Below are 57,671 nucleotides of genomic sequence, written 5' to 3'. Positions count from 1 at the left end.
CCTCACCCCGACCGGCGCGGCCCCTGGCGTGATCGTGCAGGTGACGGGCGGCTACCGGCTGACGGTGGACGCGGCCGACGTGGACGCGCTGCGCTTCGAGCAGCTCACCGCCGCCGGCCGGGAGAGGCTGCGGGCGGGTGACCCGGAGGCCGCGGGCACCGCGCTCGCCGAGGCCGTGGCGTTGTGGGGCGACCATCCTGGCGCCGAACCCGCGGCCATCGCCGCGGTCGCTCCCACGGTCGCGACACGGTTGGCACAGGAGTCGATCGAGGCGGTCGCCGACCTCGCCGACGCCGAGCTGTCGCTGGGGCGGGCCGAGGTGGCCGCCGCCCGGCTGACCGCGTTGCTGGCCGAGCAGACGGTCCACGAGCGGGCGGCCGCGCTGCTGATGGACGCGCTCGCCGCGCAGGGGCGTCAGGCCGAGGCGCTGGCCGTCTACGAGCGAGTCCGCGAGGCCCTGGCCGATGCCCTCGGCACCGACCCGGGCACCGCCCTGCGGGAACGCCATCTGCGCATGCTGCGCCCCGGCGAGCCCATGCCGGCATCGGACGCCCCGGCCAGGAGCCCGATGGGCGCGAACGTCGAGGGCAGCGGCGCCGAGTTCGTGACCGGGCGGCAGACGGCCACCGACCCCGACCGGCCGACCACCCTTCCCGCGCCGCTGACCAGCTTCATCGGCCGCGACGACGACCTCACCCGCATCGCCACCTGGCTCACCACCGGGCGTCTGGTCACCGTCCTCGGGCCCGGCGGCGCCGGGAAGACCCGGCTCGCGCTGGAGGCCGCCCGCCGCCACCGCCACGAATACCGCGACGGCGCCTGGCTCGTCGACCTCGCGTCCGTGACCGAACCGGCGAAGATCGCCACGGCCGTGCTCACCGGGATCGGGCTGCGAGGAGGCGCGATGCTCGACGCCCGCAGGCGGGTCGACGGTGACGAGCTGGACGTCCTCGTCGGCGAGCTGGGCGGCCGGGAAAGCCTGCTGCTGATCGACAACTGCGAGCACCTGATCGACGCCGTGGCCCACCTGGTCGCGGCGCTGCTGCCCCGGTGTCCCGGCCTGCGCGTGCTCGCCACCAGCCGCGAACCCCTCGCGGTCGACGGCGAGGCGCTCGTACCGCTGGCCCCGCTCGCGCTGCCCGGCCCGGACGACGGCGTCGAACAGGTCCGTGAGGCCGCCTCGGTGCGCCTGTTCACCGAGCGTGCCGCCGCCGTGCGACCCGGTTTCGACGTCGACGGGACCACGCTGCCCGACGTCGTGCGCGTGGTGCGGGGGCTGGACGGTCTGCCGTTGGCCCTTGAGCTCGCGGCCGCCCGGTTGCGTACGCTGTCACTGCCCGAGCTGGCCGACGGGCTCTCCGACCGGTTCCGGCTGCTCGCCACCGGCAGCCGCACCGCACCACCCCGGCACCGCACCCTGCGCGCGGTCATCGCCTGGAGCTGGGAGCTGCTCGCCGAGGACGAACGCACCGTCGCGGAACGGATCTCGATCCTGCCCGGCGGTGTCACCCCCGCCTCGGCCGTCGCCGTCTGCGCGGGCACCACCGTGCCCGCCGCCGAGGTCCCCGAACTGCTCGCCGCTCTCGTCGACCGGTCACTCCTGCAGCTCGTGCCCGGCACCGGCCGGTACCGCATGCTCGAGACCATCCGCGAGTACGGCGCCGGCCGCCTGACCGGCGCCGGCGACCTGGGCGCGACCCGCGACCTGGCCGCCGCCCATTTCACCGGGCGGATGGCCCGAGAGGACCCGCGGCTGCGTGGACCCGGCCAGTTGACGGCCATGAAGGCCATCGGCGCCGAGTACGACAACACGCTCGCCACCCTGCGCCACCTGTGCGCCACCCACGAGTCCCGCGGCGCGATCGAGCTCGCCCTGACCCTGACCTGGTACTGGCAGATGTCGGGCCGCCAGCCCGACGGCGCCTACTGGCTGGGCGAGGCCCTGGCGGTGCCCGGCGGCGGGCCGACGCCCGAACGCGACTGCGCCCGAGCCGTCTATCTGCTCAACCGGGCGGACATCCTGTCGGGGATCACCGCCGGGCAGGCCGCGGACGACCGGGCGGAGATGCGTGAGCTGGCCGGCCGGCTGCTCGCGCATCCGGAGTTGCCCGGCCACCACCGCGTGTTCGGCCCGGTCCTGCTCTTCCTGCTGGAGCCGGAGGCCGCGCTCACGAGCTTCCAGCGCCTGGCCAGCGGCGACGACGTGTGGCTGGCCGGGCTGGCCCACATGTTCCAGGCCGAGATCGCCGAGAACGCGGGCGCGCTCGACCGGATGCGTGTCCACGTGGAGGCGGCCCTGGCCCGCTTCCGCCAGGCCGGCGACCGCTGGGGCCAGGCCGCCCTCCTGCCGATGCGCGCCCAGCTGCGGCGGTACGAGGACCTCGACGGCGCGCTGGCCGACCTGGGGGAGGCCCGGACGCTGGCCGGTGAGTTCGGCCCGCTGAACCTCGGCGACCAGCTGTACAGCGACCTGCGCTGGATCGACGTGCACATGCGGCGCGGCGACACCGGCCGGGCGCTGGCCATGATCGACGCCGCCCGGGAGCGTGCGCTGCACGCGTGCTCGGCGGAGATGCTGGTCCTGATCGACACGCGGGAGGCCGGCTTCCGGGTGCGGCTCGGCGACCTGGACCGGGCGGGCGACCTGCTCGACGACGCGGAGCGGGGTCTGCTCGGCGGCACCGTGTTCCCCGCGGACCACGCCCGGACGCTGGTCGGCAGCGCACGGGCCGAGCTCTGCCTGGCGCTGGGCGACCTGCCCGGCGCCGACGAGGCGCTGCGGGGGGCGTACGCGGCCGCGCTGGCGACCGGGGAACTGCCCGTCCTGTCACCGGTGACGGTGAACGCGGCCGCGCTCGCCGCGGCGCGCGGGCGGTGGCACGAGTCGGCCATGCTGCTCGGAGCGGCCGCCCGGCTGCGCGGCGCACATGACCACACCGATCTGCGGGTCCGTCATCTCACCCGCCTGGGTCAGGCCGCGCTGGGCGGGGAGGAGTTCGCCGCGGCGTACGCGAAGGGCTGGGAGCTGGACGCGAAGGCGGCCGTGGCGGTAGCCGCCCCGGGACGTACGGCTCCGTCGGCAGGTGGCTGATCCCCCGCCTTAGCTGCCCGACCTTACCGCCCGATCTCACCGCCCGACCTTACCGCCCGATCTCACCGCCCGACCTCGCCGCCCGACCTCGCCGCCCGGCCGATCTGACGGCGCGGGTTCGATTTTCGTCATCCGCTCCTCAGGTCACGCTCAATCGTCATGCACCGGGAGTTTTCACCGGGTCGCGGGAGATTTTCGTCCCGATGTCCTCCCCCTGGCAGATCGCCCTCATGACGCCCTTCGCCGCCACGTCGAACACGTGCATGAGGAGCCCCTGCTCGTTGGCGAGCACGAAGGCGCTCTCGTCCATGACCCGCACCCCGCCCGCCAGGGCCTCTCGGTAGGTGAGGTAGGTGTACCGCTTGGCGTCCGAGTTCACGTTCGGGTCGCTGTCGTACACGCCGTCGACACCGCGCTTGGCGACCAGCAGCGCGTCCGCTTCCAGCTCCAGAGCCCGTTGGACGGCCGGATAGTCCGTCGTGACGTACGGCTGGCCGATGCCGCCGGCCAGCAGGACGATCAGCCCGCGACGGAGGTGCCGATCGGCGCGAAGCCGGATGAAGGGCTCCGCCACGCTCTGCATCGGCACGGCGGTCATCACCCGGACATCCGTCTGCGAACGCGCGGTGAGCACTCCACGCAGCATCAACGCGTTCATCACCGTGCCGAGCATGCCGATGTTGTCGGCTTCGGCCCGGCCTATCCCCCAGCCCTCGGCCATCCTGCCGCGGAAGTAGTTGCCGCCTCCGATGACCACCGCGACCTCGACACCCAGCTCGCGGACGGAGAGGATCTCGTCCGCCAGCTGGGAAAGACTCGCCGGATCGGTCCCCCAACCGGCATTCCCCGCAAGCGCCTCGCCGCTCAGTTTGACCACTACACGTGAGTAACGACCCATCCCGTTCCCTTCACGGCCGCCCCACCGGCGACCCGATCAAGGATACGAGCCGCCTCTCGGGCATCCGGCAGGATGGCGGTCGTGGCGCGGGGCGTTCAGGCGGTCTTCGTGACCCCCTCCGTACCTCTGACGGAACTTTCACGCCTCTTCCGGCAGAACCCCGGACCGCTCGTCCCGGTATAAGGGGCATGGACTACGTTCAGCGCTACGGCAGGGCCGCACGCTGGTTCCATGCCTTCGTCTACCTGGTCATGCTGGTGCTGCTGTCGACCGGCTGGTGGTTCGTCCTCGACGATTACCAGGGTCAGCTGCTGGGCCTGCCCGACGGCGACATCCACGAATGGACCGGCCTGCTGTTCGTGCTCGCGACGCTCGGCTACGCCGTAGGGCGCGTTCGCGCCGCCCGCGACTTCGTCCGGGAGTCACTGGAACGCGAGCCTGGCGACGGCCGCTGGCTGGCCGCCTGGCCCAGGGCCGCGCTCACCGGCCGCTTCCGCCCTCACGAGGGCCACTACGATCCCGGCCAGCGCCTGGCCAACCTGGTCATGCTGACCACCTTCGCCGTCATGGCCCTGACCGGGCTGGGCATGCTGTACCTGCCCTCTCTCCTGCTGCTGGCCGACCTGCACCGCTGGGCCACCTTCCTGCTCACCCCGGTCCTCGCCGGCCACGTCGTGGTGGCCAGCGGGCTGCTGCCCGGTTACCGGGGGGTCTGGCGGTCCATGCACCTGGGCGGACGGCTACCGCGCCCGGTCGCCGCCCGGATCTGGCCGGGCTGGCTCGCGCGGGAGGACGGCGGCAGACCTGCCGAACCTGACGGACCCGCTGGATAACGGTCTTGCGGAAGACGCCTCCGGCGAAGGCTCTCCGGCTCCGGGGTGATCCTCTCCGGCTACGGGGTGATCACAAAAGCAGTCCTCCGCCCGCCGCGGCGCAGCGAGGCGCACCCCGCAGCGGGACGAAGGTGGTCCGCGGCCGGTTTCTCAGCAGCAGCCGGTGCGCGCCGTGGCGCCGACGGCCTGCTCATCGGTCCTCTCCGCGCTCGGGCCGCAGACACACGCGGCCGCCGGGGCCTGCGAGGAGGTGGCGGACATGCCCAGGACGTCGGAGGTGCCCAGGACGTCGGCGTCGGCCTTGACCACGTACACCTCCCACGGTTCGGCGCCGGGTCCGGTGACCCACACCTTGTCCTGCAGGGCGTAGCAGCAGGAGGTGTCGTTCTCCTCGAAGGTGGCCAGGCCGGCGTCCTTGAGCCGCTGGGTGGCGGCGGTGACGTCGGCGGTGTCGGCCACTTCGACGCCGAGGTGGTCCAGGCGGGTGTCGTGGCCGGCCTCGCCCTCCAGCAGGACCAGCTTGAGCGGGGGCTCGGCGATGGCGAAGTTGGCGTACCCGGGGCGGCGCTTGGCCGGCTCGGCGCCGAACAGCTTGGAGTAGAAGGCGATCGAACCTTCCAGGTCGGCGACGCGAAGCGCGAGCTGGACGCGGGACATGGCGATCCTCCATGGGTCGAGGCCGGGTGGTGGCGGTCACCACTCGGGCGCCGCTGTTTAGATGGACATCTATTCAGCCGGTGTCGTCAGCTTGCGATACTGCTTCGAGATCTGTCAACTTAGAGGTATGTCGAAACAACTGCTGCCGGTCATCGAGCTCCCCCGAACCGGGACCGGAGCCGGAGCCGGAGCCGGGATCAGGACCGGAGCCGGGACCGGAGCTGGGACCGGAGCCGGAACTGGGATCAGGACCGGAGCTGGGATCGGAGCTGGGACTGGAGCCGGAACTGGGACTGGGACCGGGACCGGCGAGCAGGTGTGCTGTGCGCCGCTGGCGTGCGAGCCGCTGAACGCCGCCGAGGCCGAAGAACTGGCGCCGTTGTTCAAGGCGATCGCCGACCCGGTGCGGCTGCGGTTGCTCTCGCTGATCGCCTGCCACGAGGGCGGTGAGGCATGCGTGTGCGACCTGACCGGCGCCTTCGAGCTGACCGGCCCGACGATCAGCCACCACCTGAAGGTGCTGCGCACCGCCGGGCTGATCGACTGCGAACGCCGCGGCACCTGGGTCTACTACTGGGTGAACCCCGGCGTCCTGGAACGCCTGTCGGCGATCCTTGGACCACCCCTGCCGGCGCTGGCGTGAGCGGAACCGCGCGGGGCCCGTCCGCACCAGCGACGGCCGGAGAGACACCGGCGAATCCCTCGCCTTGCCACCACCTCACCCCCCATTCCGCCACCGACCGACCACACCCCGCCGTCCACCCCTCCTTGACCTCACGCCACCGCCTCGCCCCCCGTTCCGCCGCCGACCGGCCGCGAGCCGCCGTCCCCGTTCAAGGAGTCATCGTGTCCGAGGTCCCTGAGGTGCTGTTCGTCTGCGTCCACAACGCGGGGCGCTCCCAGATGGCCGCCGCCCTGCTCGACCACCACGCCGCCGGGCGACTCACCGTCCGCTCGGCCGGATCCGCGCCCGCCGAGACGATCAACCCGGCCGTCGTCACCGTGATGGACGAACTCGGCCTGGACCTCACCAAGGAGTTCCCCAAGCCGCTCACCACCGAAGCCGTCCACACCGCCGATGTGGTCATCACCATGGGCTGCGGCGACGTCTGCCCGATCTTCCCCGGCAAACGCTACGAGGACTGGCACCTGGCCGACCCGGCCGGCCAGGGCACCGACCAGGTGCGCAGCATCCGGGACGAGATCGACGCCCGCGTCCAGGCGCTGCTCGCCGAGCTCCTGCCCACACCGGCGGACCGCAGGTGAACACGACCCCCGGCGCCACAGCGGGGCCGCACGTCACGGCCATGACGGTCCGGCACGCGGCCCAGGTGCTGGCCATCTACCAGCTCGGCATCGACGAAGGCCAAGCCACCTTCGAGACCACCGCACCGCACTGGGAGCACTTCGACACGCACAAACTGCCCGGCCACCGGTATGTCGCCCTCGACGACGCCGGCCGCGTCCTCGGCTGGGTCGCCGCGGTCGCGGTCTCCGACCGGTGCGCCTACGCCGGGGTGGTGGAGCACTCGGTGTACGTCCACCCCGCCGCCCGCCGCCGCGGCGCCGGAGCGGCCCTGCTCACCGCGCTGATCGCCTCCACCGAGGCCGCCGGGATCTGGACGATCCAGTCCGGCGTCTTCCCCGAGAACACCGCCAGCCTCACCCTGCACGAGCGCGCCGGATTCCGCGTCATCGGCACCCGGGAGCGGATCGGCCGCCACCACGACGTCTGGCGCGACGTGGTCCTGATCGAACGCCGCAGTCCGGTCGTCACCTGACACGGCGGACACTCACAGCAGCAGGGCAAGAACGGCGAAGGCGACGGCGCTGAGCAGGGCCGCGGCCTGGCAGATGACCACACCTTTGACGTAACCGCGCAGGTGGTGGCCCATGTCGTCGTAGGCGTCCATGCCCTCGGTACCGGGCAGGACGACGAAAGCGGGCCGCCAGCGCACCACGATCAGCCAGTCCAGCACGACCAGGTCGAACAGGTTGAAGCTCTGCCAGATGATCGTCGCGTAGACCAGGGCGGTGCCGAACCCCGCGCCAGGGGCGATGGTGGGCAGGCCGGCCATCGCGGCGGTGAGCAGGGCCAGGACCCCGGCCGCCAGCAAGACGCCGGCGACGCGGGTGACGCTGCGCCCGCGCGGGCTTTTGGGGCCGTACCGCTCGGCGATGGCCGGCGGGTAGTCGCCCACCATGAAGTCGGGTGCGACCAGTGTGCCGATGATCAGGACGGCCGCCAGCAGCAGACCCAGGCCCGACCCGTACGCCAGGCCGTGACCGGCAAGCGAACCCCATGGCATGAGAACCTCCGGCTCAGGTGAGTGAAAGACCGGCGGCGGCGCCCGCCGCCACCGTGCTCCGAGGGCCGGTACCGGCCCGGATGCCGCGCATCTCGGCCTGGTGGACGCCCCCCACGGGGGTGGGCATCGGGAGGCCGATCACTGAGTGGGTCGGTGAGCGCAGCAGTCGTCGGAGCATCCGCCCTGGTCGGTGGCGGCCTCGGATGGGATCGGGGGCGGGATGACCGGTGCGGCGCAGCAGGTGTCCCCGTGCCAGGCCCTGCGGCCTTCGATGACCGCCAGGACGGCGATGACCAGGGCGGCGGCCGGGTCGGCCCACCACCATCCGAACGCGCTGTTGAGCGCCAGCCCGCCCAGCAGCACGGCCGACAGGTACGCGCACAGCATGGTCTGCTTGGAGTCGGCCACCGCCGAGGCCGAGCCCAGCTCGCGGCCGGCGCGCCGCTGGGCCGCCGACAGGGACGGCATGACCACCAGGGAGACCGCCGCCAGGACCAGGCCGGGCGTGGAGTGGCCGACCTCGTTCGCGCCCGCCAGGGAGCGTACGGCGTCGAGGGTGACGTAGGCGGCCAGCGCGAAGAACGACAGCGCGATGACACGCAGCGCGGCCTTCTCGCGGCGTCGGTGGTCGACGGCGGAGAACTGCCAGGCCACCGCGGCGGCGGAGGCGACCTCGACCACCGAGTCCAGACCGAACCCGACCAGCGCGGCGGAGGAGGCCGCGGTACCGGCGGTGACGGCCACCACCGCCTCGGCCACGTTGTAGGTGATGGTGGCGGCCACCAACACCCGAACCCGCCGCCGCAGCACCGCATACCGGTCCGGGGCGAGGCCGGTGAGGGGCGGGTTTTGTACGGGACCGGCGGCGGGTGGGGTGTGCGTTCTCACGCGAACCGGCCTCCTTCGGCGAGCCGCAGAGGGTCGCGGCCGGGACCCTCGGGGACTTCGAGGACCTCCGAGACCTCCGAGACCTCGGGAACCTCGGGAGCCTCGGGGTCGGGCTGGGCGCACAGGACGACGGTGTGGCCGGTGGCGGACAGCAGTTGCTCGGCGGAGCGCAGCAGGTCCATCAGCTCGGGACGGGTCAGCGCGTAGAACGACTGGCGGCCCTCGGCCCGGTAGTCGACGAGGCCGCAGCCGCGCAGGCAGGCCAGGTGCTTGGACACCGTGGACTGGGCCAGCCCCAGCTCACCGGTCAGATCCACCACCCGCGCCTCGCCGCGCGCCAGCCGGGCCACGATGCGCAACCGGGTCTCGTCGGCCAGGGAATGGAACAACGCCGCCGCCGGCGGGATCCCCGCCGCGATACCGGCGCTCACACACCGACCCCCACCATCAATCGCCATATGACGATGATAGTCAGATATTGGGATGTGTTGGCAAGAAGCCCACGCCCTCAGGCAGCCTTGGTCGGGTGGCGACGACCGTCCGCACCGGTCCGAGAGGCGGCCATCCAGTGGCAGAGAGCGGTCTGACTTTTCAGTGCTGGCGCGACGAGGGTCCCGTCCGTCCAGATTCCGTACGACTCGCGCGAGGCCGCCAGCGCCCTCCTGCTCTATGCCGGCAAACTGGCGACATTCCAGGACGCCGGAGTCCTCAGCACGGAGGTCGTCACTCGCGGCCTCGTCATCGGATCAGCCGTCATGGCCGGGTCATTCCTCGCACGGCGAATCCTGCGCGACGTCACAACGCAGCGCTATGAAGTGCTCATCGACCTCGTACTCGTCACGGCCGCGCTGGGCATGACCATCAGCGCCTTGCGATGAGACCACAAGCGGCAGGTACCGACGATCGGTCCATACCGAGTTCGGTGGCGGCGCTGATCGTCTCCCCGCTGCTGCTGGAGGTCCGCAGTGGAAGCCGGGTCACCGGCCTCTTCGAGCTCCTGGCGCGATGCCGGGCCTTGGTGTGGTGTCGGCAGTTCGTGGAGCAGTAGCCGGTTTGTAGGAATTCTCGTTCTGCGGGGATGCCGAGGTTCAGTTCGAGGTCGACGAAGCTGGGGAGGGCGTCGAGGTTCGCGTTCGGGACGATGAATTCTCTGCCCGTGTACTTCTGCAGTACCGACTGTTTGAAGGCGGGCTTGCAGACGAAGGGGTTCGCGTAGGTGTTGTAGCCGAGCCCGACGCCGGTGTTGAGGAAGCCCACGTCCTGGCACTGGAACAGCACGGCGCGCATCGCGGCGGCGTCGCTGTGGCCCGTGTATCGGGCGGCGAAGTTCCTGAAGCACGACTTCGACTCACCGGTGGAATAGGGAGAGGGCCCGGCGGCCGCCAGCGCTTTGAGGAAGGAGACGTTGCAGCCGATGGCCGCCGACGGTTCTTTTCCTTTGAGCAGCGCGGTCCGGCTGCAGCCGGTCACGGTCTGGAATGCTCCGACGACATCCTCGTGCGGGCGGAGCCGGGAGTAGGCGACGACCAGGTCGGTCTGGGCCGAGAGCGGGTACGTCCCAGGCATGCCGAACTCCTCGTCCAGCAGGCGGAACCACGTCTCGAAACTCGGTACCCGGGCTTGGACGCCGGTCGGGAGGGTGTAGACGGCGAGGTTCGTCGGGTCGGAAAAGTCGTTGAGGCCGGGAAACCCGGCGTACGACAGGATTCCGATACCGGCTTTCGGCGGGCTGTCGCCGTAGATCCTGCGCAGTGCCAGGTAGCGCTCCAGGTTGGTGCTGGAGCCCGCCCACGCGTACCAGAAGCCGCTGGGATACAGCGAAGTAGTGCCGCGGGTGTGCGTGGTCCCGAACAGATTGGGCGAGACGCAGCGCACCTCCCGCTGTTCCCACGCGGTTCTGTACTCGATCGGTGTGGAAATGCAATCGGCCGCTATCTGCGCCGCCGCCCGGGAGCCTGGCAGCGCCGTGCCGGAAACGGCGAGCACGAGGGCGCCGGCCAGGAAGAGGGTGCACAACCTCCGGCCGGTTCCCGAATGTCTGGGGCCCATACATGCTCCTTGCGGCTCGCGGCGGTCAAGACGGAGCGAGCCGGTCGGCTCGCCGGGATCAATCTCCCGGACGGCGGCGAGAACCAACCGTGACGTGGCCGCTGATTGCCCCACCCGGACGGAGCGGAGATCAAGACCATGCGTATCCATGAAGATCTCGCCGAGCCTCGGCGTCCCCGCTTCCTGGTGTCAGGCGAAGCCGGCCAGTTTGTAGAGCACGAGGGAGCCGGCGACCGCCACGTTGAGGCTGGCCCCCGTGCCGATCATCGGGATCTCCACCACCTGGTCGAGGAGGTCGAGCGCCTCGGGCGGGATGCCGTCGCTCTCATGGCCGAGGACCGCGATGGTCGGCTGACGGGTCATCGGAAGGTCCGCCAGCCGTATCGCGTCTTCGGCCAGCTCGACGCCCAGAACCCGGATCCCGGCCGACCGCTGCTCGGTGAGCCACTTCAGCGGGTCGCCCGCCCAGTGCACGCACGCCGCCTGGCGCAACGTGTTCCCCCGGCGGATCGCCTCCGGCACCCACGGCAGGCGCGGTACGGCCAGGCAGGCCCCCACGGCGTCACACGTGCGGAGCAGAGTGCCGAGATTGGCCCCGTGCAGCGGCCACAGCGGCGCGGCACGGTCACGCCACGAGGCGTCTCTAGGAGCGAGAGCGGGAGCGAGAGCGGGAGCGGGAGCGGGAGCGGATGCTCCGGCTCGCCAGGACGACCAGGGCCATCTGGACGACGAGTACCAGCAGTGCGACCAGTGCCGACGCGGCGAGCGTCTCTTCCTCGGAAAGCCCGCCGGCGCATTCCGTTATGTTGCCTCCCTCGTACACCGATCCACAGTCGCGTCCCATGATCGAGACGGCGACGAACCAGTTGACGAACAAGAGGGGAAGCACACTCAGAAGTATGGCAGGCCTGATGTATTTCGTCCTGTCGTCAGAAACCATGGGTACGCGACCTCGTGACCCTGGCCGACAGGACGGTCACCGACATGGGGCCCGAGCCACTCGCCGCTATGCCGCGGGTTTCCACTCCTTCTGGAGTATCGCGTAGACGAATTCGTCGCTCCACTCGCCCTTGAACATCTCGTTCTCCACGAAATGGGCTTCGCGGCGCATGCCGAGCCGCTCCATCAGCCTGGCCGAGGGGGTGTTCCGGGCGTCGCAGCGGCCGTAGACACGGTGCAGGCCGAGAACGTCGAAGCCGAGGCGCAGGATCTCGCGGGATGCCTCGGTGGCGAGGCCACGCCCCTGGTAGGCAGGGTGGAAGACGAAGCCGATCTCACCCTGGCCGTGCTCGGCGTCCCGCCAGAACAGGGACAGGTCGCCGATCAGCGCACCGGTCTCGCGTAGTTCGACGGCGACGCTGAGGACGTCACCGTCCTCGAGCAACTCCGCCCGGCCGATCTTCGTCCCCAGGGCCTCCTCGGTCTCGTCCCGCGTGCGCGCGTCCCAGTAGAGGTATCGGGCGACGTCGGGGCGCGAGTGGAAAGCGTGCAGCTCGTCGAGGTCGTCCATGGTGAAGGGGCGGAGCAGTAGCCGGGGAGTCTCAAGAGGATAGGGAGGCTTCAGCACTCGATCACCATATTGACGGTCCGGCCTGTGCGCCTCTCAATATCCCGGCCTGTGCGCCTCTCGATATCGAGGGCCTGCCATCGGGCTCGGCGAAGTCGTGCGCGAGGTGGCCCACTTTCCGGCCACGAGTTGTACGGTGCGATGGAGGAGGGCGGACGCTTATGGCAGACGAGCAGATCACGACAATCGGCAGATGTTATCTGTGCAAGCGAACCTTCGGCTTCATCCCCGCGAGCGTCATGACGGTCATGATGGACCCCGAGTCGAATCTTCCGCTGGGCATGACGGTGTCGGGTGCTTTCCGTGAACCGACACCGGAAGCCACCGCCCGATCGGTAGAGGAACCCATCTGCTCCGACTGCGTGGACCGGACGAGGCGGCTCGGAGAGTCCCTGGAGCCCGCCCCTCGATTCGACACCTGGCAGCGACCCGGTCCTTGATCAGTGGTCCTTGTGCGCGACGCGCGTGCACGGCTATTCGAGGCCCGGGTGCGGAACCGCGTAACCCGGGACCGACGGCCAGCGGACGGTGAGCACCACCGACTCCTCCTCGGCGTACCAGGAGTGATCGACGCCCTGGCCCCATACGACGTAGTCGCCCTGCTTGGCCAGCAGCACGCTGCGGCCGGGCAGCTCCACCCGGAATCGCCCGCTGATCAGCATGAGCAGCGCCGTACGCTTCTCCCCGACGACCCATTGCGCCCGCTCGTCGCCACGGGGGTGCACGCCCCACTTGACCTCGACACGGTCGCTGTGGCGGACGTCGTCATCCGGCTTGAAGTGGCCGAGCAGCCAGCCGCGGTCACCGGCGGCGTCGATGTCGGCGCTGCCCACGTACACGTTCTCCAGCACGAGCCGCGACGTTAGCATGGCCCTCTTCCACGCCCAGGACGAAGGCCGGCGTCGCCCGATCCCCGCTGACAGCGCCTCCGACGGCCCGTGCCGGGCGTCGAATCCCCACCCGGTCCTGATCATTTCGAATGAGCTTGCCGATCCTCCGTTGCGAGCGTTCTCACAGGCGGCGCATACTGGAGGTAATGAAGCCAGCCAGCGGCGACCCTCGTCGTCACCTGTCCACCAGTCCCTTCAAGCCCCCGCCCCCCGCGCGGCCCGCGGAGCGGTTCAGCGTCAACGACCAGGTGACCCACGACCGGCATGGTCTTGGTCTCGTCATCAGCGTCGAGGACGAGATCGCCGTGATCGTCGATTTCGGCTCACGGCAGGAACGAATCACTACGCCGTTCAACAAGCTGTACAAACTCTGACACCGCCGCACCGCGAGAGAGCACACAGCGCCAGGGAACCCACCCCGGCGGTCAGTTCGGTCTGACCGGCGTGGACCCCGTGGGGACCTCTGTTCGGCGTTGTGTCGACCTCGTCGCGGCCGCCCCAAGCTGACAGCACCACATCGGTCCCCCGTCGCCCGCTCCCACCCGAAGCCCAGGTCAGGAAGTACTTTCCGACCCGGGCTTTGATTGTCCTGACGCACGTTCGATCTTCCAGGCTTCGCCATGCGCGCAGGGCCTGCCGTTCCAGCCGCCGGTGACCACACCCCGCCGCTGGTCCCGCGCATGCCGTAGAACCGAGCCTCGTCATGGCGTTCTCGATCACCTCCGCCGCGCCCGTCCGGTCGGCCCAGGCGTCCGGGTGCCCGGAGCCGCCCCCGGGTGAAACGTTCATCATCGGCCGGCCCCGCGTGACGCGACCTGTCCAGGAAAAGGGCGGTGCCGGGGGTGGCGGGCCGGGGGCGAGGGTTGACGGGAAGGCGTCCGTCGTATTTGCTCCGCCGCACCACCGCAAAAACGTCCAGCGACGAAGGTCGGAGCTCAAGTAGAGATGTTAGCGCTAACAAAACCCCCTGTCCGCTTCCGACGCACCGCCGCCAACGGCCGGTCAGCTGACAGCGGCTGTGTGTTAGCGCTCACAGCCTCATTCGCCGCCGGAGCGGTCCAATCGTAGAAAGGCACAGGATTCGATGTTCTCCCGGTCGATACTCAGGAACCTCAAAAGGGCATCATTATCCGCGGGCGCGACGCTCGCCCTCGTCGCCGGCCTCGTCACCGGCACGGCGGGCACGTCGCAGGCCGCGGGGACGCTCCCTTGTGACATCTACGCCTCGGGCGGCACACCCTGTGTGGCGGCGCACAGCACCACCCGTGCCCTCTACGGCTCCTACAGCGGGTCGCTGTACCAGGTGCGCCGCTCCTCGGACAACACCACCCGGGACATCGGCGTCCTGAGCGCGGGCGGGGTCGCCAACGCCGCGACGCAGGACGCGTTCTGTGCCGGCACGACCTGCCTGATCACCGTCATCTACGACCAGTCCGGCCGGAACAACCGCCTCACCCAGGCGCCTCCCGGCGGGTTCTCCGGCCCGGCCGCGGGCGGATACGACAACCTCGCGGTCGCGACCGCGGCGCCGATCATGGTCGGCGGTCAGAAGGCGTACGGCGTCTTCGTGGCTCCCGGCACCGGTTACCGCAACAACGCGACCTCGGGCGTCGCGCGGGGGGACCAGCCGGAGGGGATGTACGCGATCTTCGACGGCACCCACTACAACGGCGGCTGCTGTTTCGACTACGGCAACGCCGAGACCAACAGCCGTGACAACGGCAACGGCACCATGGAGGCCATCTACTTCGGGAACATCAAGGTCTGGGGCTACGGCTCGGGGAACGGCCCCTGGATCATGGCCGACCTGGAGAACGGCCTGTTCTCCGGGGTGAACCAGCGCTACAACGCGAACGACCCGACCGTGACCCACCGGTTCCTGACCGCCGTCGTCAAGGGTGAGCCGAACCACTGGGCCATCCGGGGCGGCAACGCGCAGTCGGGCGGCCTGTCGACCTTCTACAACGGGGTGCGACCCAATGTCGCGGGCTACAACCCGATGAAGAAGGAAGGCGCCATCATCCTCGGCATCGGCGGCGACAACAGCATCGGCGCCGCCGGCACCTTCTACGAGGGCGTGATGACGTCCGGCTACCCCTCGGACGCCACCGAGAACGCGGTGCAGGCCAACATCAACGCCGCCGGCTACGCCACCACGTCGGGCGGCGGCTCGGGCACCCTGACCCCCGGCTCGACGATCTCACTGCGGGCGACGACGGCCTGCTGCACGGACCGCTACATCCGCCACCAGAACGACAACGCGATCACCTCGGTGATCACCTCGTCGAGCTCCTCGACGGACAAGGGCGACGCCTCGTGGACCGTGCGCCAGGGTCTGGCCAGCAGTTCCTGCGTGTCGTTCGAGTCGAGGAACTACCCGGGGGACTACCTGCGGCACTCCAACTACCAGTTGCACAGGCAGGCCAACGACGGAAGCACGCTGTTCGCCGCCGACGCCACCTTCTGCCCCCAGGGCGGCATGAACGGCCAGGGCACCTCGTTCGCCTCCTACAACTTCCCGACGAGGTTCCTGCGCCACTACGCCAACACCGTCTACATCGCGAGCAACGGCGGCTCGAACACCTTCGACGCCACGGGCTCGTGGGCCGACGACGTGAGCTGGGTCGTCGGTCCGGCCTGGTCCTGACCTTCTGACACACCCGAACGGAGCCGTCCCCGGTCGCCGGGGACGGCTCCCTTTTCCTGTTGCGCGCTCGCGGGCGTCGTGGGAACGTTGATCGCGCTTCAGCACGCGTACACACACGGCAAGGGAATGAAGTCCATGGTCTCGGCGTCCCTCAGCGGCCGCCGTCGGCACTGACCGGTCTGCCCACCCGGCAGCATCGGCACCATCAGTGCCACGTCCGTCCCTCACGGCGGCCCAACGCGCCCGGCCCCGCGCCGGGTCTGACGAGCATGCGCGGCTCACCCGATCCACCTCGTGCGTCGGGACCGCGCGCCACCATGTCATCAACGTGAGGTCACCATCACCGTGGACACCAACGTCCAGAGCTTCGCCGTAGCCAACCTCCGCCGCCGCCCCGTGGTCGTCCAGACCGGTGGCTTCGTCGCGGGGTTCGACCCCGGCACCACCAGCCCGCACATCAACTACGCGACCCCCGAACCCGGCGCCCGGCCGACCGGCCAGGACGTCGCCGCGCTGATCGAGGCGTTCCGCGAGCGCGGCCTCAAGCCCCGGCTGGAGTTCGCGCCGGACGCCGCGCCCGCCGTCGAGCCCGCGTTGCGCGAGGCGGGATTCACCACGGAGGAGGTACACGAGTACCTGGTCTGCACTCCTGCCACGCTGACGATGCCACCGGTCCTCGAACCGGCCGTGCTCCTTGTGGAGACCCCGTCGACGGACGAGGACTACGCGTCGATCGACGCCGCCTTGGCCGAGGCGTTCAACGGGGAGTTCGCCTCCTCGCCGGAGGGCGTGGCCCGGTTGCGCCGCATCCAGGAGAGCGGCGGGGCCGTGCGGTTCGTCCGGGCGCCCGACGGCCGCTGCGCCGGCGGGGCCTCCTGCTCCGCACCGGCCGTGGGCACCTCGGAGCTGGCGGGCGTGGGCACGCGCCCCGCCTTCCGCGGACGTGGCATCGCCGCCTCCGTCACCGCCGCGCTGACCGAGGTCATGTTCGCCCAGGGGGCGCGGTCGGTGTGGCTGGAGTACGGGGGTGAGGGATCACGCCGCGTCTACGAACGCGTCGGCTACCGCCCCCAGGGCACCCGCCTGTACATGGCGCTCGGAGGCTGACCTGGGCGGGGACGGCCCAGCGCCGTCCCCGCCCCCGGCCCGCCACACGGTCTTGGCTTAGGAAATGTCGTGGCGAGCCGCTAGCTTCGTTCGTGCCGGGCCGAGCAGGACGGCCCCGGACCCGCCGAACGGAGCTAGCACAATGGGCAAGATCATCTCGAACTTCTTCATCTCCCTTGACGGTGTGGTCGAGGCGCCGGACCAGTGGCACTTCCCGTACTTCAACGACGAGATGGGCGCCGCGGTCGAGGCGGGCATGCAGACCGCGGCGGCGTTCCTCATGGGCCGCACGCTGTACGAGGAGTGGTCGGCCTACTGGACGACGACGGACACCGACCAGGACTTCGCCAAGTTCATCAACAACGCCCGCAAGTACGTCGTGTCGGACACCCTGGAGAAGGCGGACTGGAACAACACCACCGTCATCTCCGGTGACGTCGCGGCCCAGGTGCGCGAGATCAAGGAGCGGACCGACGGCGACATCCAGATGTCCGGCTCCGCGACGACCGTACGGTGGCTGCTCGCCAACGGCCTCCTCGACGAGCTGCGCCTCCTCCTCCACCCGATCGCCCTCGGCCAGGGCCGGCGCCTGTTCGACGGCACCCCGGCCCACCCGCTGAAGCTGGTCGAATCGGAGACCTTCCGAACCGGCGTCCTCAACCTGACCTACGTCCCGGCCGCCGGCTAGCCGATCGGTTCGCCTAGGCCTTGGAGACGGCGAGCTGGAACTCGTGGACCCAGTTGGCGGGGTTCTCGTTCATTTGCAGGCATACCTCTCGGGCGTAGCCCAGGGGTTTGTAGCCGTTGTCGTCGATCCAGCGGGCCAGGATCTGCATGCTCCGGTCCGCTTCGTCCATGGGGCCACGGTGCACGATCGTCGCGGCGGACTCGATGCCCGGGAGGTCCAGGACGTCGAACTCCCGGCCGGGGCCGGTGTCGCGGGCCACTTCCACGGCCGCGTGGACCAGCACCGCCTGCCCGTCCCCCGTCTCCCCGGGGGCGGCCGTGTAGTACGCGATCGACGGCCCGGACGGACACACGCCGGCGACATCCATGCGCCGGCAGATCTCCTGGTACAGCGGCCCGATCACCGGGCCGATGTCCTCGCCCTCGTAACTGGCGGCCCGCGCCGACAGTTCGGCGACGCGAGCGGGCGCGACCCCCTTCAGCACGACGTCCTCGGTGTCCATGTGACCCTCCTCTTCGATCATGCGCAGCCGTGCCTCGACCCGGGTCAGCCGGGCGGCGTCCGAGGACAGCTGCGCCTCCAGTTGTGCTCTGCGCAGCCGGAGCATGCCGTGCAGTTCGGCGATGCCGACCTTGTCGTCGAGGATGTCGGCGACCTTCTCGAGGGTCAGGCCGAGGTCCTTCAGGGCGATGACCCGGTTGAGCCGGCGCAGCTGGTCGGCCTGGTAGTAGCGGTAGCCGCTGACCGGGTGGATCTCCGCCGGCCTGAGCAGCCCGATCGCGTCGTAGTGACGCAGCATGCGCACGGACACACGACCGAGCGCGGCGAACTCTCCGATGCTGAACACGGCTCCATGCTGGCCCCTGACACGGTGTCAGAGTCAACAGGCCGCCCTGTGACCTTCTCCAGGTCGCCCGCGGCGCCGTGCAGGAGAAGACGGCTTTTCCGCTGGGCGGGTTGCGACCGACGGGGGGATTTCGCTTTCGAAGGCGGCGGCCGGGCGTGGACTTCATGGGTGGGAGTTCTCGAACCGGAATGGTTTATTCAGGCCTCTGACCAGGGCTCATGCCGTGGACGAAACCGGAGTCCTCCAGTGACCTGCGGATATCGAAGAAATGTTTCGAATAACCCGGCCAGGGTGAACGTTTCAAGGAAGCCATTCCGCCGAGAGTTATATTGCGTTTCGTCTGCTGCAATCGATTAGGGAGGCGATGTGGCATCAATTATTAGGAGAGCGGTGACCGTGTCCGCGGTCGCCATGGCGTGCGCGGCGGCTGCTTTCATGGTGGCCACCACCGCGCCCGCGGGTGCCGCGGACGATCCGCAATGGTCCATGGGCGGGCAGAACATCGGCAACAGCCGGTCCAACCCGACCGAGAACCTGCTCAGCACGACGACGGTGGGCGGGCTGGCGCTCAACTGGACCTACACCACGCGGGGCGACGTCTCGGCGACGCCCGCCGTGGTGAACGGCGCGGTCTACTTCCCGGACTGGGGCGGATACTTCCACAAGGTGGACGCGAACACCGGCCAGGTGATCTGGTCCCGTTCGGTCGCCTCCTACGTGGGCGCGAGCGGCACCGTGGTGTCCCGCACCAGCCCGGTCGTGGCCGGCGACACCGTCTATATCGGCACCCAGTCCGGCGCCCGGCTGCTGGCGATCGACGTCGCCAACGGCGACCTCCGGTGGAACGTGGCGACCGACACGCACCCTCGGGCCGTGCTGACCGGCGGGGCGGTGTACCACGAGGGCGTCCTGTACCAGGGCGTCTCCTCCGACGAGTTCTCCCTGGCCACCGACACCTCGTACGACTGCTGCACGTTCCGCGGCAGCCTGGTGGCGATCGACGCGGCCACCGGGGCGCGGCGGTGGAAGTCGTACACCCTGCCGGACCAGGGGCCGGGCGGCGACATCTTCAGCGGCGGGTCGGTGTGGGGCACCACGCCGAGCATCGACCCCGCCAGCAACACGATCTTCATCGGCACCGGGCAGAACTACTCGATCCCGCAGAGCGCGACCACGTGCCAGAGCAACGGCGGCACGCCGCAACAGTGCCTGCCGACCTGGAACGCCAAGGACTCCATCATCGCGATGGACCTCACCACGGGCGCGATCAAGTGGAACACCGGGCCGCCCCGCTTCGACGAGTGGAACTTCGCCTGCCTGCCGGGGTCCCCGCCGAACAACTGCCCGAACCCGGGCCCGGACCACGACACCGGCGACGGCACCCACCTGTACACGATCCCCGGCCCGAACGGGACGACCCGCCGCGCCGTGGGCGCGGGCCAGAAGAGCGGCGAGTTCTGGATGCTCGACGCGGCCACCGGCGCGATCATCTGGAGCGCCTCGGTCGGCCCCGGCTCGACGCAGGGCGGCATCCAGTGGGGCACCGCCACCGACGGGCAGCGCGTGTTCTTCACGTCGAGCAACGCCGGCAACCTCTCGCACCAGCTCCCCAACGGGCAGACGATCACCTACAGCTCGTTCGGGGCGCTGGACGCGGCGACCGGGCGGCTCCTCTGGCAGGTGCCCGAGCCGCACGGCGGACGGTCGATCGGCCCGGTCACGTACGCCAACGGGGTGATGTTCGCGGGTTCGATGAACAACTACATGTACGCGCTGGACGCCGCCACCGGCCGCGTGCTGTGGGAGTACCAGGGCGCGGGCTCGTCCAACGCCGGCCCGGCGATCGTCGGAGGGCGGCTCTACTGGGGCAACGGCTACTCGCGCGGGGGTACGGCGAGCACGAGGTTCTACTCGTTCAGGCTCCCCGGTCCTACACCGACACCGACCCCCACGCCGACACCGACACCGACGGTCGGGGCATGCGCCGCCACCTACCGCGTCATCTCCCAGTGGCAGGGCGGCTTCCAGGCCGAGGTGACGGTCCGCGCCGGCACCGCGCCGATCAGCGGATGGACCGTGCGGTGGGCCTTCGCCAATGGTCAGACGATCACGCAGATCTGGAGCGGCACCGCGACCGCGAGCGGCGCCAACATCACGGTCAGGAACGTCTCCTACAACGGGTCCGTGCCCGCGAACGGCACCACGGTGTTCGGCTTCCTCGGTAGCTGGAACGGCAGCACGAACGCCGTGCCGGCCTCGGTCACCTGCACCGGTCCCTAGAACGGGCGGCCGGGAGGTCCCCCTCCCGGCTCCCCGCGACCTCCCGGCGGCGGCCGACCGCGTCAAAGGCCACGTCAAAGAGGCCGCGTCACACGACGCAGCGTCACACGACGCAGCGTCACACGACGCAGCGTCACACGACGCAGCGTCACACGACGCAGCGTCACACGAGGCCGTGTCACACGAGGCCGTGTCACACGAGGCCGTGTCACACGAGGCCGCGGCGGCTGGCCTGGGCGCCCGCCTGGAAGCGGGTCTCGGCGTTCAGCTCGTCCAGCAGGTGGCGCAGCCGGCGGCGGAGGCTGCGCGGGCTGGTGCCGAGCTGCCGGGCGATGGCGTCGTCCTTGAGCCCGGCCGAGAGCAGCGTCAGCAGCCGCTGGTCCTCCGGGTCGAGCTCGGCCCACTCCTGTTCCCCGCCCCCGGCCGGCTCCGGCACGCCGCCGCGCGGCGCGGGCTGCGGGCTCATCGGAAGCGCCTCCTGCCACAGGCGCTCGAACAGCTCGACCAGGGCCACCACCATGGTGGACCCCTTGATCAGCACGCCGCGCGTCAGCGGCGTGTCCATGTGCAGTGGCATGACCGCGCGCCACCGGTCGACGATCGCCATCTTGAACGGCAGCTCGGGCAGGACCCGCGCCTCCTCGCCCGCCTTGACCAGACTGCCCAGCTCGTCGAGCGCCCCCGAGTGGTCGAACGCCTCCGGCACGTAGATGGTCCGGTAGCGGACGCCCTTGCGGAGCAGGCCGGTCTGCAGCGGGTTGTGGTAGTCCAGCACGTACGGGGGCCGGTCGAAGGTCAGTACCTCCTCCTTGGCCTCCTGCTGCAGCCGGACGTACCACCGGGCCTGCTCCTCGGGCGCCGCCAGCACCTCGAACTGGCCGCCCTCCTCCGGGTCCTGGCCGACGGTGCGGAAGGCCGCCTCAAGCTGGTCGGCGGTGTCGGTGAGCCGGTCGAGGTCGCTCTGCAGGCCGCGCACCAGCGAGCGGATGGCGGTCCCCGGGTTGGTCGCCGTCCAGCGGGGCGACCGGCCCCACAGGCGGCTGACCAGGCCTTTGGCGCGGATCCTGCTCAGGGAGGTCTGGATGCGCCCCGAGCTCTCGCCGCTCCGCATGACGAGCTCCTGCACCGTGATGCCGGGGCAGGCGAGCACCTCTCGGTAGATGCGCTCGTCGAATTCGCTGATCCCCACCACTTCCAGCGCCGGGCCGTCATCAAGCACGCCTAAGATCTTGGCCACTTCCGGCGACTGCCGCAATAGGCCACACGAACCACCTTGTCACCAAAATTCGCATACCGTTAGAAATCGGATTGTGCTTCAGAGAACCGCCCTTATCGGCGCTGTGATAGTGGCCCTGGTAGCGGCCGCTCCGCCAGCCCAGGCGACCCCCACCCCCACCCCGACGGCCCCGGCCCCCACGCCCACCGGCACGGCCGGGCCCGCCAAGACGATCACCCTCATCACCGGGGACAAGGTCACCCTCCGCCCGCTGCCCGGCGAGCAGACCCAGCTCGACGTCAAGGCCGGCCCCGGCAGGGAGAAGGTCACCTTCGTCCACCGCCGGGCCAAGGACGGGCTCAGCATCGTCCCGGTGGACGCGATGCCCCTCCTGGCCTCGGGCAGGCTCGACCCCCGGCTGTTCAACGTCACCCAGCTCGCCGCGTTCGGCTACGACGACGCCGCCAGCCAGGCGCTCCCCCTGATCGTGACCTACTCCGGCCAGGCCGGCGCGGCCACGCTGCGCACCGCCGGCGGGCGCCCGCTGCCCGCGATCAACGGCGTCGCCCGGAGCGAGCCCCACGCCGCCGCCGGCACGCTGTGGAAGTCGCTGTCCGGGCAGGCCAGAACGGCGGCCGCGCCCGAGAAGATCTGGCTGGACGGCAAGGCCAAGCTGTCCCTGGACGTCAGCGTCCCGCACATCGGCGCGCCCCTGGCCTGGCAGGCCGGCTACACCGGCCAGGACGTCCCCGTCGCCGTGCTCGACAGCGGCTACGACCCCGGTCACCCCGACCTGCAAGGCCTGGTCGTGAAGTCCGAGAACTTCACCTCCGAGCCGGACGTCCGCGACCTCAACGGCCACGGCACGCACGTCGCCGCCACGATCGCCGGATCCGGCGCCGCGTCGGGCGGCCGGTACAAGGGCGTCGCCCCCGGCGCGAAGCTCCTGATCGGCAAGATCTGCGAGCAGAGCGGCAACTGCCCGGACTCGGGCATCATCGAGGCCATGACCTGGGCGGCGGAGAACGGTGCCCGCGTCGCCAACCTCAGCCTCGGCAGCCCCGACGTGCCCGGCCTCGACCCGGTGGAGCAGGCCCTCAACACCCTGTCGGAGCAGTACGGCACGCTGTTCGTCGTCGCGTCCGGCAACGACGGCCCGCAGACGCTCGGCTCGCCGAGCAGTGCCGACAGCGCACTGTCGGTCGGCGCCTCCTTCCGCGACGACGACACGGTCGCCGAGTTCAGCAGCACCGGCCCGCGCGCCGGCGACGGCGCGGTCAAGCCCGACCTGATCGCCCCGGGCGTGGGCATCGTCGCCGCCAGGGCCGCGGACACCGCCGCGGGCTCCCCGGTGGACGACTCCTACACCGAGATGAGCGGGACCTCCATGGCCACCCCGCACGTGACGGGGTCGGCGGCGATCGTCGCCGGCCGGCACCCCGACTGGAAGGCCGCCCAGATCAAGGCGGCGCTGATGGCCTCCACCGCGCCCGGCGACGAGCTGGGCGCCTACGTCCAGGGCTCGGGCCGCGTGGACGTCGCCCGCGCCGTCGCCCAGCAGGTCACGACCGAACCGGCCTCGCTGAGCATGGGAGAGTTCGAGCTGCCCGCCCCCGCACCGGTCGAGCACACGCTCACCTACCGCAACGACGGCGACACCGCCGTCAAGCTGGACCTGAGCGTGATCGCCAAGGACGGCCACGGTGAGACGGTGATGCCGTTCAAGCTCAGCGCCACCACGGTGGAGGTGCCCGCCCACGGCACCGCCCGGGTCGGGGTGACCGCGGAGCCGACCGCGATCGGCATGTACAGCGGCACGGTCATCGCCGCCGGCGCCGGGGTCTCCGTGCGCACCGGCATCGGCGTCCGGGTCGAACCTGAGAAGCGCGCGCTCAAGCTGGCCTTCACCGGCACCGACGGACAACCCCCCGCGGCCGCCTTCGCCGGGGTGATCGACCTCGACCTCAAGGAGCAGACCAACTACGACGTCTCCGGTGGCGCGCTGGACCTGCGGCTGGAGAAGGGACACCGCTACACGGTCGTCACCCTCATGGCCGACCAGGACGGCACCCTGGTGATGGCCGCCGACCCGGAGTTCACGCTCAAGGCCGACCGCACCGTCGCCGCCGACGCCCGCCAGGCCAAGCCGGTGGACGTGCGCACCGAGGAGCCGACCGCGCGGCTGGCCATCGGCCTGCTCGGCATGCTCCAGCTCGCCGACGGCGTCCAGCCCATGGGCGTGGACGTCGACCTGGGCGGCATGTGGGGGACCGACCGCATTCAGGGCATCAAGGCCATCCCCACGGCCCGCGCGGCGAGCAAGAACTTCGCGTACTACCGCTGGACCCAGTGGGCCAAGCCGAAGGGCGACGGCACCTACGACGACAGCCCGTACTTCTACCACCTGATGAAGGCCGAGCCGCGCATCCCCGCCGACCCCGGCTACCGCCCGCGCCGCCGCGACCTCGCCGAGGTCACCTCCACGTACGCCACCCAGCAGGACGCCAAGCTCGGCGAGCACTTCGCCCTGCCCGTGCTGTACGGGAAGGAGATGGCCTGGATGCCGTACGGCGAGGTGTCCAGGTTCCCGCTCCCCTTCCACCGGACCGAGTACTACACGCCCGGCGACACCGGCTGGTACCCGTCCTTCATCCAGTACAAGGCGTCGGAGGGCTGGGACAACGTCGACCAGTTCTTCTTCGGCAGGACCACCCTCTACCGCGCCGGCCAGAAGACCTCCGACCGCTGGAACAACGGCGTCTTCGCGGCCGGCCTCACCCCCGGCGGCGACCTGTCCTGGCGTGAGGAGAACCTGCTGCAGTTCGCCACCGGGCTGTTCGAGGACGGGGTGCCCGAGCGCCTCTCCTACGGCGAGTACCTCGCCCCTCGGGCCAGGCTCTACCGCGACGGCAAGGAGGTGTTCACCTCCGACTACCTGGTCGGCAACGTCGAGGTGCCGGCCGACAGGAAGGAGGGCGACTACCGGCTCACCATGACCGCCGACCGCGACCCGGCCATGACCAAGGTGTCCACGCGGGTCGCCGCGGAGTGGCGGTTCAGGTCGAAGACCCCCGCACCGGGCAAGCGGCAGGTGCTGCCCCTGCTGGCCGTCAGGATCACCCCGGAGCTGGACGACCGCAACCGCGCCGGCACCGGCCACATGCGCATCCCGCTGCGGGTCCAGCGCCAGGACGGCTCGCCCGACCTGAGGGTGAGCGCGGTCACCGTGGACATCTCCTACGACGACGGACGCACCTGGCTGCCCACGCTGGTGCTCCCGTCGGGCAAGGGCACCTGGTCCGCCGAGACCTGGCACCCGGTCCTCACCCGCGGCAGGTTCGCCTCGCTGCGCGTCAAGGTCGCCGACACCGGCGGTAACACCTTCGCCGAGACCGTCACCAGGGCCTACGAGATCAAGTGATTCCCCGGGACCCCGCCGCGCCTCCTGGTCGCGGCGGGGTCCCACCGGGGGCCTGGGCGGGCGTTCACATGGTGATGACGAGTCTTCCCTGGACGGTGCCCTCGGTCAGGTCGCGGATGGCGTCGGGGACCTCGCTCAGCGAGTACGTCCTGCCGATGACCGGCGTGAGCCTCCCCGTTTCCAGGAACTCCGCGAGCACGGCCATCAGGTCCTTGTTGCTCGGCGGCGACAGGTTCAGCTTCGGCAACTGGCTCCGGAACGGGGACATCGCCATCAGCTTGAAGAAATGCGGCAGGCTGCCCAGCAGGCGGCCGCCCGCGGCGCCGAAGCGGTCGTGCCCGATGAGCACGTAGGTCCCCCCGGGCAGCAGGGCGCGCCGGCATTCCGGGAAGGAGTGGTTCCCGGGAACGTCGAAGATCAGGTCGTGGCGCTCGCCGTTCCGGGTGAAGTCCTCCTGGGTGTGGTCGATGACGCGGTCGGCGCCGAGCGCGCGCACCATGTCCAGTTTCCGGTGGTGGTCGACGCCGGTCACCGTCGCCCCGTACGCCTTGGCGAGCTGCACGGCCATGGACCCCACGCCGCCGCCGGCCCCGTTGACCAGCACGCTTTGTCCTGGTCGCAGGCCCGCCGGGAGGTTGCGCAGGGCGATGAGCCCGGCGGTGGGCACGGCCGCGGCCTGTTCGAAGGTGACGTTGCCGGGCTTGGGCGCCAGGGCGTCCTCGGGGACGGACACGTACTCGGCGAAGGCGCCGCCGTTCCTCCACTGGTTGCCGCGTACGGTCTCGCCGAACACCTCGTCCCCCGGCCGGAACCGCGTCACGTTCCGGCCCGCCGATTCCACGCGACCCGCCATGTCCGTTCCCGGGACAGGGTTCTTCGGCCCGCGCAGACCGGCCCCCATGAGGCGCAGGACGTACGGCCGGCCGCTCACGACGTGCCAGACATCGGGGTGGACGGAGGCCGCGTGCACGCGTACCAGCACCTCGTCGTCCTTGACGGCCGGCCTGCCGATCTCCCGGACCGCGAGGACGTCGGGTGAGCCGTAGGAGCTCTGGACGACCGCCTTCATGACGTTCTCCCGCACCGCCGGGGGCTTCGGGCAAGTGACGCCATCCTATGGCGGCCGTCCCGAATGTGGCGGCCCGCAAGTGAGCACGCCAGCGGGTGTTCCGTCGGGACCGGCGTCGTACCGTTGTTCGATCTCTCTAATAGAGCCCCCGTGATCCGCGGCGGCATTCGATCGCGGTCGGCGCCGGATCCGGTATGGCATCGCAAGACGGCCAGTACAGAGGAGCCTGGATGTTACCCCTGATCGGCAGCGACATCGCGACCAAGATTGACGACCTCATCGGCAACACCCCATTGCTCCGCCTTGTCCTTGACGGTCTGCCGCCGACCACGAATTTGCTCGCCAAGCTGGAGGCGGCGAATCCGTTGTCGAGCATCAAGGACCGGGTGGCGCTGCGGATGATCGAGGAGGCCGAGGCGTCCGGCGCGCTGACCCCCGGCGCGACCGTGATCGAGTCGACCTCGGGCAACACCGGCATCGCCCTGGCCGCGCTGGCGGTCAGCCGGGGTTACCCGTGTGTCGTCGTCATGCCGGACAACGCGTCGCGGGAACGCCTGCTGACCCTGCGCATGCTGGGGGCGCAGGTGGAGTTCACCGAGAGCGTCCTCGGGTTCCAGGGGTGCGTCGACCGGGCCCTGGAGCTGCACGCCGCCGCCCCCGGATCCTGGTACGCCTGCCAGCACGAGAACACCGCCAACATCATGGCTCACTACTCGACCACCGGGCCGGAGATCTGGGAGGCCACCGGCGGCGCCGTCGACGTGCTGGTGTGCGGGGTCGGGACCGGCGGCACCCTGACCGGGACGGGCCGCTACCTGCGCGAACGCAACCCGGGGCTGCGCATCGTCGCGGTGGAGCCCGAGGGGTCCCCCCTGCTGTCCGGCGGGCCTCCCGGACCGCACCGGATCCCCGGCCTCAACGGCGGCTTCATCAGCCCGGTCACCGACGTCACCATCATCGACGACGTCGTCACCGTCTCCGACGCCGACGCGGCCGACATGACCCGGACGATCGCGGCCACCACCGGGCTGCTGGTCGGGGTCTCCTCGGGAGCGGCCGCGTACGGCTGCGTCGAGCTCGGCCGCCGCCACGACCTGTCGGGGCTGACGGTCGCGACGATCTTCCCCGACACCGGCGAGCGCTACCTGAGCTGGTGGCCGGCCACCTGACCCGGGCGCGGGAACCACGTGGCCCCCACGACCGGTCAGGTCGCGGGGGCCACGCGGCGCCGTGCGCGCGTCCGGGTTCAGCCCTCCCGGCTTCGTGAGGCGACGGTCTCCAGGGCCGCCTCCTCGCGGACCTGCTCTTCCCTGGCCACCTCTTCGCGGGCCCGCTCGTCACGGGCCCGCTCGTCGCGGACCTGCTCGTCGCGGACCTGCTCGTCGCGGACCTGCTCGTCGCGGACCTGCTCGTCGCGGACCGGCGGCGTGACCGGGACGTGCGGGTGGACGGCCTGGACGGGCAGGTGGGGCTCCAGGCGGAGCAGGGTGAAGGCCGAGACGACGACACCCGCCGCGAGCAGGAGCCACATCGAGGTCACCGACCAGCTCAGCAGCGCGGTCAGCACCGCCGGGGCCAGCGCGGTCGGAATGGCCCAGGAGAACTGGTACACCGACATGTACCTGCCGCGCGTCTCCTCGGGGGCCGCGCTCGACACCAGGGCGGACAGCGGCGCGCCGTGCAGCATCTCCCCCAGCGTGAACAGCCCCGTCGCGGCGAAGACCCCGACGAGCTGCACCGACTCGACCGGCACCCCGGCCAGCACGGCGAACGCCACGAACGACAGCGAGAACATGGAGGCGCCGAACGCGGCGGTGCGGGTGCGCCGGTACCGGATCAGCCGCCGCGTCACCGGGATCTGCAACAGCGCGATGCCCACGGTGTTGACCGCGTACAGCACGCCGACCAGCGACGCGGAGGCGCCCAGCTCCTGGGTGACGTAGATGGGCAGCGCCACCGACAGCACCATGTAGCCGAAGGCGCTCGGCACGTTCTGCAGGGTCAGCACGAGGAACGTGCGGTCGCGCAGGACGAGCCGGTACCCCCCCTTCTTCGGGGCGGCCGAGGCCGTCCGGGGGGCGGCCGTCGCGGCCCGCGCGCCCACGCGGGGAACCGGGATCTTGCGCAGGATCAGCGCGGCGCCGACGAACGCCGCCGCGCTGACCAGGACGATCCCCGTGTAGGCGGCGTCGCTGCCCAGGCCGAGCGCGGCGCCCGCGAGCAGGCCGCCCACGCCGAGGCCGGCGTTGCGCAGGCTGCGTTGCGCGGCCAGGAGCTTGTCCCGGTCGGCGCCCTGGGCGATGGCGGCCACGAACGACTGGATCGACGGCGGGTAGGACCCGTCGCCGAGCGCCACCAGCGCGACCGCAAGGAACATCGTGACCGGCGAGTCCACCAGCGGGTACGTCGCGAAGCCCACGGCGCGCACCAGGTAGCCGCCCACGACGACGGCCCGCGCGCCGAAGCGGTCGACGAGCACGCCCGCGATCGGGTTGCCGACCAGGCTGAGCAGCGCCGCCGCGCTCATGATGACGCCGACCCGGTCCAGCGGCAGCCCGGTGGCGTGGTGGAAGAAGAGCAGGGACAACGGCAGGTACATGCCGCTGCCGGTGGCGTCCACCACCATGCCGGCCATGTAGCGCGTCTGTGTCGACAGGCGTCTCACGACGGGACCGCCACGACCTGGACCTGCTCCTCCAGCCGCGCGCCGAGGGAACGAAGCCGGCGCTCGCACTCCACGCGCGTGGGCGCGGAGGCGACGACGACGGTCAGGAAGTCGGCGGACCCCGAGGCGGGCGGGACCACCTGGCCCGTGTGGGCGAAGAGCCAGAAGTGCTCCACCCAGGGCTCCTGCGGGGCCTCGGGCAGCGAGTGGATCAGCCCAGGCCGCTTCATCATCAGCACCTGACCGGCCATCCGCGCCGGCTTCGGCCGCCCACCGGACCGCGCGACCCGCTCCACGTCGGGCAACGGCAGGCCGAGCTGGGCCCGGATGGAGGACTCGGCGAGGTTGACGCCGAACAGGGTGTGGAACACCTCGCGGATCTTCCCGCCGCCGGACCGGCAGGCGATCTCGCACAGCACCAGCCGGTCGTCGGGGGTGTGGAAGATCTCCGCGTGGAAGGCGTGGTCGCGCAGGTGCCCGCCGGGCAGCCGCAGCCCCGCGAGCGTCTTCTCGGTCAGCTCCAGCAGGCGGTCGGTGAGCGGGTCGTCGGAGTCGAGCGCCAGGTCGACCCGGGAACCGGGGTCGCTGCCGAACGACGCGAGCTCGTACTGGTACTGGGAGGGCCAGGCCAGCGCGATCTCCCCGTTCACCATCAGTCCGTCGACGTGGCACATGCGGCCGGGGATGTACGCCTCCAGCAGCAGGTCGTCCCTGACCGCGCCGAACTCCTCGGCGAGGAACTCCGTCAGCGCGTCCTGGTCGCGCAGGATGCGCAGGCCGATGGAGTTGAAGCTGGTCCTGTTCTTGAAGACCAGCGGGAATCCGTGGGTCCCGGCGAAGGCCAGCACGTCCGCCTCGGTCTGCGGCACGGTGTGCGGCGCGACCTCCACGCCGACCCGCTCGGCGTGCTCCTTCATCAGGGCCTTGTCCCTGAACGGCAGCACGTCGTCGGCCCGGGGGCCGGGCAGCCCGAGCCGCTCGCGCAGGGTGGCCACGCGCAGCACGTCGGCCTCGTGCTCCCCGATCAGGTGCGTGGTGCCGTACTCGGCGGCGAGCTGGACGACCCGCTCGTCGATCCGGTCGTCGTCGTCGAAGGTCTCCAGGTGGGTGTAACCCATGTTGCCGACCGGGATCCGCTCGCCGAACGGCTCGAACCTGTCGCGGGCGGCGAGGATCACCACCGGGCCCTCGTAGTCGCGCAGCCAGCGGTGGTAGGGGAACGGCTCCAGCGGGCTCCGGTGCACGATCAGGACGCTCATGCCCGCACCCCCGCCGGCGTTCCGGTCTCGGCGACGCGGGCGAGCCAGGTGCGCCCGTCGGCGCCCGTCACCCGGATCCGGATGTTGTCCTCGATGACCTCCGCGCCGCGGCGGATCGCCGCGGTCGTGTCCGCGCCGGTCACCGCCACCAGGCCGAGGCGGTCCCAGTTGTCGCGTAACGAGTGCACGCGATCCCCTGGTTTGGCGGTGATGCGCACGTCCAGCACGCCGTCCTGCGCCGCGGCGTCGGGTCCGCCCTCGACCGACTCGACCCGGCCGGCCTCGCTGACCAGGAACCGCACGCTGGCCCCTGCGTGCGCCTTGGGCCGGTCGGGCAGCTCGGGGACCAGCCCGAACGGCCAGCCCAGCGCGTACTCGGTCATGTCGATGCCGTACGCGCCCCGCACCAGCTCCGGGATCGCGTCGCCGGCGATGCGGTTGTGGCTCTCGATGATCATCGGGCCGCGCGGGCCGATGCGCAGCTCGGTGTGGGTGACGCCGTCCCTGAGCCCGATCAGGTCCAGGAAACTGGCCACGCGCGCGCGGATCTGGTCCCGCACCCCTTCCTCCAGGCGGGCGGGCAGGGCGTGACCCAGCTCGGCGAAGCGGTCGGCGTGCACGAACTTCTCGGTGACCGCCACGACGACGTGGCGGCCGGCGAAGCTGAACGCCTCGACGCTGTACTCCGGCCCCTCGACGTACTCCTCGATGAGGAAGTCCTGCAGGAGGTACATCGTGGAGATCCGGTCGGTCCTTGTGCCGCGCAGGCCCTCGACCGTGGCCCAGACCTCGGCGGCGTCCTCGGGCCCGTCGACACGGAAGACGCCGATGCTGGCGGTCGCGTCGGTGGGCTTGACGATGAACGGGTAGCCGTGGAGGGCTCCGAAGGAGTCCAGGTCCTCGCGCAGCAGCAGCGGCGCGGCGGCCACCGCCGACGGGTCGCGCTCGGCCAGGTACCGGCGCATGGCCAGCTTGTCGCGGAGCAGCCGGGTGACCTGGTAGCCGGTGCCCTCCAGCCCGAACAGGTCGTTGATCCGCCCCGCGTTCTCCAGGCCGGGCTCGGTGATGGAGACCGCGACACGGAACCCCGGCTCCACCCGCAGTTGCCTGGCGATGGGCTCGACGGCCGCCCAGTCGGTGTAGTCCACGACGTGGAGGATGTCGGCGAGCTCCTCCTGCTCGGCGTTGACCTTGGAGGGGTGCTGGAGGAGAAGGATGGTCAGGCCGAGTTCCTTGGCCTTGCGTACGGTCTCATCGGTGGCACCGACTATCAGGACCGTGCTGTCCGGATTCATCGATCCATTCCTTTCGTCGGTTGGTCGGGACTGGGAGGATCGGGCGGGCGGCCGATCACCGCCGCTCTCCGGCCCCTGCGGCCGGGACCGCGTCAGACCGGCCAGGGGCGCCTCCCACGGAGCGGGGATGGCGAGGGGGGCCAGCGGGCCCAGGGGTATCCGTGGCCCGGCGGTGCCACCACGACCTGCCGGCTCCGGCACGACGGCCGGCGGCTCGGCGCCCGGGACCTGGTCGGCGCCGCGGACCGGGTCGGCGATGGGAAGCGGCTCGGCGCTCGAAACAAGATCGGCGCCGCGGACCGGGTCGGCGCCGGAGGGCGACTCCGCGCCGGGCACCGGGTCGGTGTCGGACAGGGTGGTCTTGCGTGGTGACACGGCGCCCAGCGGCGCGAGGGCGCGCGCCCCGGCGGGCACGTCCCCGAGAATGAGCGTCCCGGCCCCGACGATGGCGTCGTCCCCCACGTGCACCGGCCCGAGGACGGACGCGCCGACGCCCAGCACCACGCGGGCGCCGATCACCGGGTGCCGCCGTTCCCCGTCGGCGCGCCGGTTGTCGCGCCACCAGCCGACCGCGCCGAGGGTCACCTGGTGGTAGATGGTCACGTCGTCGCCGACGACGGCGGTCTCCCCGACCACCACGGCCGCGCCGTGGTCGACGAACACCCTGCGCCCGAGCACCGCGCCTGGGTGGATCTCCACCCCGGTGACCCCGCGCGCGAGGAGCATCAGCGCCTTGGCCAGGAGCCGGCGGCCGCGCCGGTACAGCGGGTGGGCGACGCGGTGCATCCACACCGCGGGGAGCGCCGGGTGCAGCAACGCCTCCGACCGGGTGCGCACGGACGGATCCCGCTCGACGATCGTCCGCAGGTCCTCGGCCAGGATGGGCAGCAGCCCCGGCTGCCGTTCTCCGCCCGGCATCAGCGCTTCGCCGTCACGACGGGCTCCGCGAGCCGGCGGCCGGTCGGGCGCACGTCGCCGTGCGCGCCGGGCGCCGCGAACAAGCGCTTTGTTTTCACCTGATGTGTATGGTCAAGGCTCATATGGCCCCCTCGTTCGGACGGCACGGGGCGGGTCCCGCCGCTCATGGAGCGCGGGCGGTGGTCCCCACCGCGGTTCACCGGGACGCCGGAACACGGTCGGCCCCTCGGCGGAGTGATCGGCGGCTCGTCCGGAGAACCGCCGGCGAACCCATGGCATCCGGCGTCCCCAGGCCGGGCTGTTCACGAAGGACCGCACGACACCGGCCCGGCGTGGCCTACGCGTGCCGGATCGAACAGGCGCATCGCCTCATTCTCGGCGGGGTCCGGTTCGCCGGGCACCTTTCTGAGTGCGGACATGCCGCTCATCGTGGTCCTCCCCGCACAGGCGCGCATCTCCGTGCGTGCGGACCTGCGGGCGCCGCGTGGGGATCGACCAGGAACGCCCCGGTGTCGGCTCGGGGGCGTCAGTACATGGACATCCCGCCGTTGACCGCGGCCGTGGTGCCGGTCATGAAGGCGTTCTCCTCGCCTGCGTAGAAGGCGACCACCTGTGCGACATCGGCCGGGCGGGCGAGGCGGCCCAGGGGGGTGGCGGCCACCTGCCGCAGTTTGTACTCCTCGCCGATCACGTCCGCCATGCGGGTGTCCTCCACCGGGCCGGGCTCGACGACGTTGACCGTGATGCCCCGGGGGCCCAGCTCCTGGGCGAGGTAGCGGGCGAACTGCGCCAGCGCGGCCTTGGCCGTGCCGAGCGCGATCATGCCTTCCCGGGGCCGGCGGCTGAGGCCGGTGCCGAGGTAGATGACGCGTCCCCAGCCCTGTTCGGTCATGGCGGGCAGGACGGCTCTGGTGACCACGAACGCCGCGCGCATCTCGTCGTCGAGCTTGCCGCCCAGTTCGTCCCACGTCATGTCCTGGAACGGCTTGATCACATACGGGGTGAGCGCGTTGTGCACGAGCACGTCGACGCCGCCCCACGCCTCCTGGACCCGCGCGATCATGCTCTCGACCGCCGCAGCCTCGCGCACGTCGGCCCGCACGGTCATGGCCTGACCGCCCGCCGCCTCGATGCCGGCCATGACCTCGCCTGCCGTCGCGTCGTTGCGGAGGTAGTTGACCACGACCCGCATCCCTCGCGCGGCCAGCAGGCGCGCGGTGGCCGCTCCGATCCCGCTGCCGGCCCCTGTCACCAGTGCCACCCTGCCGGTCGCCTTGGTCACGGGCCCACCTCCTGCTCGTCATCACGGGCGTCGTCGCCGAGCACGGCGATGTGCGGCCGTGGTCCGTCCACCTGCCCGATCCTCGTACATCCGCCGCGCCCGCACACCGCGCATCGCCGTACGAGTCCTCGGTGATCCCTTGTGAATCCCCAGGTGAGCGCCGTGCGCGCTCCGTGGGTGAACCACCCCTGCAGGGGAGCGGCGCTCGGCGCGTGGTCCGGGCTTGATCTCCTAGAGGGGATCTTCGTCCTGGCCGGGTCGGTCGGCGTCCGCGTTGGCGTTGGCGTTGGCGATTAGTTTGACCGCTTCGACGATGTTCTGGCGGAGTGTCTCCGGACTGGCGACGGCGTCGGGGTCGAGGGCGGGACCGAAGGGGTTGCCCGCCGTCCACGTCGTGGCGAGCGTCATGACGATGGTCAGGAGGAAGCTCGGAGAGAAGGCCGTGCCCACCTGGCCGGCGTTCTGCGCCCGCATCAGCTGCGTGACCTTCGCGTCATGGATGGTGTCGCGCGCGGCGGGGACCTCGGTCCGCTGTTCCAGGGTGAACCACGCCATCAGCCGCATCAGGTCGGGCTGCGCCATCGTGAAGTCGAACACCCGGGCCGCGTAACCGGGGAGATCGTCGGGCGTGAAGACCAGTTCCTCGTAGACGCGCAGGAGGTGCTTCTCCAGGACGGTCGTGAAGAGCCTCTCCTTGTTCTCGAAGTAGATGTAGATCAGGTTCTTGTTGCAGCCCGCCGATTTGGCGATGCGGTCGACCCGCGCGCCCGCGACCCCGTAGGCGGAGAACTCCGCCATGGCCGCCACCAGGATCCGCTCCCGCGTCGCTTCGGCGTTCCGCATCGCACCGTCCTTCCTGTCCGGGCCCACCTTACCCGTTGACTAACCGGTTAGACAGCAATAACCAGCGCTCATGCCGACGGCCGGCCGCCCGGGAACTCCCGGACGGCCGGCCGATGTGATCAGTGACGCTCAGGACGCGCCCTGCGGGGTGTCACCACGGGGACGGCGCCGGGGGCGCGACGACCGGCGGGCGGTCGTCGCAGGTGATGGTGTTCGGCAGCTCCCACGGGGCGAGCCAGGGCCCGGTGGTGCCGCCCCCGTCGTTGCCGCCGAGGTCGGTCAGCGAGAACTCCGAGCCTGCGGGCGTGAAGTGGAACGACCCGCAGTTGTTGACGCCGACCGCGCCGACGTTGCGCGCGTCCACGTTCTGGAAGGACGCCGATCCCGCGACGCGGGCGCTGACCACCGAGGTGCCGGTGCCGTCGACCTTGATGTCCTTGAAGTGGACGTTCGTGATCGAGTACAGGTCCTTCACCGGGAAGTCGCTGACCAGCATGATCGCGTTGTAGGTGTTGTCGAGGAAGGTGTCCCCGACCACCTGGACGTCGGCGTCGATGTTCTTCTCCAGCGCGTAGAACCAGATGGCCCCGAGGCCGATGTTCCAGTTCAGCTCGTACGTGCCGGCCCGGACGGTGGTGTTGTTCGTGATCCACAGGTGCCCGGTGAACGCCTCGGCGCCGAAGCGGGACCCGACCTGGATGGCGCTGCCCTCGCGGATCGGGTCGGCGATCAGGTTGTTCGAGACGGTGTTGTCGGTGCCGCCGTAGATGGCGATGCCGTTCGCGAGGACCGGCGTCTGCACGGTGTTGTGGTCGAAGGTGTTGCGGCCGTCGGCGGTCTTCTCCGACCACATGGCGAGGGCGTCGTCGCCGGAGTTGCGGACGAAGTTGCCGGACACGACCGAGTCGGTGACGCCGGTGTGGAAGTTCAGGCCGTCGGCGATCTGGTCGACGATGACGTTGCCGGTGACCTTCACGTTCCTCATCGGCCCGTCGAACCACAGGCCCACCTTGGTGTGGCGGATGTAGAGGCCGTCGATGGTCGAGTCGCTCATCGCGCCGCCGACGCCGTTCACCTGGTCGGTGTCGATGCGCTCGCGGACGTCGCCCTCGATCGCGAAGCCGGACAGGTGCACGTTGGTGCTGCCGCCCGCCGAGGCGTCCTTGCCGTAGAACCCGACGCCGGTGTGCACCGAGCCGTCAGGGGCCGGGGTGCCGAGGGCGACCTCGTGGCCCTTGATGATCGTGTACCAGTCGCCGGCGCCCTCGATCGTCACGTCGTCGACGATGATGTGCCGGTTCACCTGGTAGACGCCCGGCGGGACGTACACCTTGAGGTGGCCGCGCTTGGCGAAGGCGATCGCCTTGTCGAACGCGCCGGCGGAGTCACGCCGGCCCAGCGGGTCGGCGCCGAACGCCAGCACGTTCGCCGCGACGAGCCGGACGTGCGGCGCGCCGACGAGCTGCGAGTCGAGCAGGTCGATGGCCGTCCAGGCGGCGTTGCTGCCGGCCGGGACCGTGAGCCGCACCTTGTCACCGGCGCGGTAGGTCCTGCCGAGCAGGAGGCGCTGCTCGTCGTAGAAGTGGTTCGGGCGGAACGGCTTGGTGATCGCCGGGGCGGGCGTCGTGGCGGCGGGCACGCACGCGCACTCCGTGATCCACCAGTCGGGGTGCAGCAGGCCGGCGTTCGGGTCGTTGGAGAACGGATACTGGTTGTACAGCCACGAGTACTGCGACGTGAGGGTCATGGTGGACCGGTTCGCGCCGTTCACCGTCACGTTCAGCGGCGCGGTGATGCCGCCGCCGTTCGGCGCGTCCGGGATGCTGTAGCGCACGTTGATCGCGTTGGCCGCGGCCGGCAGCGTGAACTCGACGTACTGCCCCGGCGCCAGCTTGACCGCCTTGCGGCCGGACGCCTCGGCGGGCAGCGTGTACGCGGTGCGGTCCGGGCCGATGGTCGTGCCGTTGGTGGCCGCGTTCTCCGCCTCCTGCTCGGCGAAGCCGACGGCGGCGCCCCGTCCCGCGACGAGCGATGGCGTCAGAGCGGCGCGCGTCACGACGGGGGTCGAGGCGGCGGTCGCGGCCGCGTCGGCGACGACCGGGCCGCCGAGCACGACGCCGAGGCCGACGGTGGCCGCGGTCATCGCCGCGACCGCCACCGCGGCCGGGCGCGGGCGACCGCCGGCCCACCTCGCTACGGCTCCTGTGATGCTGCGTGACATCGAATGCTCGTTTCTCTCGGGGGGTGAACACCTGAAGACGCTGGAGGGGGCCGGACACCATGAAGGGTGAGGTGACATTAGGTCGCCCGAACCCCGTTCCACAAGGCTCCTGCGAAATAGTTTCGTAATCTTGTTCTCTAGCTGCGAGCGTCGCTTAAATTCTTGCGCCAACTGTCATGAATCATTGCGGACTTACGCAAAATTTGACCTACCTGTGTGGCGCACAGTACTGTGTGGCACATGGCTGATGGCGACGCTTTCGCGAAGCTCGAACTGGAGCTGCGCCGGGGGACCGTCGTGCTCGCCGCGCTCTCCCAGTTGCACTCGCTTCGCTACGGCTACGAGCTGCGCCAGTCGCTGGCGGAAAAGGGCATGCCCATCGAGGAGGGGACGCTCTACCCCCTGCTGCGGCGCCTCGAATCGCAGGGCGTCCTGACCAGCGAATGGCGGACCGACGGCGGTCCGCCCCGGCGCTACTACGTGCTCAGCGCCGACGGCCGCCTGCTGTACGAGAGGCTGACGGAGAGCTGGCGCGGCCTGAACGACACCATGGATCGTCTCCTGGAAGGCGGAGGGCGTCATGAACGCTGACGATCTCGTCGAGAGTTACGTGTCCGACGTGGCCCGGCTGCTGCCGCGAAAGCAGCGCGACGACGTGGCGCTGGAGCTGCGCACCCTGTTGCGGGACGAGCTGGAGGCCAAGGCCGCCACGGCGGGCCGCCCCGCCGACGAGGAGATGGCGCGCGAGCTGCTCACCGGCTTCGGCCCGCCGCGCGAGGCCGCCGCGCGCTACCGGCCGCACCTGACCATCATCGACCCGGCGGACTCGCGTGGGTTCCTGCGGGTCGCCGGGGGCGGGATCGCGGTCATCTGGCTGCTCGGCCTGCTGGCCGCCTTCCAGCGGCGGCCCGTGGGTTCGGCCGGGGACGTCCTCGCCGTCCTGCGGGACTGGTGGCTCAGCGTCGGGCCGCAGGTCCTGTGGTGGCCGGGCCTTCTCGTCGTGTGCTACGCCACGGCCGCCTTCGTCCGTCGCCGCCGCCCGGAGAGCGGCGCCTGGAAACCCCGCCGGGGCGACCGCGACCGGATCAACCGCGTCGGCTACCTCGCCGCCGGTGCCTTCTTCGTCAGCGGGACCCTCGTGCTGATCGACCCGGGACGGATGCTCGAATACGTGACCGGCGGCCGCGCGGCACCCGCGGCGTACCAGGCGTTCGTCTACGACGACGACTTCTTCCGCCACCGGGCACCCTGGCTGCTGGCCTTCATGGTCCTGCACCTGGCGTTCTACGGGGTCATGATCGTGCGGGGCCGGTGGAACCCGCTGACGCGGCAGATCGACATCGCTCTCGGCCTCACGGTCTGCGCGATCCTCACATGGGTCCTGCTGGCCGGCGACATCTTCGAGGCGCGCCCGACCGACCAGCTCACGAAGACCGCGATCACGCTGATCGTCATCACCTCGCTCGTCGACCTGAGCCTCAAGCTCAGGCGCCAGTGGCGCCGGATCACCCACCGCCCGTACGCCTGAAACCACCTCGCGGCAAGATCTGCCCCGGAGGTACTGTGAGGGCAGGGCCACGTCGGGGGATCTCCTGGGCCTCGCGCTGGAGTGACATCCACGGCAGCGTCCATCGGTGAGAGAACCGGGCAGTGACAGGTGATCAGGAAGGCCTCGCGCCACCAGGATTCGTAGCGGCCGGTCAGCCCATCGAGATCGCCTGCGACGAGTCCGGTTCCGAGGGGGAGAATCTCGTCGGCGGGAACACCGACGTGTTCGCGCACGCCAGCGTGCACCTGGACACCGCGTGGGCGGCGGACAGCGTCCAGGAGATCCGGAACAGGATCCGTTCTCCGGCGACGGAGTACAAGGCGAACCACCTGCTCCGCGAGAAGCACCGGCCGGTACTGGAATGGCTGCTCGGGCCGTCGGGACCGATCTACGGGCACGCCCGCGTGCAACTGATCGACAAGACGTTCTTCGCGGTCGGCCGGGTCGCCGACCTGCTCGTGGGCGAGACCGCCCCCGCCGTCGGCGCCGGACCTGGCCAGGACCCCCGGGCCGGGGCCATGGCCCTGACCCTGTACCGCGAGGGGCCGGAGACGTTCGGGCGTGAGCGGTGGCAGGCCTTCCTGGAGGCGGCCAACAACCTGATGCGCACCAGGAACCGCTGGGGGCTGCGGGCGCCGGTGGACGCGTTCTTCCACATGGTCGGCGTCCTGCGCCTCGACGGCCCGGGGAACCCGGTCGACGAGGTCCTTGAGCTGTTCCAGCGGACCCGGCCGCGCGCGGACTCCTTCCGGGTGCGGCTGCTGGCCGACCCGGCGATGATCCCGGCCCTGGACCCGCTGATCCCGGCCATCGTGCAGACCGTCCTGCACTGGAGCGCGGACGAGAGGCCGGTGTCGATCGTCCATGACGAGCAGAACTCGCTGACCGGCGAGCGCGTCGCCCAGCTCAGGGAGATACTCGGCGGCCCGCCCGCCGCCGCGCTCCACCGCGCGCCCCCGGGCAGGCTGGCCGGCCTCCGGCTCGTCGACTCACGCTACGACCCGCGCGTCCAGCTTGCCGACTTCCTCGCCGGGGTGGCCAGGAAGATCGCGTCGGAGGAGCTCAACGCCCGGGGCGACCCGGACCTCACCGCCCTGCTGCGTCCCTATGTGAACCCCTCCTCGATCTGGGGCGACGACCGGAGCTGGTCCCTGCTGGAACCGACGACGACCGCCCCGTCATGACGCGGGGCCGGTCGATCGTGAGGCGCGGGCCGGTCGGTCGTACGGCGGGGCCGGTCGGTCGTGAGGCGCGGGCCGGTCGGTTGTACGGCGGGGCCGGTCGGTCGTGGGGCGGGGCCGGTCAGGTCAGGAGGCGCCGGGTGCTCCGGTGGTTCCCGGCAAGGGAGAGGGTCGCGCCGCAGGCGGCGGTGAGGATGGCCGCGCGCTCGGCGGGGTTGTGCCGGACGGCGCGCGTGGTCGCCCCGGCCAGGGCGGTCAGGGCCAGGGTCTCGCGCGGGTCGCGGACGCGGGAGTAGACCTGGAGAAGATCGCGCACGCCGTGCGGTCCCTTGGTGAGCGTCCGCAGCAGCTCGAACTGGACGTGCGCCAGGCCGTCGCCCCGCCCGAGCAGGTTCGTCCAGTGGTAGGTGTGCACGCACTGCTCGTCGCGGTCGCGTTCCCACGCCCGGGTCGCCCGGTCCAGGGCGGCCGGGTCGTCCAGGACGGCGGCGGTCTCGCCGAGCAGCCGCGCGAACCGCACGGCGTCGCGGATGCCCTGCGCGGTGACCGGGTCCTTGAAGTGGCCCGCGTCGCCGGCCAGGACCCAGCCGGGGCCGGACGAGCGGCGGAAGTAGGAGGGGTGCGTCACGGAACTGAAGATCTTGGTGACCCGGGTGCAGCCCGCGAGGCGCGCGGCCAGGCCCGGCACCAGCGCGACGGTCCGGTCGAACTCGGCCGCGAGGTCGCCGCGGAAGTCCGCCGCCCGCTCCACCGGCGGCATCAGCAGCACCATCGCCAGCCCGCCGTCGCACGGGAACGCGTTGCCCAGCTCGCGCCCGCTCAGCCACATCGCGGCGGTAGCGCGCCACTCCTCGCGGGGGTCCTCGTAGTAGGCGTAGTAGCAGGCCCGGCCGTTGGCGTGCGCGAGACGCGGGCGCTCGGAGCCCGTCAGGCGCGCGACGGTCGACCGGCGGCCGTCCGCGCCGACGACCAGGTGGGCGCGGATCTCGTACTCCCGGCCGCCGTGGTCGCGCACCCGCGCGCCGGCGGCCCGGCCGTCCTCCCAGAGCAGGCCGACCACGCGGTGCCCCTCGCGGACCTCGGCCCCGCTCTCGCGCGCGGTCTCCACCAGCGCCGTGTCGAGGGCGTCGCGCCGTACGCACAGGCCGTAGTCGATCCCGTCGACGGGGGCGTACCCGCCGCCGGCCGCGAGCTCAGGGCCGCCGGCGGGCGACCGGCCGCCGACGTGGGCGAGGGAGAGGCGGGGCGCGCCGATCTTCTCGACGCGCTCCAGGGCACCGGCGCGGGCCAGCTCGGCGACGCCGCCGGCGAACAGCAGGTGGGTGGACACGGTGGTGGACGGGAAGCGCGCGGGATCCACGGCGATCACGCGGCGCCCCTGCCGGGCCATCGCGGCCGCCGCGACCGATCCCGCGCACCGCGCGCCCGCGACGACGACGTCGGCGTGCTCGACCATCGGACCTCCCGCGTGCCGTCCGCTAACCGACTTGTCTGTCGGTTGTTCGGACGGTAAGCCCGCGCGGCCCGGCGCGTCAACGCCCCCCGGCGGTAGTGTGCGGAACGTGGAGACCAAGGAGCCGAGAAGGCGCATGCGTGGGTCGGCTCGGCGCGCCCGCATCACCGAGGGCGCCCTGACCGTCTTCGCCGCCCGGGGGTACCACGCCACCGCCATGGAGGAGATCGCGACGGCGGCGGGGGTGACCCGTTCGGTGCTGTACGACCACTTCCCGTCCAAGCGGGTGCTGCTGATCACGGTCCTGCAGGAACAGAACGCGCTGCTGGTGGAGCACGTCGGCGCCCGCATCTCCGGCTCGGGCTCCCCCGGCCACCGCCTGCGCGCCACCCTGGACGCGTACTTCAGCTTCGCCGAGGACCGGCCCGCCGCCCGCCGCCTGCTGTTCGACCACACCGACGAGGATGACCCCGAGATCAAGGCGGTCCGCTGGGGCATCCGTGAGGCCCGTACGCGCGCGGTCGCCGCGATGCTCGCGCGGGATCTCGGCCGGCTCGGGCTGGACCCGGAGACCGAGATCGCCCAGGCCGTGGTGGAACTGCTGATCTCCGGCACCGACGGCCTGGCCCAGTGGTGGGCGCGGCATCCCGCGGTGTCGCGCGACGACCTGGTCACCGCGGCGATGCGCGTCCTCTGGAGCGGGCTGTCGCAGCTTCCGGACGCCGGCCCCCGCTAGAACTTCCTTCCATTTCCGCACAGCGCGCTATTGACAGACGTGATGCGCGCGTTCATCGTTCCGCCTAGCTGAACCAACAGTGGTGTCGGTTAGCTGGGAGGATCGATGGAAGAGCGAGAGATCCGTAACGACGCTCGTGGCACGATCGGCCGGCGCCGGTTCGTCACGGGTGCCATGGCCGCCGCGGCCGGGGCGGCGATCGGGCCGCTGGCCGGCGCGCCGGGAGCACGGGCGGCGGCCCCCTCCCTGCTGACCGCCTCGGCCGCCGGCAGGCGCGTCGCGATCATGGGCGGCGGGATGGGCGGGCTCAGCGCCGCGCAAGAACTGGCCGAGCGCGGTTTCCAGGTCACCGTCTACGAGCGCAAGGCCCTCGGCGGGAAAGCCAGGAGCATCCCGGTGCCGGGCACCGGGACCGGCGGGCGCCGCGACCTGCCCGGCGAGCACGGCTTCCGCTTCTTCCCCGGCTTCTACCAGAACCTCCCCGACACGATGAGCCGCATCCCCCGCGCCGGCGGCGGCAGCGTGAAGGACAACCTCGTCGCCGCGAACCTGGAGATGATCGCCTACAAGGGCGCCCAGATCCTGCTCCCGGTGCCCGGCGACATCGCCGGCGCCCTCACCCCCGACGCGATCAAGGACTACCTGCGGGCCTTCATAACGCTCACCACCACGGTCCCGCCGCTGGAGATCGAGTTCTTCCTCTCCAAGCTCGTCGCCTTCGTCACCAGCGGGCCGCGCCGCCGCCTCGGCCAGTGGGAGAACATGGGGTTCGCCGACTTCATCAAGGCGGGCTCGATGTCGCAGGTCTACCGCGAGCTGCTGGTGAAGATGTTCACCGCCTCCCTGGTCGCCGCCCAGCCAGAGAAGGCCAACACCCGCACCATGGGCCTGATGTTCGAGGCGCTCGTCTACAGCGGGCTCGGCCTCGGCCCGTACGGGCCGCCCGACCAGGTGCTGAACGGCCCGACGAACGAGGCGTTCGTCGACCCGTGGATCGCCTACCTGACCGGGCTCGGCGTCGAGTTCAAGGTCGGCTGGACCGCCACCGCGCTCACCTACGCCGGGGGCAGGCTGACCGGCGCGCAGGTCAGCGACCCCACCGGCGCCACCGGGGCCGTCACCGCCGACCACTACGTGCTGGCCATGCCCCTTGAGCGGGTCCAGCCCCTGCTGACGTCCGCGCTGAAGGCCGCCGACCCCGCGCTCGCCCGGCTCTCCAACCTCACCACCGACTGGATGAACGGCGTAATGATCTATCTGAGGGAGCCCCGCCCGATCGCGGCCGGGCACCTCATCTACGCGGGCACGCCGTGGGCGCTCACCTCGATCAGCCAGGCGCAGTTCTGGCGGAACGGCTTCGCCGCGACCTACGGGGACGGCACGGTCACCGACTGCCTGTCCCTGGACCTGTCGGACTGGAATTCCCCCGGCATCCTGTTCGGGAAGACCGCCAAGCAGTGCACCCGGCCGCAGATCGTGCAGGAGGTCCTCGCGCAGGTGCGCGCCGCCCTGCCCAACGGTGCGGCGGTGCTGCCCGACTCGATCGTGCGCTCCTGGTTCGTCGACCCGGCGATCACCGGCGAGGGGACGCCGGCGGTGGCCACCGACGAGCCGCTGTTCATCAACACCACCGGCTCGTGGGCCGACCGGCCCACCGCCACGACCCGGATCCCGAACCTGTACCTGGCCGCCGACTACGTGCGCAACAGCATCAACCTCGCCACGATGGAGGGCGCCTGCGAGGGCGGGCGGATGGCCGCGAACGCGATCATGGACGCGGCCGGCTCGCCGGCCACCCGGGCGAGGCTGTTCACCCTCTACCTGCCCGCCGAGTTCAACGGCCTCTACGCCACCGACGACGCCCGGTACCTGCTGGGCCTGCCCAACCAGTTCGACCTGCTCAGCCCGTACTGGCCGGGCCACTAGCGCCTACGGCGGGCCGAGCAGGTAGCGCTGCAGGGTGGGCCCGAGCCACTCGGCGATCTCCGCGCGGGTCATCGCGACGACGGGCGGCAGGCGCAGGACGTAGCGGCACAGGGCCATGCCGAGCGCCTGGGTGGCCACCAGCCCGGCCCGCCGGGCGGCGCTCGCCGGGTCGCCCGACAGCTCGGCCGCCATGGGGGCGAGCTGCCCGGAGAAGATCTCCCGCATCCGCCCGGCGACGTCCTCGTTGGTGACGGCGGTGCGCAGCAGCACCATCAGCGCCTCGTCGGCCTCCCAGCGCTCCGCGAAGTGGGCGGCCAGCGTCGTCCCGACCTGGTCGCGGGGAACGCCGGCCAGGTCGGGGAGCCGCAGGTCGAAGTCGGCCGCCGCGGCGAACAGCTTCTCCTTGTTGCCGAAGTAGCGCATCACCATGGCGGGGTCGATCGCGGCGTCGGTGGCGATGGCCCGGATGGTCGCGCGGTCGTAGCCCTCGGCGGCGAAGCGTTCGCGGGCGGCGGCCAGGATCGTCGCCTTGGTGTCCTCAGCGGATCTTCTCACGTCAACGAGTGTAGGCCAACAGGTGTTGACATGACCAGGAGAGCGGCGCATAGTTGTGCCAACAGACGTTGACCAACAAGCGTTGACTTTCGGAGGTCACCATGCTCCCCACCACCACCGACGTCCTGGTCGTCGGCGCGGGCCCCGCCGGTCTCACCGTCGCGGTCGGCCTGGCCCGGCGGGGCCGCCGCGTCACCGTGGTCGACGGCCGGGCCGAGGGCGACACCACCACCCGCGCCGCCGTCGTGCACGCCCGCACCCTTGAGGTGCTGGAGCCGTACGGCGTGGCCGGGCCGCTCGTCGCGCGGGGCGTCCGCGTGCCCCGGTTCACGATCCGCGACCGCGACCGGGTGCTCGTGCCCGTCCCCTTCGGCGGCCTGCCGACCGCCTACCCGTACACGCTGATGGTCTCCCAGGAGGTCACCGAGCGCGTGCTGCTGGACCGGCTCACCGAGCTGGGCGGCGAGGTGCTCCGCCCGCACACCGTGACCGCGCTCAAGCAGGACGACGCGGGCGTGACCGTGACGTTCGCGAGCGGCGACACCCTGGTCGCGGGCTACGTGGTCGGCGCCGACGGCATGCACAGCACGGTGCGCGACCAGGCCGGCATCGGCTTCAGCGGCGGCGCGTACGATGAGTCGTTCAGCCTCGCCGACGTGCGGCTCTCCGGCGGCGTGCCGGAGAACGAGGTGATCCTGTACTTCTCGCCCGACGGGGTGCTCGTCGTCGCGCCGCTGCCCGGTGGCGTCCACCGGATCGTCGCGACGGTGGCGGAGGCGCCCAAGGACCCCGGCCCCGACTTCGTCCAGCGGCTGCTCGACACGCGGGGGCCGCTGGCGCGGCGGGCGGTGGTGGACGAGGTGCTGTGGGGGTCGCGGTTCCGCGTCCAGCACAGGGTGGCCGACACCTACCGGGCCGGCCGGATCCTGCTCGCCGGAGACGCCGCGCACGTGCACAGCCCGGCGGGCGGGCAGGGGATGAACGCCGGAATCGTCGACGGGGCCGCGCTGGCCGAGGTCCTGGACGCCGTGCTCGGCGGCGGCGCCCCCGCCCTGCTCGACGCCTACGAGGCGACCCGCAGGCCCGCGGCCCGGCAGGTCGTGGCCCTGGCCGACCGGCTCACCCGCCTCGCCACCACCCGCCGCGCCCTGCGCCCGATCCGCGACCTCGTCCTCCGCGCGCTCGCCGCCCTCCCGCCCTTCCGCCGCGCCCTCGCCTGGCGCCTCTCCGGCCTGGTCTACCGCTGAACCAGGCGAAGGCCGGGGGCGGCACGCCCGCCGCAGGGCCGGTCCGTCCGGCACTTGACAGCTAATATGCCTGTCTGGATATATTTCTGATGCGGCATTTACCCGGGATCAGCGGCGGCGGCTCCGGCCCGGCCGCCGGGTCCTCCCCCGACGAAAGGATCTCCACGTGCTCGCGACGATGACGGTGACCGAGGACGGCCGTTACTCCCTGAGGTTCGAGCGCCGGTTCCGGCACCCGCAGGCGAAGGTCTGGCGCGCGATCACCGAGACCGAGCGGCTACGCGAGTGGTTCGTCCAGATCCTCGACTACGACAGGCTCGAGTTCGACCTCGCGCCAGGGGCCGAGCTCACCTTCGTCCCCAAGGCGGAGCACGCGGCGATGGGCACCGGCCACGGCACCGTCACCCGGTTCGACCCGCCGGACCTCCTGGAGTACACCTGGGACTCCGAAACGCTCCGATGGGAGCTCACGCCCGAGGGCGACAGCTGCCGCATGGTGTTCACGACCATCTTCGGCGAGCGCGAGTCCGGGCCGGCGCTGGGCTCCGGCTGGCACATCGGGCTGGACCTCCTCGCGGCGTCACTGGACGGCCGCGACGCGGACCGGCACGCCTGGGAGTCGCTGCCGGCGGACTACGAGCGCGTGCTCGGCTGACCGCCGGTCCACCGTCTCATCAGCACGTCTCCGTCTCCTTCGGACCGCTCGCCGGTGGATCGATGTCACGCGGCGGAACGGGATGGCACGCCTTGGGAATGAGGTCGCCCTCGGGCGGTCGTGTCATTCGCCGGTGCCGGGGGGGTCTCGGCGCGCGTGACATCTGAGGAGAACGGTGACGGAGCACAACGTTGTCCAGAGGCGGCTTCCGGCCTCGGCCGAGAAGCGACGGATCATCGAACGGGTCCACCTGCACGCCGTGACCACGCCATCGCGGATCGCCATCGAACAGGGGACGCGGTCGATCGACTACGCGGCCCTCGGCCGGATGCTGGACGAGCGGTCGGAGGCGCTGTCCTCCTCGGTGGCGCCCGGCGCGCTCGTGCCCGTGGAGCACCGCAGGTCGGTGGAGTTCGTCGTGGACTTCCTGGCGCTGCTGGCGCTCGGCGGCACGCCCGTCCCCGTCGACCCCGGCCTGCCCGCCCGGCGCAGGGAGACCCTGCTCGGCCTGATCGGGGAGGGAGCACCGGGACGGGGACCCGGCGCGCCCGCCGCCCCGGGCGCCGAGGAGGCCGGGGCCACGGCCGGTTCCGGCGACGGGGATGACGGCGGGGACGGGGCGTATGTGTTCTTCACGTCCGGGTCCACCGGGATGCCGAAGCCGGTGCTCGGCTCCGCCGCCGCGCTGCGGTCCTTCCTCGAATGGCAGTGCGCCGAGTTCGGCGTCGACGCCGGCGACCGGGTCGCTTTCCTGACCGCGCTGAGCTTCGACGTGGTGGTCCGTGACGTGTTCCTGCCGTTGTGGGCGGGGGCCACCCTGGTGATCCCGGACGAGCACGAGGCCGACTCGCCCGAGGCCACCGTGGCCTGGCTCGACCGTGCCCGCGTCAGCGTCGTCAACGTGGTGCCGTCGGTGGCGCGGAGCTGGTCGCGGCACGGGCTGAACCGGTGCGAGTCGATGCGCAAGGTGTTCTTCGCCGGTGAGCCGCTGACCGCCGGCCTGCTGGACGAGTGGCACGCCACGTTCCCGGGGACGCGGGTGCGGGCCAACTTCTACGGGACGACCGAGACCGCGCTGCCCAAGATCTACAAGCGGCTGGAGCGCGTGGAGAGCCACGCCGGGATCCTCCCGGCGGGCCGCCCGCTGCCCGACACCCGGTACTGCCTGGTCGAGCCGGGCGAGCCGTTCGACGCCGACCTCGTCAGGGCGGCGTTGTGCCTGCCGCCGGTCGAGGGCGAGGTGGTCCTGGTGAGCCGGTACTCCGGGCACGGCTACGTGGGCATGCCCGAGGAGACGGCGGCGCGGTTCGCCGACCTCGGCGACGGCGTGACCGCCTACCGCACCGGCGACCTCGGACGGGTGGACCGGGGCGGGGAGCTCGTCGTCTCCGGCCGGGCCGACGACGAGCTGAAGGTCAACGGCGTGCGGATCCACCCGGCGGAGGTCGCCGCCGCGATCCGCGCCGTGGGCTTCGTCGCGGACGTCTTCGTGACCGCCGAGCAGGTGAACGGCCCCCGGCTGACGGCGTACGTGGTGCCGGCCGAGGGGTCCGCGCTCGATCTCGTCGACCTGCGGGGCCGGCTGACGGCGACGATGCCGCCCGCCATGATCCCCACGGCGTTCGTCGAGCTGGAGGCCCTTCCATCGCTGCCCAACGGGAAGGTCGACCGGGTCGCGCTGAGCGTCATCGGCCGGGAAAGGGTCCTCGGGAGGCCGTTCTCCGCCCCGGCCGGCGAGATCGAGTGCTGGCTGGCCGACAGGTACACCGAGCTGTTCGGGATCCGGACGGTCTCGGCGAACGACGACTTCTTCGCGCTCGGCGGCGACTCGATCTCGGCGATGCGGCTCGCCTCCCGGATCCGCCGCGACCTCGGTGTCGCGCTGTCGGTGCGTGACATCTTCGCGGGGGCGAGCGTCGCCGCCATCGCGCGGGAGATCGCCGACCAGCGGTTCCTGGCCATGGACGCCGAGGAGCTGCTGGCCATGCTGGACCGCGTGGAGGCGGGCTTCGGCGCCGCCTCTGACGGCTACGGCGAAGGGCCCGCGTGATGGACTCCATGCTGGCCGACCGGCTGTCGCGCCTGTCCCCCGAACAGCGGGCCCGGCTCACCCGGCTCACGACGCCCCGGCCGGTCGCCGCGGCGCCCATCCCGCTGCTCGACCGGTCCACCGGCCGGCTGCCGATGTCGTTCGCGCAGCGCCGGCTCTACTTCCTGCAGAACCTCGAACCGGACGGCTCCGCCTACAACGTGGTGGAGGCCCTGCGGGTGCGGGGGCCGCTGGACCTCGCGGCCATGCGCGGGGCGCTTTCGGCCGTGGTGGACCGCCACGAGGTGCTGCGCACCAAATGCGCCGCCGGCGATCCCGACCCCGAACTCGTCATCGCCACCCGATCGGAGGTCGACGCCGAGCTGACCCTCCGGTACGCGGACCTCGGCGGCGGGCCGGACGCGGCCGTGAGCGAGCTCTTCGCCCGTCTCGCGGAGACCCCGTTCCGGCTGGACGAGGAGTTCCCGCTGCGGGTGACGCTGGCCCGGCTGGGCGACGACGACCACGCGCTGCTGTTCGTCGCGCACCACATCGCGACCGACGCGTGGTCGTCACGGCGGCTCGTCCGGGAGTTCTTCCACGCGTACACCGCGCTGGCCGCCGGCGGCGCCCCGGCGTTCGAGCCGCTGCCCGTCCAGTACGGCGACTACGCCGCCTGGCAGCGGGAGCGCCTGGACGAGGACCACCTGCGCGGGCACCTCGGCTACTGGCGCGAGCAGCTCGCCGACCTGCCCCCAATCCTGGAGCTCCCGCTGGACCGGCCGCGTCCGGCGACCCGCTCCGACGCCGGGGCCGAGGTCCGCTTCACGCTGGACGGCGCCCTGGTCCGGCGGCTGCGCACCGTGGCGCGGGAGGCCTCGGTGACGCCGTTCGTACTGCTGCTCACCGCCTTCGGCCACGTGCTGCACCGGCACTGCGCCACCGAGGACGTCGTGGTGGGCACCCCGGTCGCGGGGCGGGACCGTCCCGAGGTGGAGGAGCTGCTCGGGTGCTTCGTCAACACCCTGGTGCTCCGGCTGGACCTCAGCCCGGTGCCCACCTGCCGCGACCTGGTCCAGCGCGTCCGCGAGTGCACTCTGGACGCCTACGAGCATCAGGACCTGCAGTTCGAACGGCTGGTCGCCGAGCTGGCGCCCGAGCGGGACCTCGGCGCGAACCGGCTCGTCCAGGTGATGTTCAACTACCACGCGGCGACCGAACTGGCCGAGAGCGTGCCCGGCCTGTCGGTCACCCCCGTGGAGGTGGGCGGCGCACGGGCGAGGTTCGACCTCTCCTGCGCCCTGGTGGAGACCGGGGACGAGCTGCGCGGCACGCTGACGTACGCGGCCGAGCTGCTGTCCAGGGGGATGGTGGAACGGCTCGGCGCGCATCTCACCGAGGCGCTCGAAGCCCTGCTCGCCGACCTCGACGCCCCCCTGACCTCGCTGCCCCCGGTGCCGTCGGCGGACACCGAAGCGGTGCGGCCGGGACCGGCGCACGTCCCGGAGTACGACGCCTCCGCGTCCCTGCTCGCCCGCTTCGAGACGCACGCGGCGCGGAACCCGGCGCGGCCCGCCGTGCGGTGCCGGGACGACGTGGCCGGGTACGGCGAGCTGAACGAGCGGGCGAACCGGCTGGCCGGGCACCTGGTCGCCGGCGGGACCGTGCCCGGCGACCTGGTCGCGCTGCTGTTCGAGCGCTCGGTGGACCACGTCGTCGCGATGCTGGCCGCGCAGAAGGCGGGCGCGGCCTACGTCCCGCTCGACCCGGCGGCACCTGCGGGCCACATCGCGGCGGTCCTCGCGGAGTCGGGCGCGACGGTGCTGCTGACCCACACCGAGGTCGACCGCGCCGGCCTGCCCGCGCCGGACGGGGTCGTCGTCGTGGACGTGGACGAGATCGGCGCCGAGCTCGCGGGCCGGTCCCCGGCGGACCTCGGCCGCCTGCCCGCCGGGGACGAGGCCATGTACGTGGTGTTCACGTCGGGCTCGACGGGACGCCCGAAGGGGGTGGTGGTCGAGCACGGCAACTTCACCAACTACATCACCGGGATCCTGGACCGGCTGGAGGTGCCGGACGGGCTTTCGTTCGCGCTGGTCTCCACACTCGCCGCCGACCTCGGGCTGACCAACCTCTACGGGGCGCTGGCCACCGGCGGCACCGTCCACGTGCTGCCCTACGAGTGGGCGGTCGACCCCGACCAGCTCGCCGGCTACTTCACCCGGCACCCGATCGACTTCCTGAAGCTCGTACCCAGCCACCTGCAGGCCGTCCGGGACGCGGGCCTGCTCTCCGCGGTCGTCCCCGCGCGTCACCTGATCCTCGCGGGGGAGGCCTGCCCGTGGGACCTGGTGGACGCCGTCCACCAGGTCCGCCCGGAATGTGCCGTCTGGAATAACTACGGGCCGACGGAGACGACCGTCGCGGTGCTCGCCCACCCGGTACCCGCCGAGCGCGGGCACCGCGGCGGCGCGGCCGTGCCGCTCGGCTCGGCCATCGCCAACGTCCAGGTGCGCGTGGTGGACCGGTACCTGCGGCCGGTGCCCGTGGGGGCGGCCGGGGAACTGCTGATCACCGGGGCGAGCGTGGCGCGCGGCTACCTGTCGGCCGGGGAGCCGCGCGGCACGGGGTTCGTCCGCGATCCGTTCTCCGACGACCCCGCCGCCCGCGCGTACCGTTCGGGCGACCGGGGCCGGCTGCTGCCCAGCGGGGTCTTCGAGTTCCTGGGGCGGCTGGACCGCCAGGCGAAGATCCGGGGGTACCGGGTCGAACCCGGTTACATCGAGGCGGTGCTGCGCGGCCACCCGGCCATCGCCGACGTCGCCGTCGCGGTCCGCCACGACGGCGACGGCCGGGCCCGCCTGGTGGCGTACTGCGTTCCCGGCCCGAACGCGGTCAGGCCGAACGAGGCCGGCCCGAACGAGGCTGGTTCGAATGGGACCGGGCCGGACGGGACCGGGCCGAACGAGGCCGGACTGGCTGATGTGCCGACGGACGTACCAGCGGAGGTGCGGACGCCGCATGACTACGCCCGGGAGAAGCTGCCGCCGTACATGGTGCCCGCCGCGTTCGTCGAGCTGGACCGGCTCCCGATCACCCCGAACGGCAAGCTCGACTGGCGGGCGCTGCCGGAACCCGGCCCGCGCCCCGCGGGCGACCGGCCGGTCACGCCGCCGCGCGACGCCGCTGACGAGCGCCTCGCCGCGATCTGGCGGGAGGTGCTCGGGCTGCCCGAGGTCGGCATCGACGACGACTTCTTCGCCCTCGGCGGCGACTCGTTCACCGCCATGCGGCTGGCCCGGCGGATCGGCGACGGCCTGCGGGTCGCCGCGGTGTTCCAGCACCCGACGATCCGCGAGCTCGCCGACCTGCTCGGCGCGGACGGCGCGGACGGCGCGGCGGGGGCGGGCGGGCTGCTGTGCCGGCTGCCCGGCCGGGCACCGGGCGCGACGGTCACGGCGACGGTGGTCGCGGTGCCCTTCGGCGGTGGGAGCGCCGCGGCGTACGGGACGCTCGCCAAGGCGCTGCCCGCCGACTTCCCGCTGTTCGCCGTCGAGCTGCCCGGGCACGACTTCGGCAACGCCGACGTGCCGCTGGAGCCGTCCGGCGTGCTGGCGGAGCGCTGCGTGGCCGAGATCCGCGCGTCCGTCGAGGGCCCCGTGATCGTGTACGGGCACTGCCTCGGCGCGGCGATGGCCTTCGACATCGCCCGGCGGCTCTCGGCCGAGGGCGGCGACGTCGTCGGGGTGGTGTTCGGCGGCGCGTTCCCGGCCCCCCGGCTGCCGGGACGGATCTTCGAGCTGTGGGCGCGGTTCCTGCCGAGCGACCGCTGGCGGTCCGACCGTCTCTACCGGGACACCCTCCGGGGGATCGGCGGCCTCACCGAGGAGCTGGATCCGGCGGAGCAGGCGTTCGTCCTGCGCGCGCTGCGGCACGACTCCCGGCAGGCCGAGCAGTTCTACTCCGACCACTGCCACGCGCCCGGCCGCGAGCGCACGCTGCACGCGCTGAGCGTGGTGGGCGAGCGCGACCGGCTCACCGAGTTCCACGAGGAGCGGTACCGCGAGTGGGACATGCTGTGCGCGGAGACCGAGATCGAGGTGATCCCGGACGCGGGCCACTTCTTCCTCAAGCACCAGGCCGGCGAGCTGGCGACCATCCTGACCCGCTGGTACGACCGCCGCCGACCGTCCACCGACACCGGCGACCCGCCCGCCAGGACCGGCGGCACGCTGGCCGAGACCGGCGACCCGCCCGCCGAGAGCCAAGGCACCTCCGCCGAGGCAGATGCCACCTCCGGCGAGGCGGGTGTCACGTCCACCGAGGCCGGTGGCGCGTCCACCGAGACAGGCGCGTACGGCGGTTCCGGGGGCGTGTACGGACGTCCGGCGAGGAGCCGGGTCACGCCGGCGCCGGCGCCCGCCACCGGGCTGTGGGGGTTCCTGCTCGTCACCCTGGGACAGCTGGTGTCCATGCTGGGCACCCGGGCGCTGGCGTTCGGCCTCGGCGTCTGGGTCTACCTCAAGACCGGCAGCGCCACGCAGTTCTCGGTCATCCTGGTCTGCGGCCTGCTGCCCGCCCTGCTGGTGCTCCCGTTCGCGGGGGCGGCGGCGGACCGCTGGAACCGGCGGCTGGTCATGATCGTCGGGGACCTGGTGGCCGTGCTGGGCTCGGGCCTGTGCCTGGTGCTGTACGCCGCCGGATCGCTGGAGGTATGGCACCTGTACATCGCCACGGGCCTCACCTCGATCGCCGCCGCCTTCCAGCAACCCGCCTACCTCGCCGCCACCGCGCAACTGGTGCCCAAGCGGTACCTCGGCAGGACCAACGGCATCACCCAGGCGCTGGTCGCGCTCAGCCAGGCCGGCGGCCCGCTGCTCGGCGGCGCGCTGATCCTGCTGATCGACCTCAGCGGCCTGCTGGTCGTCGACCTGGTGACGGTCGTCGTCTCGCTGCTCACCCTGCTCGCGGTGCGGTTCCCGAACACGCTGTTCCGCAGGCGCGAGGAGTCGATCTGGAAGGAGATCAGCAACGGCGTGCGGTACATCGCGCGGCGGCCAAGCTTCGTCGCGATGATCGTGTACTTCCTCGCGTTCAACCTCATCCTGGGCTTCGCCATCGCGCTCACCCCGCCGATGGTGCTGGCCTTCGCATCACCCGCCGCCCTGAGCGTGGCGTCGACCATCGGCGCCGTCGGCGGGATCATCGGCGGCGTGGCCATGGCGCTCTGGGGCGGGTTCGCGCGGCGCGCCACCGGCATGGTGGGGTTCACGCTGCTCACCGGCGCCGGGATGGTCGTGGTGGGCCTGATCCCCTCGGCGCTGTTCCTGGCCGTCGGGCTGGCCGCCATCGCGGCCTCGCTCGCGCTGCTCAACGGCCACTGGCAGACCATGATCCAGACGAAGGTCGGGATGGAGCTGCAGGGACGGATCCTCGCGAGCAACCGGATGATCGCCAATCTGACCGAACCGCTGGGCTACCTGCTCGCCGGGCAGCTCGCCGACGCGGTCTTCGAGCCGGCGATGCGGGACGGCGGGTGGCTGAGCGGGTCCGCCGGCGGCGTGCTGGGCACCGGGCCGGGGCGCGGCATGGCACTCATGATCGTGATCCTGGGCGTGGCGCAGATCCTGCTGGCCACGTACGGCCTGCGGTGGCGGACGCTGCGGTACATGGAGGACGTGCTGCCGGACGCGATCCCCGGCGCCGTCGTCACCTGGGACCGCGACGCCCTGCAACAGGAAGCCGATCGCCTGCTCGACGCCAAACCCCTCACCCCCGCCCGGCATCCTCCCGAGACCGACCGGCTGCTCGACGCCTAGGCCTCCCGCCCTGCCCGGCTCCTGAGCCCACGCCCCCAACGCGTGCCGCCCTCCCGGCACCCAGAACCCCTGCACGACGCCTGGCCCCCGCCGGACGTGCAGGAACCCTCGCCGGCCGGTCGACCGGCCGGCGAGGGCCTTTCCCCGTACCGCCGAGCACGCGGCGCATGTCCGCTCAGTATCCAGGGCCCTTCCCCGTGCCGCCGAACGCGCGCGGCGCATGCGCGCTCAGTATCGTGGGGCAGGTGACCAGCGACGAGACACGTGACGGAGTGCCGCTGACGAATCTCGGCCAGCCGCTGTTCGACGGGTCCAACGCGACCAAGCGGGACCTGGTCGACTACCTGGACGCGGTCCGCGACCGCATCATCCCCGTGCTGCGCGACCGTGCGCTGTCGGTGATCCGCGTACGACCCGGCCAGGCGCCGTTCGTGCAGAAGAACGTCCCCAAGTACACCCCTTCGTGGGTGCGGACGGTCTCGGTCTGGGCGGAGGCCTCCCACCGGCAGATCTCTTACGCGCTGTGCGACGACCGCAGGACCTTGCTGTGGTTCGCCAACCAGCGCGCGGTGGAGTACCACCCGGCGCTGGTCCAGGGCGACCGGTTCACCCATCTCGTGCTCGACCTCGACCCGCCGGAGGAGAACGCCTTCCCGCTGGCCGTCCAGGCCGCCCACCTGGTCCGCCGGGCGCTGGACGACGCCGGGCTCGCGGGGGCGGTGAAGACCAGCGGGGCCAAGGGCCTGCACGTCTTCGTGCCCGTGGAGGCGGGGAGCACGCCGGAGGACCTGGCCGCGGCGACCCGCGCGCTGGCCGCACGCGCCGAGCGCGTCGACCCGGCGCTCGCCACGACGGCGTTCATCCGCGACGACCGCGAGGGCAAGGTGTTCCTCGACTCCACCCGGGCCGGCGGGGCGACGGTGGTGGCCGCCTACAGCCCGCGCATCCGGGAAGACGCGCCTGTCTCCTTCCCGGTGACCTGGGAGGAGCTCGACCGGGTCACACCGGGCGACTTCACCATCCATACGGCGGCGGCCCTTCTCGGCGACCGCGACCCCTGGGCGGAGCTGATGCCCGAGCCGCAGCGGCTGCCCGCCGACCTCGTGGAGGAGGGGCACACGATCCCGATCGCCCGGGTCCAGGCCATGCACGAGGGCAAACGCCGCGCCCGCGCCCGCCGCGCCGAATGACCCACCCGGCCGCCGCCCCGAATGACGCACTCAGGGGCCGTCGCGACCCCGCAGAGTGGCGCCGGCCCGTCCGAGTGGACGAATCCGACTAGATCCCCTTCAATTGGCCGCTCATTCCGCTATCCCCGGGAAGGCCAATCATGGAGATCGGCACGCTGACCGTGCCCGGCGCCCGCATCCACTACGAGGTGCGTGGTGCGGGACCCGTCCTGCTGCTCGTCAACGGCGGCGAAGGCGACGCCGCGATGTACGGACAGCTGGCCGCGCTGCTGGCCGACCGCTACACGGTCGTCACCTACGACCTTCGCGGCAACTCCCGCAGCCGCCTCACCGTCCCACCGTACGAACAGCACATCGCCGAGCACGCCGACGACGCCCACCGGCTGCTCGGCTCGATCGGCGACGAGCCCGCGTACGTCTTCGGCAGCAGTTACGGCGGCATGATCGGAATGGACCTCCTCGCCCGCCACCCGGAGCGGGTGCGCGCCCTGGTGGCGCACGAGCCGTTCGTCATCGAGATGCTGCCCGACGCCGCCCGGTGGCACGCCGTGTTCCAGGAGGTGTACGAGATCCACCGGCGCGACGGGGCGGGCGCGGCCACGCGCAGATTCGTCACGGAGATCGGCGTGGCCGCGCCACCGGAGCCGTCCCCCGGGTTGCCCGCGCCGGTGCTGGAGTTGCTGGCCCGCGTCGCCGCCAATCTGGAAACGTGTTACGAGTACGAGCTGCGGTCCTTCACCCGTTTCGTCCCGGACCTGCCCGCCCTGCGCGGCGGCCGGGTCGTCGTGGCGGGCGGTGCCGACTCCCGCGAGGCGCTCCCCCACCGCGCCGCCACCGCGCTGGCCGAGCGTCTCGGCACCCCGGTCGTGGAGTTCCCCGGCGACCACGCCGGCTTCGTGATGCGTCCGGCGGAGTTCGCCGAGGCGCTTCACGGAGTACTCGACGACGGATCCCGACCGCTGGACGGCCCTACTTCACGGCACTGAGCTGCGACAACGCAAGGTCCACAAGAAATCAGAAAAAGATGGGGGCCTTGTGTCGAATCGGGGTGGTCCCGTTCGAAGCGTAGTCAGAGGGCCGGGAAGCACCCGAGAGCCGGCCCGGGACTCGTGAGGAGAAGGGCCATGACCCAGCAGACGACGAGGAACACCACCCCGGCGGTGTGCGACAGGCAGGCGAACGTCACCAGGTCGCTGCTGGGCTACGGCGTCATCGCCGGGCCGGTGTACGTGACGGTGGCGCTCAACCAGGCGCTGACCCGGGAGGGGTTCGACCTCGCACGGCACCCGTGGAGCATGCTCGCCAACGGTGACCTCGGCTGGATCCAGATCACCAACTTCGTGGTCACGGCGCTGATGACCCTGGCGTGCGCCGTCGGCCTGCGCCGGGCGCTCCGCCCGGGGATCGGGGCGGTCTGGGCCCCCCGGCTCGTAGCGGCGTTCGGCGTGAGCATGATCGGCGCGGGGATCTTCCGAGCGGACCCGGCGATGGGCTTCCCCGCCGGGACCCCAGAAGGGCCTGGAGTAGTGAGCTGGCACGGGACACTGCACTTCGTCAGCGGCGCGATCGGCTTCCTCTGTGTCATCGTGGCCTGCTTCGTCGTCGGCCGCCGGCTCGCCGCCGAAGGCCGTCGCGGGTGGGCCGTCTACTCCCGGATCACCGGCGCGCTGTTCCTCGTCTCGTTCGCCGCCGTCGCGTCCGGCGGGGGCGCCGCGTGGGCCAACCTGGCCTTCGTCGCGGGGATCGTGATCATCTGGGCCTGGCTCTCGGCCCTGTCCGTCCACCTCTACCGGCGCGTAACGTCCCGTCCGACCACCTGACCGACCATCTGAGCGTCCCTCCGGCCGACCATCCGGCCGACCATCCGACCGACCACCTGAGCGAACACGGAGACGACCATGCGATACATGATCACACTGACGGTGAACCGGCAGCCGGCCACCCCGCCGACCGCCGAGCTGATGGAGGCCATCACCAAGCTCGGCGAGGAGGCCACCAAGGCCGGTGTGCTGCTCGACAACGCCGGGCTGGCGCCGAGCGCGCAGGGCTCGCGGATCGAGCTCACCGGCGGCCGGCTGAGCGTCACCGACGGCCCGTTCGCCGAGGCGAAGGAGCTGATCAGTTACGCGCTGTACGACGTGCGGTCCAAGGAGGAGGCCATCGAGTGGGCCTCCCGCTTCCTGAAGGTCCACCGCGACCACTGGGAGGGCTGGGAGGGCCAGGCCGACATCCTCCGCCTCTACGGCCCCGAGGACTTCGCCGCCTGACCCGCCCCGAACCACGAGCCACCGCCCCCGGCCAAGGTCCCACCACGGACCCCGGCCGGGGGCGCACGCGTTCCCGGGGCCGCGGTGCGCGGGTGCGGTACGTGGGCGCGGGGTGCCGGAGGCG

Annotated in this window: 47 protein-coding genes (1 of these 47 running past the window's edge); 26 read left to right on the top strand and 21 right to left on the bottom strand. The window is 71.7% G+C overall.

What is annotated here, in order from left to right:
- On the top strand, nt 1-3,091 hold the 3' portion of the coding sequence (locus NYZ98_RS25495) for an AfsR/SARP family transcriptional regulator (protein WP_262845725.1). The gene continues 233 nt to the left of window position 1, outside the view; the window shows 3,091 of its 3,324 coding nt (coding positions 234-3,324); its start codon lies off the left edge, out of view; it ends in the stop codon at nt 3,089-3,091.
- Between the two features lie 157 nt (nt 3,092-3,248).
- Here the strand turns inward: NYZ98_RS25495 and pyrH are convergent, their stop codons facing one another.
- Nucleotides 3,249-3,968, bottom strand: a complete 720-nt coding sequence (pyrH, locus tag NYZ98_RS25490; protein WP_262845723.1) for a UMP kinase — start codon at nt 3,966-3,968, stop codon at nt 3,249-3,251.
- 209 nt (nt 3,969-4,177) lie between these two features.
- Between pyrH and NYZ98_RS25485 the strand changes: the two genes are divergently transcribed.
- On the top strand, nt 4,178-4,822 hold the full coding sequence (locus NYZ98_RS25485; RefSeq protein WP_262845721.1) for a cytochrome b/b6 domain-containing protein: 645 nt from the start codon (nt 4,178-4,180) through the stop codon (nt 4,820-4,822).
- Nucleotides 4,823-4,972: 150 nt separating this feature from the next.
- On the opposite strand, the gene NYZ98_RS25480 is transcribed toward NYZ98_RS25485, so the two are convergent.
- Nucleotides 4,973-5,479, bottom strand: coding sequence for an ArsI/CadI family heavy metal resistance metalloenzyme (locus tag NYZ98_RS25480; RefSeq protein ID WP_262845719.1), 507 nt, complete (start codon nt 5,477-5,479; stop codon nt 4,973-4,975).
- A gap of 316 nt (nt 5,480-5,795) precedes the next feature.
- Here NYZ98_RS25480 and NYZ98_RS25475 point away from each other — a divergent pair, with 316 nt between their 5' ends.
- The 3 genes from NYZ98_RS25475 to NYZ98_RS25465 all read left to right on the top strand — a co-directional run bounded on the left by NYZ98_RS25475 (nt 5,796) and on the right by NYZ98_RS25465 (nt 7,260).
- A complete protein-coding gene (locus tag NYZ98_RS25475; protein ID WP_262845717.1) occupies nt 5,796-6,122 on the top strand; it encodes an ArsR/SmtB family transcription factor in 327 nt (108 codons plus the stop codon).
- Nucleotides 6,123-6,325: 203 nt separating this feature from the next.
- Complete coding sequence (locus NYZ98_RS25470; RefSeq protein ID WP_262845715.1) at nt 6,326-6,745, top strand: arsenate reductase ArsC; 420 nt, start codon at nt 6,326-6,328, stop codon at nt 6,743-6,745.
- Nucleotides 6,742-7,260, top strand: coding sequence for a GNAT family N-acetyltransferase (locus NYZ98_RS25465; RefSeq protein WP_262845713.1), 519 nt, complete (start codon nt 6,742-6,744; stop codon nt 7,258-7,260). The genes NYZ98_RS25470 and NYZ98_RS25465 overlap by 4 nt, the downstream gene beginning before the upstream one ends.
- Before the next feature lie 12 nt (nt 7,261-7,272).
- Here NYZ98_RS25465 and NYZ98_RS25460 read toward each other — a convergent pair whose 3' ends face one another.
- From NYZ98_RS25460 to NYZ98_RS25430, 7 genes are all read right to left on the bottom strand, one after another.
- On the bottom strand, nt 7,273-7,788 hold the full coding sequence (locus NYZ98_RS25460) for a hypothetical protein (protein ID WP_262845712.1): 516 nt from the start codon (nt 7,786-7,788) through the stop codon (nt 7,273-7,275).
- 138 nt (nt 7,789-7,926) lie between these two features.
- Entirely contained in the window at nt 7,927-8,676 is a 750-nt protein-coding gene (locus NYZ98_RS25455) for a cation transporter (RefSeq protein ID WP_380707285.1), read from the bottom strand.
- Complete coding sequence (locus NYZ98_RS25450; protein WP_262845710.1) at nt 8,673-9,134, bottom strand: ArsR/SmtB family transcription factor; 462 nt, start codon at nt 9,132-9,134, stop codon at nt 8,673-8,675. The genes NYZ98_RS25455 and NYZ98_RS25450 overlap by 4 nt, the downstream gene beginning before the upstream one ends.
- Nucleotides 9,135-9,537: 403 nt before the next feature.
- Nucleotides 9,538-10,725, bottom strand: a complete 1,188-nt coding sequence (locus NYZ98_RS25445) for a hypothetical protein (RefSeq protein ID WP_262845707.1) — start codon at nt 10,723-10,725, stop codon at nt 9,538-9,540.
- Nucleotides 10,726-10,914: 189 nt separating this feature from the next.
- Nucleotides 10,915-11,328: a TrmH family RNA methyltransferase gene (locus tag NYZ98_RS25440; RefSeq protein WP_262845777.1), complete on the bottom strand. Its 414-nt coding sequence runs from the start codon at nt 11,326-11,328 to the stop codon at nt 10,915-10,917.
- Nucleotides 11,329-11,368: 40 nt separating this feature from the next.
- A complete protein-coding gene (locus NYZ98_RS25435) occupies nt 11,369-11,614 on the bottom strand; it encodes a hypothetical protein (RefSeq protein WP_262845705.1) in 246 nt (81 codons plus the stop codon).
- 117 nt (nt 11,615-11,731) lie between these two features.
- Nucleotides 11,732-12,292, bottom strand: coding sequence for a GNAT family N-acetyltransferase (locus tag NYZ98_RS25430; RefSeq protein ID WP_262845703.1), 561 nt, complete (start codon nt 12,290-12,292; stop codon nt 11,732-11,734).
- A gap of 161 nt (nt 12,293-12,453) precedes the next feature.
- On the opposite strand from NYZ98_RS25430, the gene NYZ98_RS25425 reads away from it, so the two are divergent.
- A complete protein-coding gene (locus NYZ98_RS25425) occupies nt 12,454-12,732 on the top strand; it encodes a hypothetical protein (protein ID WP_262845702.1) in 279 nt (92 codons plus the stop codon).
- 33 nt (nt 12,733-12,765) lie between these two features.
- Here NYZ98_RS25425 and NYZ98_RS25420 read toward each other — a convergent pair whose 3' ends face one another.
- On the bottom strand, nt 12,766-13,161 hold the full coding sequence (locus NYZ98_RS25420; protein ID WP_262845696.1) for a cupin domain-containing protein: 396 nt from the start codon (nt 13,159-13,161) through the stop codon (nt 12,766-12,768).
- Nucleotides 13,162-13,328: 167 nt separating this feature from the next.
- On the opposite strand from NYZ98_RS25420, the gene NYZ98_RS25415 reads away from it, so the two are divergent.
- From NYZ98_RS25415 to NYZ98_RS25400, 4 genes are all read left to right on the top strand, one after another.
- A complete protein-coding gene (locus NYZ98_RS25415; RefSeq protein ID WP_262845691.1) occupies nt 13,329-13,556 on the top strand; it encodes a hypothetical protein in 228 nt (75 codons plus the stop codon).
- A 710-nt stretch (nt 13,557-14,266) separates the two neighbouring features.
- Nucleotides 14,267-15,829: an alpha-L-arabinofuranosidase B gene (locus NYZ98_RS25410; protein ID WP_262845685.1), complete on the top strand. Its 1,563-nt coding sequence runs from the start codon at nt 14,267-14,269 to the stop codon at nt 15,827-15,829.
- Between the two features lie 345 nt (nt 15,830-16,174).
- Nucleotides 16,175-16,936 (top strand): GNAT family N-acetyltransferase, encoded by a 762-nt coding sequence (locus NYZ98_RS25405; protein WP_262845684.1) that lies wholly within the window; start codon nt 16,175-16,177, stop codon nt 16,934-16,936.
- Nucleotides 16,937-17,078: 142 nt separating this feature from the next.
- The gene (locus NYZ98_RS25400) at nt 17,079-17,624 is read left to right on the top strand and encodes a dihydrofolate reductase family protein (RefSeq protein WP_262845683.1); all 546 of its coding nucleotides are present in this window, start codon (nt 17,079-17,081) and stop codon (nt 17,622-17,624) included.
- 13 nt (nt 17,625-17,637) lie between these two features.
- Here the strand turns inward: NYZ98_RS25400 and NYZ98_RS25395 are convergent, their stop codons facing one another.
- The gene (locus tag NYZ98_RS25395; RefSeq protein ID WP_262845682.1) at nt 17,638-18,471 is read right to left on the bottom strand and encodes a MerR family transcriptional regulator; all 834 of its coding nucleotides are present in this window, start codon (nt 18,469-18,471) and stop codon (nt 17,638-17,640) included.
- A 390-nt stretch (nt 18,472-18,861) separates the two neighbouring features.
- Between NYZ98_RS25395 and NYZ98_RS25390 the strand changes: the two genes are divergently transcribed.
- A complete protein-coding gene (locus tag NYZ98_RS25390) occupies nt 18,862-20,751 on the top strand; it encodes an outer membrane protein assembly factor BamB family protein (protein ID WP_262845681.1) in 1,890 nt (629 codons plus the stop codon).
- A 208-nt stretch (nt 20,752-20,959) separates the two neighbouring features.
- Here the strand turns inward: NYZ98_RS25390 and NYZ98_RS25385 are convergent, their stop codons facing one another.
- The gene (locus tag NYZ98_RS25385) at nt 20,960-21,970 is read right to left on the bottom strand and encodes a TrmB family transcriptional regulator (protein WP_262845679.1); all 1,011 of its coding nucleotides are present in this window, start codon (nt 21,968-21,970) and stop codon (nt 20,960-20,962) included.
- 91 nt (nt 21,971-22,061) lie between these two features.
- On the opposite strand from NYZ98_RS25385, the gene NYZ98_RS25380 reads away from it, so the two are divergent.
- Entirely contained in the window at nt 22,062-25,388 is a 3,327-nt protein-coding gene (locus tag NYZ98_RS25380; RefSeq protein WP_262845677.1) for a S8 family serine peptidase, read from the top strand.
- Nucleotides 25,389-25,452: 64 nt separating this feature from the next.
- Here the strand turns inward: NYZ98_RS25380 and NYZ98_RS25375 are convergent, their stop codons facing one another.
- Nucleotides 25,453-26,457 (bottom strand): NAD(P)-dependent alcohol dehydrogenase, encoded by a 1,005-nt coding sequence (locus NYZ98_RS25375; RefSeq protein ID WP_262845675.1) that lies wholly within the window; start codon nt 26,455-26,457, stop codon nt 25,453-25,455.
- A 230-nt stretch (nt 26,458-26,687) separates the two neighbouring features.
- Here NYZ98_RS25375 and NYZ98_RS25370 point away from each other — a divergent pair, with 230 nt between their 5' ends.
- Nucleotides 26,688-27,626: a PLP-dependent cysteine synthase family protein gene (locus NYZ98_RS25370; protein ID WP_262845673.1), complete on the top strand. Its 939-nt coding sequence runs from the start codon at nt 26,688-26,690 to the stop codon at nt 27,624-27,626.
- Between the two features lie 77 nt (nt 27,627-27,703).
- Here NYZ98_RS25370 and NYZ98_RS25365 read toward each other — a convergent pair whose 3' ends face one another.
- The 6 genes from NYZ98_RS25365 to NYZ98_RS25340 all read right to left on the bottom strand — a co-directional run bounded on the left by NYZ98_RS25365 (nt 27,704) and on the right by NYZ98_RS25340 (nt 36,940).
- Entirely contained in the window at nt 27,704-29,122 is a 1,419-nt protein-coding gene (locus tag NYZ98_RS25365; RefSeq protein ID WP_262845671.1) for an MFS transporter, read from the bottom strand.
- Entirely contained in the window at nt 29,119-30,381 is a 1,263-nt protein-coding gene (locus NYZ98_RS25360; RefSeq protein WP_262845669.1) for an ATP-binding protein, read from the bottom strand. Before NYZ98_RS25360 ends, NYZ98_RS25365 begins: the two co-directional genes overlap by 4 nt.
- Nucleotides 30,378-32,594: an ATP-grasp domain-containing protein gene (locus NYZ98_RS25355; RefSeq protein WP_262845667.1), complete on the bottom strand. Its 2,217-nt coding sequence runs from the start codon at nt 32,592-32,594 to the stop codon at nt 30,378-30,380. Before NYZ98_RS25355 ends, NYZ98_RS25360 begins: the two co-directional genes overlap by 4 nt.
- Nucleotides 32,595-33,120: 526 nt before the next feature.
- Complete coding sequence (locus tag NYZ98_RS25350) at nt 33,121-33,876, bottom strand: SDR family NAD(P)-dependent oxidoreductase (protein ID WP_262845665.1); 756 nt, start codon at nt 33,874-33,876, stop codon at nt 33,121-33,123.
- A gap of 231 nt (nt 33,877-34,107) precedes the next feature.
- On the bottom strand, nt 34,108-34,719 hold the full coding sequence (locus tag NYZ98_RS25345) for a TetR family transcriptional regulator (RefSeq protein ID WP_262845663.1): 612 nt from the start codon (nt 34,717-34,719) through the stop codon (nt 34,108-34,110).
- A gap of 151 nt (nt 34,720-34,870) precedes the next feature.
- Nucleotides 34,871-36,940, bottom strand: coding sequence for a glycosyl hydrolase family 28-related protein (locus NYZ98_RS25340; RefSeq protein ID WP_262845661.1), 2,070 nt, complete (start codon nt 36,938-36,940; stop codon nt 34,871-34,873).
- A gap of 240 nt (nt 36,941-37,180) precedes the next feature.
- On the opposite strand from NYZ98_RS25340, the gene NYZ98_RS25335 reads away from it, so the two are divergent.
- The 3 genes from NYZ98_RS25335 to NYZ98_RS25325 all read left to right on the top strand — a co-directional run bounded on the left by NYZ98_RS25335 (nt 37,181) and on the right by NYZ98_RS25325 (nt 39,673).
- Complete coding sequence (locus NYZ98_RS25335; RefSeq protein ID WP_262845659.1) at nt 37,181-37,531, top strand: PadR family transcriptional regulator; 351 nt, start codon at nt 37,181-37,183, stop codon at nt 37,529-37,531.
- Nucleotides 37,521-38,468, top strand: coding sequence for a hypothetical protein (locus NYZ98_RS25330; RefSeq protein ID WP_262845657.1), 948 nt, complete (start codon nt 37,521-37,523; stop codon nt 38,466-38,468). The genes NYZ98_RS25335 and NYZ98_RS25330 overlap by 11 nt, the downstream gene beginning before the upstream one ends.
- A gap of 122 nt (nt 38,469-38,590) precedes the next feature.
- A complete protein-coding gene (locus NYZ98_RS25325) occupies nt 38,591-39,673 on the top strand; it encodes a DUF3800 domain-containing protein (RefSeq protein ID WP_262845655.1) in 1,083 nt (360 codons plus the stop codon).
- Between the two features lie 118 nt (nt 39,674-39,791).
- Here the strand turns inward: NYZ98_RS25325 and NYZ98_RS25320 are convergent, their stop codons facing one another.
- Nucleotides 39,792-41,126, bottom strand: coding sequence for an NAD(P)/FAD-dependent oxidoreductase (locus NYZ98_RS25320; protein WP_262845653.1), 1,335 nt, complete (start codon nt 41,124-41,126; stop codon nt 39,792-39,794).
- Between the two features lie 133 nt (nt 41,127-41,259).
- Here NYZ98_RS25320 and NYZ98_RS25315 point away from each other — a divergent pair, with 133 nt between their 5' ends.
- Entirely contained in the window at nt 41,260-41,859 is a 600-nt protein-coding gene (locus NYZ98_RS25315) for a TetR/AcrR family transcriptional regulator (RefSeq protein WP_262845651.1), read from the top strand.
- A gap of 105 nt (nt 41,860-41,964) precedes the next feature.
- Nucleotides 41,965-43,785 (top strand): hydroxysqualene dehydroxylase, encoded by a 1,821-nt coding sequence (locus NYZ98_RS25310; protein WP_262845649.1) that lies wholly within the window; start codon nt 41,965-41,967, stop codon nt 43,783-43,785.
- Nucleotides 43,786-43,788: 3 nt separating this feature from the next.
- Here NYZ98_RS25310 and NYZ98_RS25305 read toward each other — a convergent pair whose 3' ends face one another.
- A complete protein-coding gene (locus tag NYZ98_RS25305) occupies nt 43,789-44,340 on the bottom strand; it encodes a TetR/AcrR family transcriptional regulator (RefSeq protein WP_262845647.1) in 552 nt (183 codons plus the stop codon).
- A 101-nt stretch (nt 44,341-44,441) separates the two neighbouring features.
- Between NYZ98_RS25305 and NYZ98_RS25300 the strand changes: the two genes are divergently transcribed.
- From NYZ98_RS25300 to NYZ98_RS25265, 8 genes are all read left to right on the top strand, one after another.
- Nucleotides 44,442-45,587 carry an FAD-dependent oxidoreductase gene (locus NYZ98_RS25300; RefSeq protein WP_262845645.1) on the top strand — a complete coding sequence of 382 codons (1,146 nt, stop codon included), beginning with the start codon at nt 44,442-44,444 and terminating at the stop codon, nt 45,585-45,587.
- A gap of 166 nt (nt 45,588-45,753) precedes the next feature.
- A complete protein-coding gene (locus NYZ98_RS25295; protein WP_262845643.1) occupies nt 45,754-46,242 on the top strand; it encodes an SRPBCC family protein in 489 nt (162 codons plus the stop codon).
- 175 nt (nt 46,243-46,417) lie between these two features.
- Nucleotides 46,418-48,292: a non-ribosomal peptide synthetase gene (locus NYZ98_RS25290; RefSeq protein WP_262845641.1), complete on the top strand. Its 1,875-nt coding sequence runs from the start codon at nt 46,418-46,420 to the stop codon at nt 48,290-48,292.
- Nucleotides 48,292-54,090 (top strand): non-ribosomal peptide synthetase/MFS transporter, encoded by a 5,799-nt coding sequence (locus NYZ98_RS25285; protein WP_262845639.1) that lies wholly within the window; start codon nt 48,292-48,294, stop codon nt 54,088-54,090. Before NYZ98_RS25290 ends, NYZ98_RS25285 begins: the two co-directional genes overlap by 1 nt.
- A 245-nt stretch (nt 54,091-54,335) precedes the next feature.
- Nucleotides 54,336-55,280: a DNA polymerase domain-containing protein gene (locus tag NYZ98_RS25280; protein ID WP_262845637.1), complete on the top strand. Its 945-nt coding sequence runs from the start codon at nt 54,336-54,338 to the stop codon at nt 55,278-55,280.
- Between the two features lie 140 nt (nt 55,281-55,420).
- A complete protein-coding gene (locus NYZ98_RS25275) occupies nt 55,421-56,266 on the top strand; it encodes an alpha/beta fold hydrolase (RefSeq protein WP_262845635.1) in 846 nt (281 codons plus the stop codon).
- A gap of 138 nt (nt 56,267-56,404) precedes the next feature.
- Nucleotides 56,405-57,100, top strand: coding sequence for a DUF998 domain-containing protein (locus NYZ98_RS25270; RefSeq protein ID WP_262845633.1), 696 nt, complete (start codon nt 56,405-56,407; stop codon nt 57,098-57,100).
- A gap of 87 nt (nt 57,101-57,187) precedes the next feature.
- On the top strand, nt 57,188-57,547 hold the full coding sequence (locus NYZ98_RS25265) for a YciI family protein (protein ID WP_262845631.1): 360 nt from the start codon (nt 57,188-57,190) through the stop codon (nt 57,545-57,547).
- The last annotated feature ends 124 nt before the right edge of the window (nt 57,548-57,671 follow it).

It is taken from the genome of Sphaerisporangium corydalis (assembly GCF_025506355.1).
Lineage (GTDB): Bacteria > Actinomycetota > Actinomycetes > Streptosporangiales > Streptosporangiaceae > Sphaerisporangium > Sphaerisporangium corydalis.
Note: the sequence above shows the minus strand (reverse complement) of the source record. Positions and strands in the feature narration are given on the sequence as shown.

What these genes read in the sequence shown, in the direction of transcription:
- NYZ98_RS25485 (WP_262845721.1), top strand. Translation starts at nt 4,178, where the DNA reads ATGGACTACGTTCAGCGCTACGGCAGGGCCGCACGCTGGTTCCATGCC.
- NYZ98_RS25480 (WP_262845719.1), bottom strand. Translation starts at nt 5,479, where the DNA reads ATGTCCCGCGTCCAGCTCGCGCTTCGCGTCGCCGACCTGGAAGGTTCG.
- NYZ98_RS25460 (WP_262845712.1), bottom strand. Translation starts at nt 7,788, where the DNA reads ATGCCATGGGGTTCGCTTGCCGGTCACGGCCTGGCGTACGGGTCGGGC.
- NYZ98_RS25450 (WP_262845710.1), bottom strand. Translation starts at nt 9,134, where the DNA reads ATGGCGATTGATGGTGGGGGTCGGTGTGTGAGCGCCGGTATCGCGGCG.
- NYZ98_RS25445 (WP_262845707.1), bottom strand. Translation starts at nt 10,725, where the DNA reads ATGGGCCCCAGACATTCGGGAACCGGCCGGAGGTTGTGCACCCTCTTC.
- NYZ98_RS25425 (WP_262845702.1), top strand. Translation starts at nt 12,454, where the DNA reads ATGGCAGACGAGCAGATCACGACAATCGGCAGATGTTATCTGTGCAAG.
- NYZ98_RS25420 (WP_262845696.1), bottom strand. Translation starts at nt 13,161, where the DNA reads ATGCTAACGTCGCGGCTCGTGCTGGAGAACGTGTACGTGGGCAGCGCC.
- NYZ98_RS25415 (WP_262845691.1), top strand. Translation starts at nt 13,329, where the DNA reads ATGAAGCCAGCCAGCGGCGACCCTCGTCGTCACCTGTCCACCAGTCCC.
- NYZ98_RS25410 (WP_262845685.1), top strand. Translation starts at nt 14,267, where the DNA reads ATGTTCTCCCGGTCGATACTCAGGAACCTCAAAAGGGCATCATTATCC.
- NYZ98_RS25400 (WP_262845683.1), top strand. Translation starts at nt 17,079, where the DNA reads ATGGGCAAGATCATCTCGAACTTCTTCATCTCCCTTGACGGTGTGGTC.
- NYZ98_RS25375 (WP_262845675.1), bottom strand. Translation starts at nt 26,457, where the DNA reads ATGAAGGCGGTCGTCCAGAGCTCCTACGGCTCACCCGACGTCCTCGCG.
- NYZ98_RS25370 (WP_262845673.1), top strand. Translation starts at nt 26,688, where the DNA reads ATGTTACCCCTGATCGGCAGCGACATCGCGACCAAGATTGACGACCTC.
- NYZ98_RS25360 (WP_262845669.1), bottom strand. Translation starts at nt 30,381, where the DNA reads ATGAGCGTCCTGATCGTGCACCGGAGCCCGCTGGAGCCGTTCCCCTAC.
- NYZ98_RS25355 (WP_262845667.1), bottom strand. Translation starts at nt 32,594, where the DNA reads ATGCCGGGCGGAGAACGGCAGCCGGGGCTGCTGCCCATCCTGGCCGAG.
- NYZ98_RS25345 (WP_262845663.1), bottom strand. Translation starts at nt 34,719, where the DNA reads ATGCGGAACGCCGAAGCGACGCGGGAGCGGATCCTGGTGGCGGCCATG.
- NYZ98_RS25340 (WP_262845661.1), bottom strand. Translation starts at nt 36,940, where the DNA reads ATGTCACGCAGCATCACAGGAGCCGTAGCGAGGTGGGCCGGCGGTCGC.
- NYZ98_RS25335 (WP_262845659.1), top strand. Translation starts at nt 37,181, where the DNA reads ATGGCTGATGGCGACGCTTTCGCGAAGCTCGAACTGGAGCTGCGCCGG.
- NYZ98_RS25330 (WP_262845657.1), top strand. Translation starts at nt 37,521, where the DNA reads ATGAACGCTGACGATCTCGTCGAGAGTTACGTGTCCGACGTGGCCCGG.
- NYZ98_RS25320 (WP_262845653.1), bottom strand. Translation starts at nt 41,126, where the DNA reads ATGGTCGAGCACGCCGACGTCGTCGTCGCGGGCGCGCGGTGCGCGGGA.
- NYZ98_RS25315 (WP_262845651.1), top strand. Translation starts at nt 41,260, where the DNA reads ATGCGTGGGTCGGCTCGGCGCGCCCGCATCACCGAGGGCGCCCTGACC.
- NYZ98_RS25310 (WP_262845649.1), top strand. Translation starts at nt 41,965, where the DNA reads ATGGAAGAGCGAGAGATCCGTAACGACGCTCGTGGCACGATCGGCCGG.
- NYZ98_RS25300 (WP_262845645.1), top strand. Translation starts at nt 44,442, where the DNA reads ATGCTCCCCACCACCACCGACGTCCTGGTCGTCGGCGCGGGCCCCGCC.
- NYZ98_RS25285 (WP_262845639.1), top strand. Translation starts at nt 48,292, where the DNA reads ATGGACTCCATGCTGGCCGACCGGCTGTCGCGCCTGTCCCCCGAACAG.
- NYZ98_RS25275 (WP_262845635.1), top strand. Translation starts at nt 55,421, where the DNA reads ATGGAGATCGGCACGCTGACCGTGCCCGGCGCCCGCATCCACTACGAG.
- NYZ98_RS25270 (WP_262845633.1), top strand. Translation starts at nt 56,405, where the DNA reads ATGACCCAGCAGACGACGAGGAACACCACCCCGGCGGTGTGCGACAGG.
- NYZ98_RS25265 (WP_262845631.1), top strand. Translation starts at nt 57,188, where the DNA reads ATGATCACACTGACGGTGAACCGGCAGCCGGCCACCCCGCCGACCGCC.